Genomic DNA, 55,666 nt, shown 5'->3' with positions numbered 1-55,666 from the left:
TGTTCCGGCTGTGGTGGGCGCGATGTCATCAGCTTTTCGATCGCCGAGAGACCGCCCGACAGATCGGCGCGTTTTTCCGGCGCCATGGCGTTTGAAAGGGACGAGGGTGCTGTCGGCGACGTCGCGACGCCGGAGTTTTCCGCGCGTTCCAGCAGTTCGCTCATGCGGCCGTGCCGCGAGGTCAGCGCCGCCTGCTGTTGCAGAAGCTTTTCTACTTTCTTTTCAACGACCTGCTGATCCAGCAACTGCCTGGAGGTGACGCGGTCCACCTGGGCTCTCAGGGCTGCGATGCGGTCTTCGTAATCGTTCTGAATGCGGGTCTGGCGCGCCATTGTCGCGCCGATCAGGTCGTCCCGCAGGATAAGGTAGCCGGTGGCGCCGAGATAACCGAGCGAAAAAAGGCCGATCGTGCAGCCGGCAAGCGCTGCCATCCAGGGCCGGATGGTCATGTGCCGCACCTTGTCGCCGCGCGCGAGAATGAGCACGTGCGGCTCACGCTTTTTGCCAAATACCCGGTTTTCCGCCGTATCAGTCACAATCTCTCTCCGGACTGGCCGATTTCTTGAAGGAAATCATAATTCGTTAAGGTTAACGAAGTTTTGCCGGAGTGGAGTTTCGGCAGCGTCGGCTACTGGCTGACGGATGTGAGCGAGCGGTAAAAGGATGGCGTCAGGCCGGCCTCGGCGCGGGCAAGGTCATTGAAGGGTGGTTTCAAAGGGCCGCGGAAATTGGCGCGCACCAGTTGCCTGAAGGTTGCGGCCGGATCCTTCTTCTCACGGGCACAGAGGAACCGGAACCATTTTGCACCGATGGCGACGTGGCCCTTCTCGTCATTATAGATGACGTCCAGAACGGCGGCGCTTTCGAGATCGCCGGTTTCGCGCATCTTCGCCTGCAGGGAAGGGGTAACGTCCAGTCCGCGCGCTTCGAGGATGAGCGGCACGACGGCAAGCCGTGCGGTGAGATCGTTGCGGGTGGAATGCGCCGCCTGCCACAGCCCGTCATGGGCGGGCAGATCGCCATAGTCGGCACCGAGGCTTCTCAGCCTGTCGCGCACCAGCCGGAAATGTTTTGCCTCCTCGAAGGCGACCTGCATCCAGCCATCGAAAAAGGAGTGCGGCACCGGCTCGCTGGCATAACGGGCGACAATGTCGAGCGCGAGATCGACGGCGTTAAGTTCGATATGGGCAATGGCGTGCAGCAGCGCGATACGGCCCTTGACGCTGTGAAGCGAGCGGCGTTCCACTGCGGTCGGCGGAACGAGTTCCGGCTTTTCCGGCCTGCCCGGGCGCTCTGGCAGGGGCGGGTCCAGCGGAGAGCGCAGCGACAGGCGGCGCTCGAACCACCGTGTCGCCGTCTCCTGTGCGAGCGCGGTCTTCCTGTCGAGATCGGCGCTTGCGATAGCATCCGTCGCACCGCCGCGCAGTGACATGATTTTGAACGGGGGCATCACAACGGGTTGGTCCCTCAGAGTTTCTTCGCTGCGTCGAGAACGGCCTGGGCATGGCCGGCGACCTTCACCTTGTTCCAGATCTCCGCGATCTTGCCGTCCGGTCCAACGAGGAATGTGGTGCGTTCGACACCCATGTATTTTTTCCCATACATGCTTTTTTCCTTCCAGACGCCATAGGCTTCCAGAACCTTCCTCTCTTCGTCAGACGCGAGCATGACGGAAAGCGAATGTTTTGCCGCAAACTTGTCGTGGCTTTTGACGCTGTCGGGCGAGATGCCGATGACAACCGTGTTGGCCGCTTCGAATTCGCCGCCCAGCGCGCTGAAATCGATCGCTTCGGCGGTGCAGCCGGACGTGTCGTCCTTGGGGTAGAAATAAAGAACGACGGCCTTGCCTTGGAGTTTGGACAATGTCACCGTCCCTTCACCGTTGCGGGGCAAAGTGAAATCGGGAGCCGGGCCGCCAATCGTCAAGTCTGTCATAATCTACCTTTCTTTCGCCGGGATGTTGAGTGAAAGTTGCCACATTCGATATATAGCGAAACCGCGCGTCGTCCAGATCACGATTGGGATTTCAGATCGTTTCGACCTCAAATCTCAACCGTGATCCGGGTTAAGGAATTTGAGCGGGATTCCAGACGAGGACCGCTTACACTTTTCGCCATCCCGCTCCGGTGTTGCGGCGAAACAAGAGCTATTCAGGGGCAAATACGGGCGTATGGCTGAAGTCAGGGGTGAAAAGGTCAAGTTCGGCAGGCGCGATATCGTTGCGCTGCACGATCTGCCTTCGGCTCAGGCCGAGGATCCCATCATCGTGCATTGCCCGCCGCCGCGTTCCATGGCGCGTGCTTTCCTCAAGATTTTCGCGGCTCTTTTCGTGCTCGCCTTCCTCTCCATCGGCGGCATCATTCTTTCCGTCGAGACCGGTTCGATTGACAATGCGCTGTCCAGCCAGGCGCAGCAGGCGCTGGAACGGGCGCTCGGACCGCATTACAGCGCGCGAATCGGATCATCGGCGATCAGGTTCTCCACCGGACTGCGCCTTGCGCTGGTGGCGGAGGATGTGGATATCGTCGAGAAGGAATCCGGCCAGCATCTGAGCAGGGCGCGGGCGATCGGCATGGCGCTCGATCCCCTCGCGCTTCTGGCGGGTCGCGTGTCGGTGGAGAGCCTAGAAGCCGACGGGATGGAGCTGGATACGGCGCTTTTACCCAAGGGCAGCGGGTTCGATCTTGCCAGCGTCAAGCTCGACGCCGTGCCGCTGCAATTGCAGGAAGCCTTCGGGCAGCTCGACAAGCTGGCACAGGCTTTCCTGAGCAGCGGAACCGAGGAAATCGATATTTCCAGCGTTTCCGTTCATCTGCCGCCGGGCGAACTGGGCAAGCCGCGCACCATCGAGGTGCGGGAACTGTCGCTGACGCCAGACCAGCAGGGCGGCTATTCGCTTGACGGGGAAACGCTGTTCAACGGCGAAATCGCCAGCGTGTCACTCAAGACCTCAGGTGCGGGCGGCGTTATCGACGGTTTCCAGGCCCGTATCGATGGCTTCGACATTGGCCCGTTTCTGGAAAAATACGATCCGGACGGAAACCTCCATGAGGGGCTGAATGTCAAGACGGGCATCAACATCGTTGCCCGCCGGGCCAAGGAGGGGCAGGAGCCGCGTCTCGACATCTCGCTCGGCCTCGGTAACGGCACGCTTCGGATCGGCGGCGAGGCCCAACCCTTCACGGCCGGCACTGTGAACGCGCGCTACGATTTCGCAAAAAGCACGCTTGTCATCGACAACTCGCGGGTGGAACTCGGACGCACGATCATTCCGGTCGCCGGCGTAATCAGCGATACGGAGGAGGGTTTTGGTCTGTCCCTCCGCATCGACGATGCGGTTGCTTCGTCCGAAGCCTCGGGCGAGGCCCCGGTTCCTTTCAGCCTGAAGGCGGACGGTCACTTCACGGCTGCGACGAAGCAACTCGACGTTTCATCGCTTTATGTCACGAGCCCACTCGGAGACATGGCGGGATCGCTGAAAATGCGGTTCGGCGAAGGGTCGCCCGAAATCAGCTTCGGCGGACAGATACCGAAGATGGAGGCCACGGCGGTCAAGCAGCTCTGGCCTTTCTGGATGGCGCACAAGCCGCGCGACTGGGTGGTTTCCAATCTTTATGGCGGCACGGTCACCAATGGCTCCATCGCAATCTTCATCCCGCAGGGCCGGATGTGCGGTCCCGGTTGCCCGCTGGTGCTCGGCGAGAGCGAAATGCAGATTCGTTTCGACATTGACGATACGCGCCTCAACACCACCGGCGACATTCCGCCCCTGCGTGATGTCGATGCGCATTTCGATCTCGTAGGCGGCAAGATGGCCGTCGAAATCAAGCGGGCGACGTCCTATTTCCCGTCCAACCGTTCGCTGGCGCTTGAGAACAGCCGGTTCGTGATTTCCTCGGTTTATGACAAGCCTCTGCTTGGAAATCTCGAACTCAGCGTATCGGGCTCCGCAGACGCCGTAGCGGAGCTTGCGACACTGAAGCCGATCAACGCGCTCAAGGACACGCAGTTCAAGCCGGAGGATTTCGCCGGCGATGTGCAAGCCAATGCGAAACTGACCATCGGCCTGCTTTCCAGCCAGAACCCGCCTCCGCCGGTGTGGACGGCCGATCTCGATCTGAAAAACCTGTCGCTGACGAAACCCTTCGCCGGCCACAAGGTGACGGCGCTGGACGGCTTCATGACGTTGAACGACCGTCAGCTCCTGCTTCAGGGCAAAGGCCGCGTCGATGACGTGCCGATGGATATCGAGATGACGGAGCCCGTGCGCAAGAACAGCGGTGTGGCTCCCGCCCTGTCCCTGAAGGCCACATTGACCGAGACACAGGTTGCCAAACTCGCGCCGGAGCTGTCCTCGGTTCTCGGTGGCACAACCGTTTTGGAGATCGACGGTGCCGATCCCAAACGCCAGGACGTACGGCTCGATCTGACCAAGGCGTCGATCATTCTTCCGGGGCTTGGCTGGAGCAAGGGCATCGGCATTCCGGCAAAAGCCGCCTTTACCATGGAAGTGGCGGACGGTCGCACCGCAATCACGGATTTTTCCCTCGATGGTGATGGTTTCGGCGCCGCCGGCGACATTGCCTTCAACAAGAGCGGTCTGATCTCGGCCGATCTCAGCCGCGTGCAGCTTTCGCCCTCCGATAATTATGCCGTTTCGTTAGCTGCTTCGAAAAACGGCTATATTATCAATGCTTCCGGAAAATCCGCGGATCTAAGGCCTTTCCTGTCGAAGCTGCGCAGTCCCGCCGGCGGTGGCGATGGTACGTCTCGTTCGCAGCCATCTCTTTCCATCAAGGCGCAGTTTGACAAGGTCTACGGGTTCAACGATGAGATCCTTGCCAATGTCAATTCCGATGTCAGCGTGCGTGACGGCAAGGTGCGCTCGATCGATTTTCGCGGCGTGACCGGCAACGGACAGGCGGTGGTCGCGCAGACCACCAATCGCGGCGCGACTGGGACTGTGACATTGACCAGCAGCGATGCGGGTTCGCTCGCGCGGTTTGCCAATATCTACAGCCGCATTCGTGGCGGTCTTCTCAACCTAGCACTGACGACCGCCAATGGCAGCGACTGGAGCGGCTCGCTGGATCTGCGCAATTTCTCCGTGGTCAACGAGGCCAAGTTGCAGGACATCGTCGCAACGCCCACGGGCGAGGATGGCAGGAGCCTCAACAATGCGGTCCGCCGCAATATCGATGTCAGTTCGGAGAAATTCCAGCGGGGTTTTGCCCGCGTCGTTTATGTCAACGGTTCGATCGCGGTGGAAAACGGGGTTGTGCGCGGTGAACAGATCGGCGCAACGTTTCAGGGGCTGCTGAAGGATCAGAATGGCCGCATGGACATGACCGGCACCTTCATGCCCGCCTACGGGCTGAACCGGCTGTTCGGCGAGTTGCCCTTCATCGGCATCTTCCTCGGCAACGGCCGCGACCGCGGCCTGCTCGGCATTACCTTTAAGCTTTCCGGCCAGACGGACCAGCCGAAGCTGACGATCAACCCGCTGTCGCTGATTGCGCCCGGTGTTTTCAGGCAGATTTTCGAGTTCCAGTAAAAAGGGCCGCTTTCGCGGCCCTCAATGACAGGTTCGGTGTGGGCGTCAGGCCGGGCGAACCAGCACGTGCTTCTTCTTGCCTACCGACAGCTTGATGACGCCGTCACCGGTCACTTCGCCGGTGCCGATCATCTGGCGCTCGTCGGAAACGCCCTGATCATTGATCTTCACCGCACCGCCCTGAACATGGCGGCGGGCCTCGCCATTCGAACCGGCGAGACCTGCACGGACGATGAGCGAGAGGACGCCGACGCCAGCTTCAAGTTCGGAGGCCGGAACCTCGATGGAAGGCAGGTTTTCGGCCAGCGCGCCCTCTTCGAAGGTCTTGCGCGCCGTTTCCGCGGCTTCTTCAGCAGCGGCACGGCCGTGCAGGATCGCGGTTACCTCGGTCGCCAGGATTTTCTTGGCCTCGTTGATTTCCGATCCACCGAGCGTAGCCAGACGCGCGATCTCTTCAATCGGCAGGGTCGTGAAGAGCTTGGCGAAGCGAACGACGTCGGCATCTTCGGTGTTGCGCCAGTATTGCCAGAAATCATAGACCGGCAGCAGGTCCTTGTTCAGCCACACGGCGCCCGAGGCCGACTTGCCCATCTTCGCACCCGAGGAGGTGGTCAGAAGCGGCGAGGTCAGCGCGTAAAGCTGCGGTGTCCCCATGCGGTGACCGAGGTCGATGCCGTTGATGATGTTGCCCCACTGGTCAGAGCCGCCCATCTGCAGGCGGCAGCCCGTGCGCTGGTTCAGTTCCACGAAATCGTAGGCCTGCAGGATCATGTAGTTGAATTCGAGGAAGGACAGCGACTGCTCGCGGTCGAGGCGTGTCTTCACGCTGTCGAAGGACAGCATGCGGTTGACCGAGAAGTGGCGGCCGACGTCACGCAGGAATTCGAGATAGTTCAATCCGCGCAGCCAGTCGGCATTGTTGATCATCAGCGCCGGGTTGCCGGGACGGTCGTAATCGAGGTAGTTGGCGAAGACGTGCTTGAGCGAGGTGATGTTGTCCTCGATCATGTCGATCGTCATCAGCTTGCGGGCCTCTTCCTTGAAGGAGGGGTCGCCTACCATGCCGGTGCCGCCACCCATCAGCGAGATCGGCTGGTGGCCGGTCTGCTGCAGCCAGTGCAGCATCATGATCTGGGTGAGGTGGCCGACATGCAAACTCGAGGCCGTCGGGTCATAGCCGATATAGGCGGTCACGGTTTCCTTGGCGAACAATTCGTCGAGACCTGCCTCGTCGGAGATCTGGTGAATGAAGCCGCGCTCATCGAGCGTGCGGAGGAAATCGGACTTGAACCTGGACATAACCTTTTACTTTCTGGTTTGATCTTTACGGCCATCGAAAACCGGTGACCGTCGCGGCTTTATCATTGTTTTTTGAAATGTGCACCCGTTTCGGCCATGAATGTCGGGATTCAAGGTCAGCATGATTCGAGATTGCGGGAGAGCGGCAGGTGGGCGAGGTGAAAACGGCAATCGGACTGATGAGCGGCACGTCGATGGACGGCATCGATATCGCGCTTCTGCGTACCGATGGCGAGAGCGTGGTGCGGCATGGGCCAAGCGGCTATTTTCCCTATGATCCCGGCCTGCGGGCCATCTGGCAGAAGGCGCTGGTCACGGCCAAATCCATCCGTGAACGGCGCGAACGCCCCGGAGATCTTGATGAGGCAGAGCGCAAGCTGACGCTTGCCCATGCGGCGGCGGTGAAATCCTTTCTCCATCGTCACCGGCTTCTGCCCGGTGAAATCGATGTCATCGGTTTTCATGGCCAGACGGTGCTGCACCGGCCGGATGAGGCGCTGACGGTGCAGATCGGCGACGGACCTTTGCTGGCTGAAGAAACCGGTATCGACGTGGTCTACGATATGCGCGCCAATGACATGGTGCATGGCGGGCAGGGCGCGCCGCTCATTCCCGCCTACCACATGGCACTGTCTGCCAACCTACCTGATGGGTTTGAGACGCCTGCGGTCTTCGTCAATATCGGCGGTATCTCCAACCTCACCTTCATCGGTGAATCTGGCCAACTTGCCGCTTTCGATAGCGGCCCCGGCAATATGCTGATCGACCAGTGGATCGAGGCCCATACGGGCAAGGCCTTCGACAAAGGCGGCAGGACGGCGGCGGGCGGCAGCGTCGTCGCGTCGCTGGTGGCGCGCTATATGGAAAGCCCGTTCTTTTCCGGAAATATTCGCCGTTCGCTGGATCGCAGCGATTTTGCGCCCCCGGAAAAGGGTGAGGTCTCGCTGGCCGATGGTGCACGGACTTTGGCGCATCTAACGGGGGCCGCCATTCTGAAGTCGGCAAGCTATCTGCCGGAGGCGGCGAAGACCTATGTGGTCTGTGGTGGCGGGCGGCTCAATCCGGTGATCATGGCGGAGTTTGCAGACCTTGCCGCCAAGGTCGGTGCGCGGGTGATTGCGGCTGAAAAGGCGGGGTTCGATGGTGGGGCGATGGAGGCGGAGGCCTGGGCCTACCTGGCCGTGCGCTCGCTGAAGGGGCTGCCGCTGACCTATCCCGGTACGACGGGGGTGAAGGAGCCGGTGACGGGTGGGGTTTTGGTGCGATGCTGATGACGTTGGCGGGTGGGGCTTACCCCCCCCTCCGCCGTCTATAACGATATGACGCGTAATTAAACGCCCCAAATCACCGAATACGCTTGGCAGCCGGTTCCGGCACAAGCTCGCCGTTCAGGCGACGGTCGAGATAGTCCTCGCACTCGCCCATCAGCTCATCCACCTTGCCGTTGAAGAAGTGGTTGGCGCCGGGGACGGTGCGGTGGGTGATGAGGATGCCCTTCTGCGTCTTCAGCTTTTCGACCAGGCCGTTGACATCCTTTTCGGGCGCGACCTTGTCGGAATCGCCGTTGATGATGAGGCCAGAAGACGGGCAGGGCGCAAGGAAGGAGAAGTCGTAGGTGTTCGGCTGCGGGGCAATCGACATGAAACCTTCGATTTCCGGGCGGCGCATCAGAAGCTGCATGCCGATCCAGGCGCCGAAGGAGTAACCCGCCACCCAACAGCTCTTGGAATCCGGATGCAGGCTCTGCACCCAATCGAGCGCCGAGGCGGCATCGGAGAGCTCGCCCGCACCGTGATCGAACTCGCCCTGGCTGCGGCCAATCGAACGGAAGTTGAACCGGAGCGTCGTGAAACCGCGCTTCTGGAAAAGATAGAAGAGCTGATAAACGATCTGGTTGTTCATCGTGCCGCCGAACTGCGGGTGCGGATGAAGGATGATCGCGATCGGCGCGCTCTTTTCCTTGGAGGGTTGATAACGGCCTTCGAGGCGACCCGCAGGGCCGTTAAAGATGACTTCGGGCATTGGTACTCCGGTCGTGTTTTTTCATTCTCCAACCGCATTCTTCCGATGAGAAGACTTGACGAACTCTGTCATCTTTTCTAGAACGCAGTTTAGAATAATTCGAAACTTTGCGTGTGCTAAAGCACTCGGGTGGTGTCATAAGGCAAGCGCAACTGTAATTTCAAGAAAAATGCGTTTTCGCGCATTGAAGATTGGATGAAGCCTTTCGGCGATGACGGTTTTGACGCGCACATATATGGACTGGAACGCCACGGCGCCGCTTCTGCCGGCCGTGCGGGAGGTGCTTGTGTCTGCGCTTGATCTTGCCGGCAATCCGTCTTCCGTCCACCGGGAAGGGCGTGCCGCCCGCGCGGCCGTCGAGACGGCTCGCCGGGAGGTTGCGGTTCTTGGCGGCGCTGAGCCGGCGCATGTGACTTTCACCAGCGGTGCGACGGAAGCGGCCAATCTGGTGCTTGTGCCGGAATTCAGGATGGGACGCAGCCCGGTTCGGGTAAGCCGGCTCTATGTTTCCGCCATCGAGCATCCGGCATTCCGCGAAGGTGGCCGTTTCGAAAAGAGTGACGTAACGGAAGTTCCCGTTACGTCAGCGGGTGTCCTTGATCTTGCCGCTCTTGAAGCGTTGCTGTCTTCGCATGACAGGTCGTCCGGGCTGCCGCTGGTCGCTTGCATGCTGGTTAATAACGAGACCGGCATCCTTCAGCCTGTGGCGGAAGCGGCGCGGCTGGTTCATGCGGCGGGCGGTCTGATGGTTGTCGACGCTGTTCAGGCTGCCGGCCGCGTGCCGCTCGATATCAACGCGCTCGATGCGGATTTCCTTGTGATTTCGTCTCACAAGCTCGGTGGCCCGAAGGGTGCCGGCGCTCTTATCTCGCGCGGCGAGGTGATGATGCCGAAGCCGCTGATCCATGGTGGCGGCCAGGAAAAGGGCCATCGTTCGGGTACGGAAAATACCCTGTCGGTCATCGGTTTCGGTGCCGCTGCGGCTTTTGCCTCCCGGAATGTCGAGGTTGAGGCGGCGCGTCTTTCCGCGCTGCGGGCGCGGCTGGAAAACGGTATGCGCGTGAACGCGCCTGATGTGATCATCCACGGTGACGATGTCATGCGTGTCGCCAACACAACGTTTTTCACGCTTCCGGGCCTGAAGGCCGAGACCGGGCAGATCGCCTTCGATATAGAAGGTATCGCACTGTCGGCAGGGTCGGCCTGCTCATCGGGCAAGGTGGGCGAAAGCCATGTGCTGAGCGCGATGGGGCGCGATCCCAAGCTCGGCGCGCTCCGGATTTCGATTGGCCACGCGACTGACGAGGCGGACATTGAACGGACGCTCGCGGCGTTTGCGAAAATTGCCGGACGGCGCAAGCTTTCCGGTCAGGCCGCGTAAAATGCGGCAAAGAATTGCGGATTAGCAATTTTCCGCTTGCCGGGATGTGTGAAAAGCGCCATCCCGCACCTACATGGGTATAAGCTCTGCCCCGGCTGACGGCTCGGAGCGATTTGCCCGAAGATGAATAAGGCGGCTTTCCGCCTTGATACGTTGACAAGCCACCGGACCTTGGCTCCGGCGAGATTGGAGAACGACATGGCAGCGGTTCAGGAAACGATCGATCAGGTCCGCCAGATCGATGTGGACCAGTATAAATACGGCTTCGAAACCAATATCGAAGTCGACAAGGCCCCGAAGGGTCTTTCGGAAGAGGTGATCCGTTTCATCTCGGCCAAGAAGCAGGAGCCGGAATGGATGCTGGAATGGCGTCTTGAGGCTTACAAGCGCTGGCTGACGATGGAAGAGCCGACCTGGGCGCGCGTCAGCTACCCCAAGATCGACTTCAACGATCTCTATTATTATGCCGCGCCGAAAAGCACCCCCGGCCCGAAGTCGCTCGATGAAGTCGACCCGGAGCTGCTGAAGGTCTATGAAAAGCTCGGCATTCCGCTGAAAGAACAGGAAATCCTCGCCGGCGTCGAAAAGCGTCAGGTCGCTGTTGATGCCGTGTTCGACAGTGTTTCGGTCGTCACCACCTTCAAGGCGGAACTGGCTAAGGCCGGCGTGATCTTCATGTCGATCTCGGAAGCCGTGCGCGAGCATCCGGAGCTGGTGAAGAAATATCTCGGCTCGGTCGTTCCGACAACGGACAATTTTTATGCGACGCTGAACTCCGCCGTCTTTACTGACGGTTCCTTCGTGTTCGTGCCGAAGGGCGTTCGTTGCCCGATGGAGCTTTCCACCTATTTCCGCATCAACGAGAAGAACACCGGCCAGTTCGAGCGCACGCTGATCATCGCCGAAGAGGGTGCCTACGTCTCCTATCTGGAAGGCTGCACCGCTCCCCAGCGCGACGAGAACCAGCTTCACGCCGCCGTTGTTGAACTCGTGGCGCTCGATGATGCCGAAATCAAATATTCCACCGTCCAGAACTGGTATCCGGGCGACAAGGAAGGCAAGGGCGGCATCTACAACTTCGTGACCAAGCGCGGCGATTGCCGTGGCAACCGCTCGAAGATCTCGTGGACGCAGGTGGAGACCGGTTCGGCCATCACCTGGAAATACCCGTCCTGCATCCTGCGCGGCGATGACAGCCGTGGCGAGTTCTATTCGATCGCGGTCTCCAATGGTCACCAGCAGATCGACAGCGGCACCAAGATGATCCATCTCGGCAAGAACACGTCGAGCCGCATCATCGCCAAGGGCATCGCCGCCGGTTTCTCGGAAAACGTCTATCGCGGCCAGGTCTCGGCCCACCGCAAGGCGACCAACACACGTAACTTCACGCAGTGCGACTCGCTGCTGATCGGCGACAAGTGCGGCGCTCATACCGTGCCTTACATCGAGGCGAAGAACTCCTCCGCGCACTTCGAGCATGAGGCGACGACGTCGAAGATTTCCGAAGACCAGCTGTTCTATTGCCTGCAGCGCGGCATTCCCGAGGAAGCGGCGATCGCGCTGATCGTCAACGGCTTCGTGAAGGAAGTCATTCAGGAACTGCCGATGGAATTTGCCGTGGAAGCGCAGAAGCTGATCGGCATTTCGCTGGAAGGGTCTGTGGGATAAAGTTTTCCTCGTCATCCTCGGGCTTGACCCGAGGATCTACGGCCCTGGCCTGAGCAGAGACAACCCACTTCCTGGATCCTCGGGTCAAGCCCGAGGATGACGGATGAGAGATTTGAGACAAGCCCGGATGGGGCGCACGAGGCGGTCCTTGAAACCGCACCATGAACAGGAACAATACCATGCTTGAAATCATCGACCTGCACGCGAAGATCGCCGATACCGAAACCGAGATCATCAAGGGTCTCAACCTGAAGGTTGCCGCTGGTGAAGTTGCGGCCATCATGGGCCCGAACGGTTCCGGCAAGTCGACGCTGTCCTACATCCTGTCGGGCCGTGAGGACTATGAAGTCACCTCCGGTGACATTCTCTATAACGGCGAAAGCATTCTGGAACTGGACGCTGCCGAGCGTGCGGCCAAGGGCATTTTCCTTGCCTTCCAGTATCCGGTCGAAATTCCGGGCGTCGCTACCATGCAATTCCTGAAGGTTGCGATGAACGAGCAGCGCAAGGCGCGCGGCGAGTCCGAGCTGACGACGCCTGATTTCATCCGCCGCGTCAAGGAAGCGGCCGGCGATCTGAAGATCGACATGGAGATGCTGAAGCGTCCGCTCAACGTCGGGTTCTCCGGCGGTGAGAAGAAGCGTGCCGAAATCCTGCAGATGGCGCTTCTGGAGCCGAAGCTCTGCGTTCTCGACGAAACCGATAGCGGTCTCGACATCGACGCGCTGAAGATCGTGGCTGACGGCGTCAACGCGCTGAAGTCGCCGGATCGCGCCACCGTTGTCATCACCCACTATCAGCGCCTGCTCGACTACATCGTGCCTGACAGCGTTCACGTTCTCTACAAGGGCAAGATCATCCGCTCGGGTGACAAGGCTCTCGCGCTGGAACTGGAAAACAACGGTTACGCCGACATCATCGGTGAAGCGGCCTGATCGAAGGCCAGGAGGTGATGTCCATGAACATTCAAGCTACCAACCGGCTGACGCCAGCGGAAACCGCGCTGGTCGATGCCTACACCGCCAAGTTCAGCGAGCTGCCCGGCGACGGCGCCGTGGTTGCCGCGCGTGACGTGCTGTTCGACGATCTGAAGACCGGTGGTCTTCCGACACGCCGCATCGAGGCCTGGCACTATACCGATCTGAAGAGCCTGCTGCGCACGGTTCCGGAAGACCGGCCCGCGCCTGTCATCGAGAAGGCTGCGTCGATTATTGCCGGTTCGCCTGTGGCTTACATGCTGCATGGCACGGCCGATATCGGCAAGGTCGATGGTGTCAGCGTATCGCGCTTTGCCGACAGCCTGCTCGACGGCTCTGCCGCGGCTGGCCTTGCGGAAGCCAGCAAGGATGACACGATTGGCCGCATCAATGGCAGCTTTGTGCGTGACGGCCTCGTGGTCGAAATTCCCGCCGATGCTGAGCTCGACAAGCCGATCGAACTGCAGGCTATCCATGGCGCAGGCCAGGTTCACAGCCGCTTCCCGGTGCGCTTCGGCAAGGGTTCGAAAGCGACCGTCGTTGAACGTCACCTTTCGGTGACGCCCGATGCGGCGCTTGTCTCCTCGGTCAGCGATATCGTCGTTGAGGATGGTGCGGAAGCAACCTGGATCCTTCTGCAACAGCAGGGTGCAGCCGATATTCACCTTGGCCAGCTGCGCATCAAGCTTGGCGCGGAAGCCAAGTTGCGTCTCTTCCTGATCAATGCCGGCGGCAAGCTGGTGCGTCAGGAACTGCGCATCGATGTGGAAGGTGAGGGCACTGATCTCATCGTTCGCGGCGTCAACCTTCTGGGTGGCGAAACCCATACGGACGTGACGATGGTTCTTGGCCACAACGTGCCGAACACGACCTCGACGGAAGTTTTCCGCAACGTGGTGTTCGACCGTGCCAAGGGCATTTTCCAGGGCATGATCCGGGTCGCACCGGATGCCCAGAAGACCGACGCGAAGATGGCGTGCAATACGCTGCTGATGTCCGACGATGGCGAGTTCTCGGCAAAGCCGGAACTGGAAATCTTCGCCGATGACGTTCAGTGCGGCCATGGTGCGACGGTTGCTGATATCAGCGACAACCATCTCTATTATCTGATGGCGCGCGGCGTGCCGCGGGCGAAGGCACGGGCGATGCTCGTCAACGCCTTCGTTGCCGAGATCGTCGAGGAACTGGAAGAAGAAAATCTGGTAGAGGCGCTGGAGACGATCATTTCCGGCTGGCTGGAGCATCACGCTTAGCAACCTCTCCGTCGTCATCCTCGGGACAAGCCCGAGGGTGACGTGAAGCAGCGGTAACGGCTGCAAAACCCGGAGCTCTCCAGAAGAGCACCATGAAAGGGCCCGAGAAATGGACCAGACCGCAATGGCGGCCCCTTATGACATCGAAGCCGTGCGCCGGGATTTCCCGATCCTGTCGCGCGAGGTCTATGGCAAGCCGCTGGTCTATCTCGACAACGGCGCGTCTGCTCAAAAGCCGCAGGTGGTGATCGACGCCGTTTCGCATGCTTATGCAAATGAGTACGCAAACGTGCATCGCGGCCTGCATTTCCTCTCCAATGCCGCAACCGATGCCTATGAGGCGGCGCGCGAAAAAGTGCGCCGGTTCCTCAATGCCGGTTCGGTGGACGAGATCGTCTTCACCAAATCCTCCACCGAGGCGATCAATACGGTCGCTTACGGTTATGGCATGCCTAAGATCGGCGAGGGCGACGAGATCGTCATCTCGATCATGGAGCACCACTCCAATATCGTGCCATGGCATTTCATCCGCGAGCGGCAGGGCGCCAAGCTGGTCTGGGTGCCCGTCGATGATGACGGCGCGTTTCATATCGAGGCTTTCGAAAAGAGCCTGACCGAGCGCACCAAGCTCGTTGCCATCACCCATATGTCGAATGCGCTCGGCACCATCGTGCCGGTCAAGGAAATCTGCCGCATTGCGCATGAACGTGGCATTCCGGTGCTGATTGACGGTTCGCAGGGTGCGGTTCATATGCCTGTTGATGTGCGCGATATCGATTGCGACTGGTATGTGATGACGGGCCACAAGCTTTACGGCCCCTCGGGCATCGGCGTGCTCTATGGCAAGGCCGACCGGCTGCGCGAGATGCGGCCGTTCCAGGGCGGCGGCGAGATGATCCTCGACGTCTCCGAAGATAATGTCACCTATAACGAGCCGCCGCATCGTTTCGAAGCGGGTACGCCGCCCATCGTGCAGGCGATCGGCCTCGGTTATGCGCTCGATTACATGGACAATCTCGGCCGTGCCGCGATTGCTGCACATGAGGCCGATCTTGCCGCTTATGCCGCGGAGCGGCTGCGCGAGATCAATTCGCTTCGCATCATCGGCAACGCGCCTGAGAAGGGCGGCATTTTCTCCTTCGAGCTTGAGGGCATTCACGCCCACGACGTCTCGATGGTGATCGACCGGCGCGGCGTTGCCGTGCGGGCCGGCACCCATTGCGCCATGCCGCTCTTGAAACGCTTCGGCGTCACCTCCACATGCCGGGCATCGTTCGGCCTTTACAATACCCGCGCCGAAGTAGACTCTCTTGTCGAGGCGCTGGAATATGCGCGCAAATTTTTCGCCTGATATCGCAGCTTGAAATCAGGATTGAGGTTTAAGACCATGACTGCCGATGCCACTGCAAAGACCCAGGATGCGACCGAAGCTCAGGAAAAGGTATCCACCATTCCGCCGGATGAGCTTGCACGCCTCAGCGACGATGTGATCGCGGCGCTGAAGACCGTTTATGACCCTGAAATTCCGGCCGACATCTTCGAACTCGGGCTGGTCTACAAGATCGATATCGAAGATGACCGGATGGTCAAGATCGTCATGACGCTGACGGCCCCCGGTTGCCCCGTCGCTGGCGAAATGCCGGGCTGGGTGGAGAACGCCGTTGGCGCCGTCGAAGGTGTTTCCGGTGTCACCGTCGAAATGACGTTCGATCCGCCGTGGACGCCGGACCGCATGTCGGAAGAAGCGCAGGTTGCCGTCGGCTGGTACTGATTTGATTTTGACTGGTGTCATCCCTTGATGACATTGTCAGGCGCACTTAAATTGAATTCCATAAGCATCGAGCCTTGAACTCGATTGTCGAAGGAGAACGGGCCCATGGGCTTTGCAATCATGACCATGACCGGGGCTGCTGCCTCGCGCGTTAAAGCGATCGTCGAAAATTCCGGACCGGACGCCAAGGGCGTGCGCGTCGGCATCAAGAAGGGCGGCTGCGCGGGCATGGAATATACCATCGACCTCGTGACCGAGCCGGATGCGAAGGACGATCTGGTGGAATTCGAAGGCGCGAAAGTCTGGGTTCAGCCTTCCGCCGTGCTTTATCTGCTCGGTACGCAGATGGATTTCGAAGTGACCAAGATGCGCTCCGGTTTCACCTTCAACAATCCGAACCAGACCTCTGCCTGCGGCTGCGGTGAATCGGTTGAGCTAAAGCCGGCCGATTTGGCGGCGCTGGCGAAGCAGCGTGAGGCTGAAGCCAGCGTCTGATTTGCTGCGCTATCTCTGCGATGGATAGGTAGATATTCTTTTGCACCCAGCGCTCCGACAAACGCGACGTCATCCTCGGGCTTGACCCGAGGATCCATCCCCGTCAAATCGCTTGAGACGTTTGTAGATCCTCGGGTCAAGCCCGAGGATGACGGATGACAAGTTTCAGATTCTTATCGCAGGCTGCGTCTCATGCAAAATCAGCTTTCCAAGGATCATGGCTGCTGTTTGAAGGCTTCGATGAAATCGGCCAGCGGATGGATTGATGGCGTGGTCATCAATAGCGGTTCGAGAGCCGCGGCGACCTCCCGGCAATCTTCTGCAGAGAGTGGCCGGAGGCTTGACGTGATCCTGTTATAGTCAGGCGTCCCGCGCGATGCGAGCGAGCGATGGATCACAAACACTTCCGTCTGCCCGTCCTGTCGCTCCACAAATAGGGCCAGCGATCCGCCATCTGCAGCCGCAGCGCTATCGGATACGGATTTGAACATTGATTCTCACTCATGCCTCAGAGCTTCGATAGGGCTCAGGCTTGCTGCCCGTCGCGCCGGAAAATAGCCGAAAATCACCCCGATGGCCGCCGAAAAGGCGACGGCGAGGAAAATGATGGACGGGCTGGTGACGAAAGGCACGTTGAGGAAGCTGACGACGCCATAGGCGAGGCCAAGACCCGTCAGAATGCCGACGATGCCGCCGAATGCCGAGAGCATGACGGCTTCCACCAGAAACTGCGTCAGCACCTGTTTTTCCAGCGCGCCGATGGCAAGCCGAATGCCGATCTCACGCGTGCGTTCTGTTACCGAGACCAGCATGATGTTCATGATGCCGATGCCGCCCACGAGAAGGCTGACGGCGGCGACTGCGCCGAGAAGTCCGGTGAGAAGCGTCGTCGTGCCGGTCATGGCGGACGCGATCTGCGTCATGTCGTTGACGGTGAAATCATCCTCGCGGCCGATGTTGATGCGGCGGCGCTCGCGCAGCAGGTTTTGCAGGTCGCTCTGCACCTTGGCGGTGGAAACGCCATCCTGCGCCGAAACCATGATCGAGGAAATGGTGGTGGTGCCGCCAATGCGCCGCTGGTGGATTTTGAGCGGCATGATGATTGTGTCGTCCTGATCGTCGCCGAGGCCGGACTGGCCTTTGCGGGCGAGAACGCCGATGACGGGGCAGGAGATGTTGCTGACGCGGATCGTCTGTCCCACAGGGTTTTCCGCCCCGAAAAGTTCCTGTCGCACGGTTTCGCCGATGATGCAGCCGATCTGGCCGCCGCGATCTTCGGCGGGCTGGAAATCTCGACCAAGTGCGATGGTCCAGTCCTGCGCGATCAGATAGTCGTTCGTGGTGCCGATGACGCTCGTCTGGTGGTTCTTGCCGCCGAAAATGACGGTTGCGGCGGAACTGCGGTTCTGCGGTGCGACGGCGCGTATGCCCGATATCTGGTTGCGTATCGCCTCGACATCGCGGTCATCGAAGCGCTTGGCTTCGGTGCTGGCGCGGCCGGGGCCAAACTGGCCGGGGCGCACGAACAGCATGTTGGTGCCGAGCCGTGACAGTTCCGATTTTACCTGCTCGGTCGTACCGTTGCCGATGGTGACCATGGCAATGACGGCGGCCACACCAATGACGACGCCGAGCACCGTGAGAAAGGAGCGCAACAGGTTGCGGCTGATGGCGCGCAACGCAAGACGCGATGTTTCAAAGAACATCCAATGTCTCCTTATGATCCGCGGCGCTATCGGAGGCGAGGTGGCCGTCGACAAAACGCAGCAGGCGCCCGGCATAAGCGGCGATATCCTCCTCATGGGTTACCATGACGACGGTGATGCCCTTGTCGCGATTGAGCGAGGTTATCAGTTCCATGATCTCGACGCTCGTCTTCGTATCGAGATTGCCGGTCGGCTCGTCGGCCAGAAGCAGCGCGGGGCGGGTGACGATGGCGCGGGCAATGGCCACACGCTGCTGCTGGCCGCCGGAAAGCTCCTGCGTGGTGTGATCTTCGCGGCCTTTGAGGCCCACCTGCGCCAGCGCCTCCATGGCGCGCTCACGCCGTTCCGAGGCCTTCATGCCCCGATAGATCAGCGGCAGTTCGACATTTTCCACCGCAGAGGTGCGGGAGAGAAGGTTGAAGCCCTGAAACACGAAACCGAGCATGTGCCGGCGCAAGAGCGTCAGATGTTCGTTATCGAAGCCGCTGGTCGGCACGCCCTGGAAGAGATATTCGCCAGCCGATGGGACGTCCAGACAGCCGATGATGTTCATCGAGGTGGATTTGCCCGATCCCGACGGTCCCATGATGGCGACGAATTCCTTCTCGCGGATCGACAGGCTGACGCCGTCGAGCGCGCGGATCGTCGCTTCGCCGCGACCATATTGCTTCACGACATCACGGAACTCGATGAGCGGCGGCTGTTGCATGCGCTTGTCCTCCGTCAGCCGGCGTTACGGGCCGTTGCGTCGGTAATTACCTGGTCATCCGCTTTTAATTCGCCAGATTTCACCACGGTATGCTGGCCGTCGGTGGAGCCAGTTTCGATTGCGACGGAAACCGGATTGTTGTTGCGCAGCACCCAGACCGTCCTTTTACCCTGGGCGGCCTGGCCGGCATCGCGGTTTTGCGGGCGGCCCATGCGGGGCGGTCGGAACAGGCTCATCAACCCGCCCCCACGCGAAGCGGATTCGCGCGGCGGTGTATAACGAAGCGCGGAATTGGGTACCAGCAGGGCATCCTTGATCTCTTCAACGATGATATTGGCCGTTGCCGTCATGCCGGGGCGAAGCAGCAGTTCTGCATTGTCGACCGTCAATATGCCCTTGTAGGTCACCACGTTGGATACGGTTTCCGAGGCGAAGCGCACGGTCTCGATCTCGGCCGGGAAGCTGCGGTCGGGATAGGCATCGACGTTGAATGTGGCCTTCTGCCCGGTTTCCACCTTGCCGACATCGGCCTCATCCACCGAGACCTGCAGCTCCATGTGGCGCAGATCGCCGGCGATGGTGAAGAGAACAGGGGCATTGAGCGAGGAGGCGACCGTGGCGCCGGGATCGACGCTGCGGGTGAGGATAACGCCATCGATCGGCGAAACGATCTTGGCCTTGCCCAGATTGACCTCGGCGAGCCGCAGATCGGCTTCCGCCGAGAGCACGGTCGCCTCGTTGACCTCAAGCGTTGCGGCCGCTGCATCATGGGTGAACTGCGCGGCGTCCAGATCCTGCTGGCTGGAGACGCGGTTCTGCACCAGGGATCGCAGGCGCTCCATGGATGTCTTTGCCGAGCCAAGGTCGGCGCGGGCCTTCAGCACATTGGCCTTGGCGGAAGCGAGCTTGGCGCGGGCGCTCTGCACGTCGGCTTCCAGCTTGTTGGTATCCAGCTCCGCCAGAACGTCTCCGGCCTTGACCGGGGTGTTGTAGGTCACGTTGACCTTGCGTACCGTGCCGGACAGTTCGCTCGATATATCAACCTGATCCGTTGGCTGAACCGAGCCGGTGGAGGTGACGATAACCGAGAGATCGCCCTGACGCGCTGCTTCCGTGGTGTAGCTATAAGCCACACCGCCTGCGCGTGACTGGTAATAATAACCAAGACCGCCGCCAATCAGCATAATGGCTGCTGCCACATAGAGGAACCGACGCGACTTTTTCTTGCGGCCGTTTCTGGTCGTCCCCAAAATCTCGCGCAGATCGGGCTGGCTGTTTTTGGTATCGCTGCCACTGGTATTGGCGTCATTCATTCTCGTCACCCGCAAAGTTCAAAATACTACAGAGAGTTGCCGCCGCTCTCCGGTTTGTTCGTCCGTCCGTCGCCGTTATATTCCTCTGATTGTGGGAAGTGACATAGCTTGCCCCAAGGGTGAAGTGAAAACTTGGTAATATTTATGATAGTTCTGGTCTGCTAGAGATAGGTATTCGAAACGCCGATGCCACAGATGCGGCAGAGGTTTCAGCAGTGACATTCAGGACGATGATGAAATGAACGACAATGTGGTGAAGTTCCGCAAACCGGTGCCGCCGAAGAAGCCGCGCGAACCGCTCGGGCCAAAAGCGAAGAGGGCATTGACGATTGCGGCTGTCATATTGTTTTTCGCCGCCGCATGGGGCTATTTCACGCTGATGGGGCAGGGGTAGAGCAAAGTGCTGGCATAGGCGTTCTGCTTGGGAGCAGGATGGAAGTATGCAAATCGGCTAAAGCGGTGGGCCTCCGCCGCTCATTCCGATCACGGGGATTGGCCAAAGCGGTTGTCGGGCGACTACCGTGTCGCCCGACAAGTTGCCCTTAGCCGACTAGCCGCAAACGGGCATTTTCGAACGGATAACCTTCATCATCAATCGCGCGACGGGAAAGCTCCTGAAAGCCGAGTGATCTATAGAAGCCCATCGCCTGCACGTTTTCAGTATAGGCTTCAAGCGAAAGCTCGCCCTTCAAATTCAGCGCGTGCGAAACGAGTTTACGCCCGATACCGAGGCCTTGATGGCACGGGGAAACAAATAAGCCGCCGATGAAAGTGTCGAGCAGACTGATAAAGCCCGCAGCTTGGCCGTTTAATGTTGCGACCAACGTTTGGGCGCCAGGCAAATATTGCTCCTCAATAAGTGCCTTTTGCTCCATCAAACGACGCTCGCCGATAAACGGATGAGCAAGCAACGAGGCTTCGAGCCAGATGTTGGAGAGTTTTACTGTGTCCGAGGCCTCGAAAGGCCGGATGATAACGTCCTCGAATTTCATGAGAACTCCGCAGAAAAGATATGCAAAAAGGTCCGGCTACCGATGCTGGTGCCAGGTGAAGCCGCAAATTGCGGTCGAAATCACAAGCCTCTGCGCATAAATCTCCTCTGCTATTGGGCGTCTTTTAGGGGACAGCAAACAATTAATCAATGACCACAATTGGCGCTTCTGCGCGATTATGGCCGTCGGCCCTAAGCGGACGGCAAAATTACGCCGGCGCGCGATTTCCATTCCGAAGCAAGAACCGCGTAAATATACTCGTCTCCCCAGACGTCTCGGAAGCGGTCGTTCTGGATCAAATGCGCTTCTCGACGCAGTCCAAGGCGCTCAACAACGCCGACCGAACCCTTGTTCGCAGCGTCCAGCCGCGCGAAGATTCGATGAAATCCGATTGACGAGAAGCCTATGCTGACCATCGCGCCAACAGCCTCCGTTGCATACCCGTTCCCCGCGAATTCTGGATTGAAAATATATCCAACCTCTCCCTGCAGTGCATCAACACTTGCCAGCTTCAACAGGACTTCACCGACCAGTGCGTTGTCAGCCTTTCGCTCGACGGCCAGTCGATAGGTGTCGCCATCCTTCTCAAATGGTGCCGCCAAAATCGCAGAGAACTGCTCTCGCAAAGCATCTCCAGTTGGAGGTGCAGCGTAAAGATACCGATAAACCTCCTGCAGAGAATGGTAGGCTGAATAGCCGGGGAAATCGCCTCTTGTGAATTCGCGCAGGACAAGGCGGTCGGTCGAAAGCGGTGCACCTAATTTTTGAAGTTGCATCAAGTACCTGATTGATTTTTGCCCCTCCGGGAACTCCGGGGCGGCCTCGTTAAACTCGGCCTCTAGGTAGGTCGTCTTCCGTCGCTTACAATGGACCGACCCCGGCGCAATCCCGCCCGATCGATAACTTGCCGTGACGGCTGCAAAAGGCGTTTGCCAACGGCATCATATCCAATACCTATCAACACGGCCAAGGGAGTGGATCGCATGAAAGGCTTTCGCGACAGTGTGTTGTTTCCGATCACCCTCTTGATCGGCGGCGTTATCGCGTTTTTTCTCTTTCTTTACGTGACTGGCCACGATCCGGACGAGCGACCTCTGACTTTGGTGGAATGGGTTATCGGCGGCACGCTGATCGGACCGGGTTTCGGGTATCTCATGAAATGGAGAAGAGCGAAGGATCGCCGGAGCGCAAATACGGAATGAAACCGTGTTTGCGATCGAACCCAAACCAGTCATTTGTGGGGAATGCAAGAAAGCGGTGGCGACCCCTGCAGGACTCGAACCTGCGACCTACTGCTTAGAAGGCAGTTGCTCTATCCAGTTGAGCTAAGGGGCCGTCATGCCGGGCAATCGATGCTCCGGCAAAAACTTTGGTCGTCTTGTTTCAGTGCGTCCAGGGCTGGGTGCGGTTGAAACGGAAATTGTCGGTGTAGGAAACCACCTTGCGGGTCGCCTCTTTCGGCTGGATCACGCGATATTCGATGCCCTTGCGCTGGGCATAGGCTTCGGCCTGTTCCTGTGTCTCGAATGTCAGCTTGACCTGCTGCTTCATGTCGGAACTGGAGGTGTAGCCCATGATCGGATCGATCTTGCGCGGAACCTCGGCGTCGAATTCCAGAACCCAGACATTGGTCTTCGCCTTGCCGGATTGCATGGCGGTTTTTGCAGGGCGGTAAATCTTCGCAGACATGTCGAAACTGCTCCGGTTGGACAGCGGGGTGAAACCCCGGATTATTCATCACGTACCTGAATAGAATAACCAAATCGTGTCAGGAACGTAGAATTTGAAATGGACCGAGTTCAAGTGAGAGTCAAGACGATTATCCCCTTGCTGTCGGTTCATGCGCTGCCCGCTCGACCTTAGGTTTTGCTCAACTGTGTCGCGGCTGAACAAAGATGAATTTCCCTGTTGCGGACTGCGTATGAACCGTGTATTCCCCAGCCATCGCCTCGGCGGAGTGTAGCGCAGTCTGGTAGCGCATCTGGTTTGGGACCAGAGGGTCGGGAGTTCGAATCTCTCCACTCCGACCATTTTAAGGCAAAGCATCAGCTTTCCGGCGTAACCTCTTCCCATAAATTGTCATTATTCCGCTGGCGGGCCGGCCAAAGTGCTTTCCGCCGTACCGATTGTCATGACATTGCCGCGCCATGCCACTGCGCTGCCAATCCAGCTTCTCGTCCAGATGACGGGCATGATGATGTCCCGTGCGATCATGGCCGGCAGGGTATGGAGCGATATTGGCCACCCGTTGAGGGCGGTCAGGGCCAATTCGGGGCCGTATATGAGGACGAGGACGGCGAGGGCGGTCGCTAAGAGGTTCACGTCCATCATGGCCGCCGCGGTGAGTGCGAACAGAAGCGGGGGAAGTGCGCCCGTCAGGATTTCCGGCGCGAAATATTGCGGGAATGTCACGCGCCTTAGCCGCGCCCAGCGGGCCTGGCGTGACCAGATCTCGCCGGCGTGACGCTGGCCGAGCGGTTGCTCGAAAGGGGCGGAGACAAGATGCACCCTGCGGCCAGCGTTCCGCACCAGCTTCGTCGAGGCGGCGTCTTCGGCGATTTCGGCGGCGAGGGCGCGGATACCCCCATGGTCTTCGAGGAACGGTTTGTTCCACAACATGGATTTGCCCTGCGCGAAACCCATTCCGATGGCTTCTGCCGCATATTGCCAGCGGCCCTGCGCGCCGTTGAGGAAGGCGCATTCCACATGCGCCCAGAAACCCGTCGGCCGCGAGCCCAGCGGCGGGGAGCACACGAGGCCGCTGTCTTTCCGCCAGGCCGACATCATGCGCGTCACGTAGGATTTCGGCATCAATACGTTCGAATCGGCGAGGATGACCCATTCATGCCGGGCGGCCAGCCAGCCCTTGACGCAATTGTTCAGTTTTGGATTGGCACTGATCCGGTCGTCGCCGATGAGCAATTGCGCTGAAACGGAAGGAACGGCGCTCTGGGCTTTGCGTACTTGCGCAATGACGGGGTCGAATTCATCTGCAACGCAGAAAAGCAGTTCGTAATCCGGCCAATCGAGCTCGAAGGCGCGTGACAGCGTAAGAGGGGTGAAACTTTCCACACCGCGCAGTGGCACAACGATCGAGACAGGCGGTTTTTGCCGCGCAAGGGAATTTTCCGGGTCGCGCCGCTTTAGCCGCCACCCGGCAAGGCAGATACCGAGAAGGTTGAAAGCGACGAGCAGAATTGCGCAAAGGGCAAAGACGGTTTCCATGCTGGCCAGGTCCACTCCCGAGCTTCCGGCGGTTTGTCCGCCCGGTGATTCCACGGAATTTGTCTCTGCCGATTATAACGTTTGCGTGACAGTTACATGTCACCGGCGGCAGGCGGGAGTTTTCCACGCGCGACCTCGTGCCTGAAACAGTGAACGCCAAAAGAAAAGCCCTTCGCGGAGAAGGGCCAGTCATCAACGCGGATAATGAACGTCAGTGCATGTTGAGAATATGAGCGTGGCTGCTTGCGATGAGAAACGACTCCCGCGCTTTTTCGATGTCGCATCGTCCGGCGATGGCATCGAGGCAGTTTCTGCGTGCTTCTTCATATTCCGGGCCGTGTTCTTCCGGCCAGCGGTACATCAGCATGTCCAGCGCTACCAGCGGGCTGTAGATTTCCACTGCTGCGGACAAGGGCAGGTGGATCGCCACCGGCTTCATCCACGAGGCGTGGTGACACGGCTCCGTTCTGTTGATCAGCATGTCATTCTCCTCCTGTTTCACGCGCCTTCATGGCGGTTTTCACTCTCTTTTCACTCCCATGCGCGAAATGCCCGCCTCACGAAATGGTTCCCGATCACCTAAAATGTGATCGATTGGGGGGTTCCAATTTTTCAAGATGAATGGAAGATGAACAAATAGATGAACCGGAGATGAACAAAACCGCCACCAAAGGCGTTGTAATGTCCATAAGAAGGAGAACACATATGTTCAATCTGTCAGGTATTCAGGAAAGCTTCTTTGGTGACCGCATGGCAGGCGTATGCCAGGCCATTACTTCGGCACTCGCCTTCGAATCAGGTCTCGAAAAGTCGCGCATTTCCGCCACTGTCGAAAATGACGTGATCTATCTGGAAGGCACGGCTGATTCGGTCGAGGCGATCGACATCGCCATCAACCTTGCCGCTTCCATTTCCAACTGCAGGATTCTGAGTCATATAGAGCCGGTCTACTGAACATTGCGCCAGCCGGGCGAAACATCGTCCGGCTCATTCAGACGCAATAACGCGGCAAAGTCACTTCCGGTTGCCGATTTGCGCGCTGCGCACAATATCGCCAGGCTTGATGCCGTAACGTTTCGCAGCGCCGCCATTCAGTTCAAGCACGAATTTGACTGGCCCGCGGGAGCTGATGATGGCTTCCGAATGTGGAACCGCGTTTTCGTGAATGTGGGTGATGCGACCGTCACGGCCAATGAAAAGCATGTCGAGCGGAATAAGCGTGTTCCGCATCCACATGGCGACATCACGCGGTTCACCGAAATTGAACAACATGCCGTTTTCCGGTGGCATGCTCTTGCGGAACATCAGGCCCTGTTCGCGCTGGGCATTGTTCAGCGCCAGTTCCACAGTGAAATCGTGGCTTTTTCCCCCGGCGGTTTCAATCTGCAGAGGTTCGGAGGTGAATGTCTGCTGTTGCTGCGCCTGGGCGGCGCTGGCCAGTGTGAAAAAAAGAAGCGCCATAACGGCGCTCTTCACCATATCGGGCAGGGCGGACATCAATGCGACATCCCGATCGAAACCGGGTTGTCCGGGTGGATTTCCGCGGCCATCAGGCCTTTGTCGCCATCGCCATAACGCACCAGCACAACCTGCCCGGGGCGAAGTTCGGTCAGGCCGAAACGGCGCAGTGTCTCCATATGCACGAAAATGTCTTCCGTTCCTTCGCCACGCGTCAGGAAACCGAAACCCTTGGTGCGGTTGAACCACTTGACGATGGCGCGCTCCAGTCCGCTGGACGGCGTCACCTGCACATGGGTGCGCACCGGCGGCAGCTGCGAGGGGTGAACGGCGGTGGACTGATCCATGGAAAGAATGCGAAATGCCTGAAAGCCACGGTCGCGCCGCTGGATGAGGGCGACAATGCGCGTGCCTTCAAGGATCGTCTGGTAACCGTCGCGGCGCAGGCAGGATACATGCAGCAGCACATCCTGTGTGCCGTTGTCGGGCACGATGAAGCCGAAACCCTTGGCGACATCGAACCACTTCACGACGCCGGTGATCTCGGTCAGGTCCACGGCATCGCCCGAAAGGTCCTCGACATCGACTATCGTTTTCGATGACATCCTATCAGCCATATCCTGCCAACCCCTCGATTACGCGCCATACACCGGTCAACTGATTCCTGTGCGCCAGATTAACATCTTGGTAACGGTTTCACGCAAGCCCTAGTTTTTGATTTACGCAGCTGCTTTTATGTCGCCGTCCTTGTCCGGGGCTTGCGATCATGCGTTTAACGGCTTCGGACCCGTGTAATGGAGAGGAATAAAATGCGGTATCTGCACACGATGGTTCGCGTCAAAGACCTTGGCGAATCACTTAAATTCTATGTCGACCTGCTTGGCCTTGCCGAAATACGCCGAATCGAGAACGAAAAAGGCCGCTTCACTCTGGTGTTTCTTGCAGCTCGCGACGACGTTGCTGCGGCGAAGGAAAACAAGGCGCCGTGCCTCGAACTCACCTATAACTGGGATAGCGAAGATTATACCGGCGGCCGCAATTTCGGTCACCTCGCTTATGAGGTCGATAATATCTACGACTTCTGCGCGCATCTGCAGCAGAACGGCATCATCATCAACCGGCCACCGCGAGACGGGCATATGGCCTTCGTACGTTCACCGGATGGTATTTCTTTCGAAATTTTGCAGAAAGGCGAAAGCCTCGCACCAGCCGAACCGTGGATATCTATGCAGAATACCGGTTCCTGGTAGGGATTTTCCGGTGAGCAGCAGCGTTTTCGGGCGCTCTTGCCTTGTCCTGAGGGGATGAGGCATAGTCCGCGAATCGAAACGGCCAGTCCCGTTTTGGGGGAAGCACACGATTCCGTTCCCGTGCTGCTGTTGGAAATAAAAGATACGGAGGCCACCCATGAAAACTGTCGAGGGCGCAAAGGGACGCGTTTCTTGTCGGCGTCTCGTCATCGCGGTTTCGTTGCTGGGGCTTTCCGGATGCGTTTCGGCGGTGACTGACGAGGAGATGGCCGCCACTGCCAAAAAGCCGGAAGTTGCCGGACAGCAGAAGCAGCAGACGGCCGCAACTGCTGCACCGGCGGCCGGTGCGCAGCAGGGGCATTATGTGGATCCCGCCGTGGCGTCAGCGGCTGGCGCGACCACGGCTCCGGCGCAGCATCAGGCAGCGGGCGGTCCGGCACAGGGTTACGGCGCTGCCGCCGATATCGCCGGACTGACGACGCAGCCAACGGGAATTTCCGCTGGAACATCAAGCATCTATTCTACCGCATCCGCAGTGCCTTCCCCGGCCGCCACGGCGCCCGGCGCGGCCGCGGCGGGTGTGCCTTCCCAGAAAATCACACCTGCGCTCAGCAGCGTTTACTTCGCCCCTGTGCAGGCGGCGCAACCGCAGCCGGTATCCGCGCCTGTTGCTGTGCCGTCAGCCGCGCAGGTACCGGAGCAGCACAGCGAGAACCGCCAGCCCGCTGCCGTGCCGGTGCCACAAACCGCATCGGAACAGCTTGCTTCGGTGCAGCCCGCGACCAGTGCCGCCATGGGCGACGAGAAGCAGGAAGGCGAAGGCAAGGGCGTTACGCTTGCAGCATTTTTCGCCGGTGCAGCCAAGAAGCGCCTGCCGAAAATGATCGAAAGCGGTTCGGCAGGTGGCACGCAGGTGGCCGCACTTCCGGGAGCGGCGGACAAGACGATGGGCATTGCGCTCTCCGGTCGCTCGATGATGTCCGACGAATTCGACGACGCTCATCTCGATGAAGAGGACGATGAACCCACCGGGCTGATGAAGCTTGCCTCGCTCTCCGGCCTGACCCGCGTCGCGCCGAACGGGCTTTTCCTGCAGACAGATCGCGTTGAAGTCGGTTGTTTCAAGCCGGAGCTCATCAGCATGATCAAGGATGTGGAGCGACATTATAACAGCCCGGCCATTGTCACCTCCGGCTACCGTCCGCCAAAGGGAATAAGGCAGGGTTCAAAACATTATACCTGCGATGCGGCTGACATACAGATCAAGGGTGTCTCCAAGTGGGAACTCGCAACCTATCTGCGTTCCCTGCCGAACCGCGGGGGTGTCGGCACCTATTGCCATACCGAATCGGTCCATATGGACACCGGTGAACCGAGAGACTGGAACTGGCGCTGCCGCCGTACCGCCGCGCGGAAGTGATTGCGACCATTCCTTGCCGGCTTACGGCCACCGCACTCCTGACGATGGACAGTGGAGCGTGACCGTGGACGCAACGTTCCCATTGTTGTAGGACGCGGCGGTTCATTGTTTCCCGCTTATGGTGCCTTGCGAAATGCAGCCTGTGTCCAATTTGCCCGTCTACATCATTTCGATTGCCCGTGCGCGGGCGCGACTGGAAAAAATGCTCGAAGGGGCCGCGAGTCTTGATCTTGATTTGCGGCCGGTGGAGGGAATTGATGGAAAGACCGTCCTCCCTGAAAACTGGCGCGATTTCGACCGACGCCGCTTCGAACTGCGCAACGGGCGCCACGCGCTGCCGGGAGAATATGGCTGTTATGCCAGCCACATTAAAGCGCTTGAGATCTTTCTTTCAACCAATGCCCCTGTCGCGGTGATTGTTGAAGACGACGTGGCGTTCACGCCGGATTTTTCGGAGCGGGTGAGGGCAATGGTGGCGATCATGCCTGACGATGCAGTCGTGAAATTGACCAATCATCGCCGCAAGGGTTTCAAAGGCCGCAGAACGAGTGCATTTGGGGATACGTTTGGCCGCTGCATCTATGGGCCTCAAGGTTCATCTGCGTGCTACATCGTTTCGCGCAGCGCCGCTGAGCGTTTCCTGAAGACGGCGCGTGTGATGACGCTACCTTTCGACCGCGCCCTGGAGTGCGGTTGGGGATATGGCACCAACGTTTACGTCTCCGACAGGGACTTTCTGCCCTTTGGCGACCCGAATACGCTCGTCGGAACGCGCGAGGAATATAAAGGCAGCAAGTTCACCCGACTGAGGCGACTGCCCGCTTATCTTTCCAGCTTTTATGACAATATAGCACGTTACATCTACGCGTACCGCTAGGCGTCCGTGGTGGCGACGCTTTTGTTTCCTGTATTGATGTTGGAAACGCTTTGAACACCCGGCGGGATGATTGCCTGCCGGTTGGGTAAGTCCATGGAAATAAATACGAAAAATATTATGAGATGGTGAGAGCGCAGGGATTCGAACCCTGGACCTACTGATTAAAAGTCAGTTGCTCTACCGGCTGAGCTACGCTCTCCCGTGGCGGGCTTGGCTGCCCTTCGGAAGTGCGCGGAACATATGTAGAGCGATCCGTTCGGTCAACCCAAAAAAAGCGCTTTCGGCGATCAATCCGGTTTTTTTTGTCGCACCCCCGAAAAGGTGATTGGAGAGAGGGGGCGGCCGGGGATAAAACCGGCGTCAAGTGTGTCTGCCTGGCGGCTGAAATCGTTTTGCGGCAATGACATGCGTGAAAATGAAGCGTGAAGCGGTGGCGGCTCTCAAGAATCGCGGCGGCTTTGCGGGATGCGGAGTTTCTCTTGTCGATTGCCGATATTTCCCTGTTCAGCGCGCTTTTGGCTGGCGCTCTTTCGTTTCTGTCGCCCTGCGTTCTGCCGCTGGTGCCGCCTTATCTCTGTTATATGGCGGGTGTGTCGGTCGAGCAGTTCAGGACGGAAGACGCGGCACCACGGCCGGAGATTCGCAGGGCCGTTCTGTTTTCGGCCTTCTTTTTCACACTCGGTTTTGCCACCGTCTTTGTGGCGCTGGGCGCGGGCGCCTCGACGATAGGCACGCTTCTGCGCCAGAATCTCGACATTCTCGCCAAGATCGGCGGTTTCATCATCATCCTGATGGGCCTGAATTTCCTGGGCGTGTTCCGTATCGGCCTTTTTTTACGCGAGGCCCGATTTCAGGGCGCGGGCAAGCCGGCGACGCTGTCCGGAGCCTATATCATGGGACTCGCCTTCGCCTTTGGCTGGACGCCCTGCATCGGCCCGGTTCTTGGCGCGATTCTCGGCGTTGCTGCTTCACGCGACACGGTCGGCGACGGCGCAATGTTGCTTGCGGTTTATTCCCTTGGCCTTGCGGTACCGTTCTGGATCGCGGCGGCGTTTTCCGGCTCCTTCATGCGTTTCCTCGTCCGCTTCCGTCGCCATCTCGGCCTCGTGGAAAAGCTCCTCGGCGTGTTGCTGGTGCTGACCGGCCTCGCTTTCATATCCGGTTTTATCACCAATGTGGCGATCTGGTTCCAGGAGACCTTTCCGATCCTGATGCAAATCGGCTAAGCCTCCCGCTGGAGTTGCTTGCGGGGGAGACATAGTGACTGACATCGTGGGATTGCTGTTGCCGTTTTTCGGCCTCATCTTGATCGGCTACGGCGCTGCGCGCATCACGAAACAGCCGGTCGAGGCGATGGGCTGGCTGAACACCTTCATCATCTACGCGGCGCTGCCGGCGCTGTTTTTCAAGCTGGTGTCGAAAACGCCGGTGGAAGAACTGGCGCGGATGGATTTCGTTGCCGCCAGCCTCGTCTGTACCTATGGCATTTTCTTGGTTGTGTTCCTGATCGGTCGTTTTGTCCGGAAAAACAGCCTCGCTGAAACGACGATCCAAAGTTTCGCGGCAAGTTACGGCAATATCGGCTATATGGGCCCGGGCATTGCGCTTCTGGCGCTCGGCGAAAAGGCGGCGGTGCCTGTGGCGCTCATCGTCTGCCTCGAAAACGCCGCGCATTTCATTGTCGCGCCGGCGATGATGGCCGTTGCAGGCGGCGACAAGCGTTCCCCGGCGAAGCTTGCGCTGGATGTGGCTTGCAAGGTCATCACCCATCCCTTCATCGTATCCGTCATCGCCGGTTTCCTGGCCGCTTCGCTGTCATGGCAACCGCCGGAGGCGGTGCAGCGGCTGGTGGATTATCTGGCGCAATCAGCCGCACCCTGTGCGCTGTTTGCAATGGGCGTGACGCTGGCACTTCGGCCGATGAAGCGGGTGCCGGTGGAGATCAGCTACATCGTGCCGGCAAAACTCATCCTGCATCCGCTCGCCGTTTATCTCGTGCTGTCGTCGCTCGGGCGATTCGAGCCGGTGTGGATCTATTCCGCCGTGCTGCTGGCTGCTTTGCCGACCGCGACGAATGTCTTCGTCATCGGCCAGCAATATCATGTGTGGCAGGAGCGGGCGTCGGCGACGATCCTGATTTCGACGGTGCTGTCGGTTCTCACGCTGACGGGCGTGGTTTATTTCATCCAGCCTTTTTGAAGCTGCCGAACAGCAGTGAGGGCAGGGCCTTCAGGCCCCGGCCGGGTTCGATGCCTTCGCGCATGACAATGCTTCGGAGCGTGCCGATGCCGGAAAGCACGTGCAGGCCGGCTGCGCGCGCCATCTGGATGGGCAGGAAATCCGAAAGCAGCGAGCGGTTCAGGAGATCGACGCTCAGTGTGCGGCTATAGACATCCGCCCGCCGCCTGCGGTCGAAGCTGCTGCCGGCATCGGCCGCAATGGGGCGGTCGGAAACGGCGCTCAGCAATTCCGTCAGTGAGATGATGTCGCGCAGGCTGAGGTTCAGTCCCTGTGCGCCGATGGGCGGAAAACCATGTGCCGCCTCGCCGATCAGGGCGACGCGGCCCTTGCCGAAGCGATGGGCGGTCATGGAAGAGAGCGGCCATGCCTGGACGCTATCCTCGACGGTAACGGCGCCCAGCATGGACTGCATGCGTTCCTCGACCCGAAGGCTCAGCGCTTCCAGTGGCAGGGCAGTCAGTTCTTCCGCCTGTTGCGGGGTGACGACCCAGACGAGGCTGGAGCGGTTGCCCGGAAGGGGAACCTGCGTGAAAGGGCCGGTGGGCGTGTGGAATTCCGTCGAAACATTTCCATGCTGTCGGCTGTGGCCGAAGTTCAAAACGACGGCGGTCTGCGGATAGGACCAGGATTTCACGCCGATGCCGGCTGCATCCCGGACCATCGACTTCCTGCCATCTGCCCCGATGAGGAAATCGGCAGAGAGCGTTTCGCCGTCCGCAAGCGTCACCGTCACGCGGTCGTCGCCGATATCGATCGCCTCGGCGAAGGTGTCGAGGCGGATAATATTGTGTTCCTGCTCCACCGCTTCGCTGAGAACACCGAGCAAGGCCTCGTTGGGGATGTTCCAGCCAAATGCATCCAGGCCGATTTCGGAAGAACGGAACTGCACTGTCGGTGCTCGCAACAGACGGTCGGTTCCGTCTATGATCTGCATGGTGGAAAGGCGGGCGGCCGAAGGCGCGATGCGTGACCACAGGCCGAGACGGTCCAGGAAGCGGATAGACTGGTCCATCAGCGCCGTGGTGCGCCGGTCCTTCCTGTCGGTGGAAGGTGCTACGAGCGCCACGTGGCGACCCGCCCGTGCCAGTGCGATGGCCGCGATCTGACCCGCAAGTCCTGCACCTGTTATGGCGATATCGAAGTGTCTCATGGTCCTGATCCGTTGTTATTTCCAGAGCATCATAAAGGCTTTGCATCGGCAAATCCACTTCCGGCCGGGAACATCCGGTTGTGAAGATTCATTGGGTCTGCCGCCACATTAGTCTTAGGATAAGCGGACTGAGCCGGTTGCAAAGCGTGGTGAATGGCCGCATACCGGAATAAGCAGGGCGGATGAAAAGCGGGGCGCAGACGCTGACCATGAAAATTTTCAACTACAAGCGTGTTCCCTATGCGGAAATCCGCGCCTTTTCCGTTCATATTCTAACGGCGTCCGGTTCCTTTCTTGCCTTCCTTGGCGTCGTCGCTGCTTCCGAGCACCGTTTTGTCGATATGTTCTGGTGGCTTGGTCTTGCGCTGCTGGTGGATGGGATAGACGGCCCTATCGCCCGGAAGGTCCGGGTCAAGGAAGTGCTGCCAAACTGGTCGGGCGATACGCTCGACAACATCATCGATTACGTGACCTATGTTCTTCTGCCTGCCTTCGCGCTCTATCAGAGCGGCATGATTGGAGAGCCATGGTCCTTTGTGGCGGCGGGCATGATCGTGGTGTCCAGTGCTATCTACTATGCCGACATGGGGATGAAGACCGACGAATATTTCTTCTCGGGCTTCCCCGTGGTGTGGAACATGGTGATCTTCACGCTCTTCGTGATGGATGCCAGCGCCACCACCGCCATGACAGTCGTGACTGTTTCGGTGTTCCTGACATTTCTGCCGATCAATTTCCTGCATCCCGTGCGGGTGAAGCGGCTGCGGTCCCTTAATCTCCTTGTCGTGGCCATCTGGTGCGCCCTTGGTGGTTACGCGCTGCTGATGCATTTCCAGACGCCGACATGGGCGGTGGTGGGGTTCGTGGCGAGCGGCATCTACCTGTATTGCATCGGAGGAATTTTACAGTTTTTCCCAACGCTCGGCGCGAAATGATGAAGAGGTAAAGCCGTTTATTGCTTGTGCAAATTGCATTTAAGCAGCTTCTTTTTCAGTTGTGCGCAGCAGCAAAACCGTTATCAATAAGTTCTGATCACGTATCATTGCATACTTTTTGGTGCGGGATTGGGAACAATGACCGCGACCGTCTGAAACGCCTCGAAGAAGGCATGGACGGTTGGTGAGAGAGGGAACTCGTGACTGGAACTTTGGCGCCGGAGGCCGTGCCTCTCCTGTCCGTTCGCAAGCTGACCAAGCTGTTCGGCAATTTCGCCGCCTGCAACGGTATCGATCTCGATATTGCGCCGGGTGAAATCCATGCGCTCCTGGGTGAAAACGGCGCGGGTAAATCCACGCTCGTCAAGATGCTGTTCGGCGTTCTCGCACCGACCGAGGGCGAAATCATCTGGCAGGGTGAGCCGGTTTCGGTGGGTTCGCCAAGCGAAGCCCGCAGGCTCGGCATCGGCATGGTCTTCCAGCATTTTTCGCTGTTCGAGGCGCTGACGGTTGCCGAGAACATTGCCCTGTCGCTCGATCCGAAAATTTCATTGAAGGAAATCGCCAGGGAAGCGGAGACCCTGTCGCGCGCCTATGGCCTGCCGCTCGACCCCAATGCGCATGTGGCCGATCTTTCGGTCGGCGAGCGCCAGCGTATCGAAATTGTCCGCGCTCTGCTGCAGAACCCGCGGCTTATCATTCTTGACGAGCCGACGTCGGTTCTGACGCCGCAGGAGGCCGACAAGCTTTTCGAGACCCTGGAGAAGCTGAAGGCCGAAGGCCGTTCCGTGCTTTATATCAGCCATCGTCTCGAAGAGGTTCAACGCATCTGCGACCGCGCCACGGTTCTGCGCCATGGCAAGGTGACTGGTGCCTGCGATCCGCGCCGGGAGACACCGGCATCGCTGGCGCGCATGATGGTGGGCAGCGATGTCGCCAGTGTGTCGCGCGCGACGGGCGAAGCGCTGGGTGCGCCGCAGATCGAAGTCATGGGGCTTTCGGTCGCGCCGCGCACGCCGTTCGCCGTGGCATTGAAATCGATTTCGATGACCGTGCGCGCCGGGGAGGTGCTGGCGATCGCCGGGGTCGCGGGAAACGGGCAGGGTGAGCTGTTCGACGCGCTTTCGGGGGAATACCCGGTTTATAATAACGATGCGATCCATCTCCGCGGCAAGCCGGTCGGCCGGATCGGCATCAACGGTCGCCGGCTGATGGGGGCGGGTTTCGTACCGGAAGAGCGCCATGGCCACGCCGCCGTTCCCGGAATGAGCCTCTCCGACAATCTGTTGCTCGCGCGGGCCCGCTCCGATCGCAAGGCGTTCCTGACCGGCGGTTTCCTGCGTATTGTCAGGGGGTCGGCCATCAGGGCAGCGGCGCGGCGCATATCTGAAACCATGGATGTGCGCAAAAGCGGGGCCGATCCGCTGGCAGGCTCGCTCTCAGGCGGCAATCTGCAGAAATTCATCGTGGGACGCGAGCTCGACCGCCAGCCGGCCGTGCTTGTCGTCAACCAGCCGACGTGGGGCGTGGATGCGGGTGCTGCAAGCCGCATCCGTCAGGCACTTGTCGATCTTGCCAAGTCGGGCTCGGCGGTCATCGTCATCAGTCAGGATCTGGATGAAATCTTTGAAGTCGCCACCAATATCGCGGTCATCTCCGACGGCAAGCTTTCCGAGGCCCATCCGGTGGAGGAAATGACGCTCGAAAAGATCGGCCTGTTGATGGGCGGCATTCACACGACACATTCGGGAGCCGCCCAGCATGCGCATTGAGCTTGAAAAACGCGCAGGGGTTTCCCGGCTTTTTACATTTCTGTCCCCGCTTCTGGCGCTGGTGCTGACCCTGCTGGTCGGTGCTATCATGTTCGCCATGCTCGGGAAGAACCCGGCCCATGCGCTTTATGCCTTCTTCGTGGAACCATTGCTCGAAGTCTGGTCCCTGCACGAGCTGGCGATCAAGGCCGCGCCGCTGATCCTGATCGGTGTCGGCCTGTCGATCTGTTATCGCTCCAATAACTGGAACATCGGAGCGGAAGGGCAATTCACCATCGGTGCGATTACTGGCTCCATACTGCCGGTTCTTTATCCGGACTGGCATTCGCCGCTGCTTCTGCCGCTCATGCTGGTGATGGGAGCTCTCGGCGGGGCGCTTTATGCGGGTATTCCCGCTCTCCTGAAGACGAAGTTCAATACCAACGAAATCCTCGTCAGCCTGATGCTGGTCTACGTTGCACAGCTTTTCCTCGACTGGCTGACGCGCGGAATCTGGCGTGATCCGGGCGGTTATAATTTCCCGCAGACCAAGCCGTTCAACGATAGCGCCGTGTTGCCGGAAATGCTGGCATCGGGCCGGGCGCACTGGGGCTTCGTTTTCGCCATCGTCGCGGCGATCGCGCTGTGGTTCATGATGCGCTACATGCTGAAGGGCTTCGAAGTCACCGTGCTTGGCCAGTCGGCCCGGGCAGGGCGATTTGCCGGTTTCTCGTCGAGCCGCATGGTGTGGTTTTCGCTGCTGCTATCGGGCGCGCTGGCCGGTCTTGCGGGCATTTCGGAAGCCTCCGGCTCCATCGGCCACCTCCAGCCCAGCATTTCGCCGGGCTATGGTTTTACAGCCATCATCGTCGCGTTTCTCGGCCGTCTTAACCCGCTTGGCATTATCCTGTCAGGGCTGGTGCTGGCGCTGACCTATCTCGGCGGCGAGGCGGCGCAGCTTTCGATCGGTGTATCGGACAAGGTCACGCGCGTGTTCCAGGGGCTGATGCTGTTCTTCGTGCTCTCCTGCGATACGCTCATCTTCTATCGCATCAAGGTCGTTTTTGCCGGCAAGGCGCATCACAAGCAGGGAGCGGCATGATGGACATGCTTCAGGCCATTCTCCTCACCGTCATCACCGCCGCGACGCCGCTCGTCATAGCCGCCTCCGGTGAGCTGGTGGTGGAGCGATCCGGTGTGCTCAATCTCGGCGTCGAAGGCATGATGATCATGGGTGCGGTCTGCGCTTTCGCGACCGCCCATATGACGGGCTCGCCCTATCTCGGCATTCTGGCCGGCATTGCTTCGGGTGCGGTTTTTTCGCTGCTGTTCGGTTTTCTGACATTGACGCTGGTTACCAATCAGGTGGCGACGGGTCTTGCGCTCACCATTCTGGGCCTCGGCGTATCCGGTATGCTGGGCGAAAGCTTCGTTGGCCTGCCAGGCGTCAAGCTGCAGCCGATCGTCTTTCCCGTTCTGTCGGACATACCCTTCATTGGCCCGCTGCTCTTCCGGCAGGATCTGATCTTCTACCTTTCCATAGGGCTGGTGGCCGGCATAGGCTGGTTCCTGTTCAAAAGCCGGGCGGGCCTGAAGATACGCGCCATCGGCGATAGTCATGCCTCGGCCCATGCGCTCGGGATCAACGTCATCCGCACACGCTATCTGACTGTCATGTTCGGCGGTGCCTGTGCCGGTCTCGCTGGCGCGCAGCTTTCGCTGGTTTATACGCCGCAATGGGTGGAAAACATGTCGGCCGGGCGTGGCTGGATCGCGCTGGCACTTGTTGTCTTCGCGTCCTGGCGTCCATGGCGGGTGCTCGCCGGCGGTTATCTGTTCGGCGCCGTCACCATCGGGCAATTGCACGCGCAGGCCTTCGGCATCGGGGTGCCGTCGCAGCTTTTGTCGGCGCTACCTTACCTTGCAACTATTGTCGTGCTGGTCATCATCTCGCATAATCGCCGCACGACGTTGATCAATACACCGGCATCGCTGGGCAAGTCCTTCGTGCCGGACAGGTAAAGCATTCTCACGTCTCCAAACCAACAGGGGTAAAAATGAAAAAACTGGTCATCGCACTTGCCGCTTCCATCGCGGCGCTGGGAGGCGTTGTTTCCTCCGCTGAAGCCGCCGACGCCAAGAAGGTCTGCTTCATCTATGTCGGTAGCCGCACCGATGGCGGCTGGACGCAGGCGCATGATATCGGCCGCGAAGAGCTGCAGAAGCACTTCGGCGACAAGATCGAAACGCCGTTCCTCGAAAGCGTTCCGGAAGGCCCGGATGCTGAACGCGCCATCGAGCGCATGGCCCGCTCCGGCTGCGAACTGGTGTTCACCACCTCCTTCGGCTTCATGGATGCGACCGTGAAGGTTGCCCAGAAATTCCCTAAGGTGAAGTTCGAGCACGCAACCGGCTTCAAGACGGCTGAAAACGTCGCGACCTACAATTCGCGTTTCTATGAAGGCCGTTACATTCAGGGCCAGATCGCCGCGAAAATGTCGAAAAAGGGCGTTGCCGGTTACATCGCGTCCTTCCCGATCCCGGAAGTGGTGATGGGCATCGACGCCTTCGTTCTCGGCGCGCAGTCCGTCAATCCTGAGTTCAAGGTCAAGGTCGTCTGGGCCAACACCTGGTTCGACCCCGGCAAGGAAGCCGATGCCGCGAAGGCGCTGATCGACCAGGGCGTTGATATCCTGACGCAGCACACCGACACGACTGCACCGATGCAGGTTGCAGCCGAGCGCGGCATCAAGGCATTCGGCCAGGCCTCCGACATGATCAAGGCCGGTCCTGAGACGCAGCTGACCGCGATCAAGGATACCTGGGGCGCTTATTACATCAAGCGCACGCAGGCTCTTCTCGATGGCACCTGGAAATCCGAATCCGTCTGGGACGGCCTGAAGGACGGTATCCTGACCATGGCGCCCTATACCAACATGCCTGACGACGTGAAGAAGATGGCCGAGGACACCGAAGCCAAGATCAAGTCCGGCGAACTGCACCCCTTCACCGGCCCGGTGAAGAAGCAGGACGGCTCGGAATGGCTGAAGGCTGGTGAAAAGGCTGAGGACAAGGTCCTGCTCGGCCTCAACTTCTACGTTGCCGGCGTGGACGACAAGTTGCCGCAATAATCTGCGTTGTGGGACAGGGTGTCATCCTCGGCCTTGACCTGGATGACACTCCCCATATCTATGGATCCTCGCCTGAAGGGCGAGGATGACGTGGGAAATTGAGTTCGCAAAGATCGGGGCTGTACATCGACGCATGTGCAGCCTTGCTTATTTTCATGGGTTTTATTGCGTAGATGAAGTTTGCCTTTGCTTTTCCGGCAACTTGATGTCTTTCACTATATTCTGACTGAAGATACACGTCTGGCGCGATTTTTAAAATCGCCAACCGAACGGAAGGACATGGCACTTGCAGCGCGGAATGCTCGATGCGGCGATCGGTCTACGAAAGCTGCGGACAAATCATGCACAGGTCGTTCACAAGCTCGGTCTCGACATCGTGTCCGGCACCTTCAAGACCGGCGACATCCTGCCAGGCGATGCGGAGCTGATGGAGCGGCTTAAAGTTTCGCGCACCGTGCTGCGCGAAGCGATGAAGACGCTGACGGCCAAGGGCATGATTTCCCCCAAGGCGCGGATCGGCACGCGGGTGACGGAGCGCGAAAGCTGGAACATGTTCGACAGCGAAGTGCTGCTGTGGCACTTCGAGGCCGGCGTCAGCGATGAGTTCCTGCTGCACCTCTACGACATCCGCAAAGCCTTCGAACCCTATGGCGCCGGGCTTGCCGCCATCAGGGCAAAGGATGCGGATATCGCAAAGCTTGCCGCCTATGCCAATGAGATGGGCAATACTGTTTATTCGAAAGAAAAGCGCGCGCTCGCAGACATGAATTTCCATGTCCTCATCACCGAAATGTCGGGCAACCCGTTCATGCGCACCGTTGGTTCGCTGATAAAGGCGGCTCTGGCGGGCATTTTCCGGATGAGCAATCCGGACACCGATCCCAATGAAATTTCCGATGTTTCAGCCTCGCACCTGAAGCTCGTGGAAGCCTTTCGTCTGCATGACGAGGCCGCCGCGCGTCGCGAGATGGAAAGATTGATTGAGAACGGCCGCCAGCAGGTACTGGAATTCACTGCCCGCAACTCCCGGCGATAAATCAGACGGTGGGAGCAGGATGTGATCCCGCTCCATCACGTTTGATGAAAACCGGTGCGGAAATTTGGTGCAGATTTGCATGGTTTCTTAAGTGGGCCGCCGTTATAGCAATCCGGAATGAAATTACCGATGCGCCCGTCCGTTTTGCCGGACGGCGCAAAGTCAAACATGTGCCGCTGTATCGGCTGCCAGGCAGTCGCCGACGGGGTGTTGGAGGTCTTATGGAGCGCAGCTCTCTAGCCGTTATTCTCGCAGCGGGCGACAGCACGCGCATGAAGTCGTCGAAATCCAAGGTGCTGCATCCGGTCGCCGGCCGTCCGATGATTGCGCATGTGGTCGAGGCGGTGGCTGGATCGGGCGTGGGCACGGTGGCGCTCGTCGTCGGACGTGACGCCGACAATGTTGCCACGGCGGCGAGCCTGCCGGGACTTCAGGTTGAGACTTTTCTTCAGAAGGAACGCAAAGGCACCGGCCATGCCGTGCTTGCCGCACGTGCGGCAATCGAACGCGGCTTCGACGATCTCATCATCGCTTATGGCGACGTGCCGCTCATTACCTCCGCCACGCTCGACCGGGCCCGCGAGGCCATTGCTTCCGGCGCCGATGTCGCGGTGATCGGTTTTCATACCGACCGGCCTACGGGTTATGGCCGGCTGTTGGTCGAGAATGGCGAGCTGGTGGCGATCCGCGAGGAAAAGGATGCGACCGACGAAGAGCGCAGGGTGACCTGGTGCAATAGTGGACTGATGGCGATCAATGGCCGCAATGCCCTCGATCTGCTCGACAGGATCGGCAACGGCAATGTGAAGGGCGAATATTATCTGACGGATGTGGTCGAAATCGCCCGGTCGCTCGGCCGCCGCGCCGTTGCCATCGATGCACCGGAAACAGAACTGGTCGGCTGCAACAACCGCGCCGAACTGGCGTTCATCGAAAAGCTCTGGCAGGAGCGCCGCCGCCATGAATTGATGGTCGACGGCGTATCGATGATCGCGCCTGAAACTGTCTTCCTCTCCTTCGATACGATGATCGGTCAGGACGCGCTGATCGAGCCCAATGTCGTTTTTGGTCCCGGCGTGACGGTCGAACCGGGTGCCGTGATCCATGCCTTCTCGCACCTCGAAGGCGCGCATGTCGCGGAAGGTGCCACTGTTGGTCCCTATGCCCGGCTGCGACCGGGGGCCAACCTGCACGCCAACTCCAAGGTAGGTAATTTCTGCGAGGTCAAGAAGGCCGAGATCGGCGAGGGGGCCAAGGTCAATCATCTCACCTATATCGGCGACGCCTTCGTTGGCGCGGGCAGCAATATCGGTGCCGGCACCATCACCTGCAATTATGACGGTTACAACAAGGCTGAGACGCGGATCGGCGCGAACAGCTTCGTTGGTTCCAACTCATCGCTGGTTGCTCCCGTGACGATTGGCGAGGGGGCCTACATCGCCTCCGGCAGCGTCATCACCGATGACGTGCCCGATGATGCGCTGGCTTTTGGGCGTGCGCGCCAGGAGGTGAAGCCGGGCCGCGCAACCGTGGTGCGGGAGCGGGCGAAGGCGCTGAAGGAAGCGAAGAAAAAGTCGCCTTGAAGGACGTTACGAAGCGATACCGAAAGTGACCGGCGCCATAATTGCGGATTGCACGGGAAAGATTAGAAGTTTCGGCGAGAAGATCGCCGTCTGGAGATATATATGTGCGGAATTGTCGGAATTGTCGGAACTGAGCCCGTTGCTGAACGGCTTGTCGATGCGCTGAAGCGTCTCGAATATCGTGGCTACGATTCAGCCGGCGTTGCAACGATCGACAATGGCGCGATGGATCGCCGCCGTGCCGAGGGCAAGCTCTTCAATCTGGAAAAGCTGGTGTCCGAAAAGCCGCTGCCGGGCGTGGTCGGCATCGCGCATACACGCTGGGCGACTCACGGCGTGCCGAACGAAACCAACGCGCACCCGCACTTTGTCGATGGCGTGGCCGTCGTCCATAACGGCATCATCGAAAACTTCGCCGAACTGCGCGAAGAACTGACCGCCGATGGTGCCACCTTCACCACCCAGACCGACACGGAAGTGGTGGCGCAGCTTCTGGCGAAATATACCCGCGATGGCCTTGGCCATCGGGAGGCGATGCTGAAGATGTTGAACCGCGTGACCGGTGCTTATGCGCTGGTGGTGATGTTCAAGGACGATCCCGGCACGCTGCTTTCGGCGCGTTCCGGCCCGCCGCTTGCCGTCGGTTATGGCCGCGGAGAAATGTTCCTGGGTTCCGACGCCATTGCGCTGTCGCCCTTCACCAACGAGATCACCTATCTGGTGGATGGCGACTGCGCCATCGTGACCCGGCAGGGCGCCGAGATCATCGATTTCTCCGGCAAGCCGGTGAAGCGCGAGCGGCAGATATCGCAGGCGACGGCCTATGTCGTCGACAAGGGCAACCATCGCCACTTCATGGAAAAGGAAATCTACGAGCAGCCGGAAGTCATTTCCCATGCGCTCAGCCATTATGTGGATTTCGCCTCCAAGACCGTGAAAGAGGCCGATAAGGCCATCGATTTCGCCAAGCTTTCCGGACTTGCGATCTCCGCCTGCGGCACGGCTTATCTTTCCGGCCTGATCGGCAAATACTGGTTCGAGCGTTATGCGCGCCTGCCGGTGGAGATCGATGTGGCCTCCGAGTTCCGCTATCGCGAAATGCCACTTCAGCCAACGCAGGCGGCGCTCTTCATCTCGCAATCGGGTGAGACAGCCGATACGCTGGCATCGCTGCGCTATTGCAAGGAAAGCGATCTCAAGATCGGCGCCATCGTCAATGTGCGGGAATCGACCATTGCCCGGGAATCGGACGCCATCTTCCCGATCCTTGCCGGACCGGAAATCGGCGTCGCTTCCACCAAGGCCTTCACCTGCCAGCTTGCGGTGCTTGCTTCGCTCGCCATCGCCGCCGGCAAGGCGCGCGGCACTCTGAAGCCCGGTCAGGAAAAGGAACTTGTGCAACATCTGATCGAGATGCCGCGCATCATGAGCCAGGTGCTCAACATCATACAGCCCCAGATAGAGGGCCTGTCGCGCGATCTGTCGCGCTTCAAGGACGTGCTTTATCTCGGCCGGGGCACCAGCTTCCCGCTGGCGCTGGAAGGCGCGCTGAAGCTCAAGGAAATTTCCTATATTCACGCCGAAGGTTATGCTGCCGGCGAGCTGAAGCACGGCCCCATCGCGCTGATCGACGAGAACATGCCCGTCATCGTGATTGCACCGCATGATCGTTTCTTCGAAAAGACCGTCTCCAACATGCAGGAGGTTGCCGCCCGCGGCGGCCGTATCATCTTCATCACGGATGAGAAGGGAGCTGCCGCTTCCAAGCTCGACACCATGGCGACGATCACGCTGCCGACCGTCGACGAACTGATCGCACCGATAGTCTTCTCGCTGCCCATTCAGCTGCTGGCCTATCACACCGCCGTTTTCATGGGTACGGATGTTGACCAGCCGCGCAACCTTGCAAAATCGGTCACGGTGGAATGATCATCCGGCCGGAGCGCCAGGGTGACGAAGAGGCGATTGCCCGCGTTACGGAAGAAGCCTTTCGTAACGTCGAGCATAGCGACAAGACCGAACATCTGATCGTGGCGCGGCTGCGGGAGGCCGGTGCGCTCACGGTTTCGCTCGTGGCCGAAGACAGCGAAGGGATCGTCGGCCATATCGGCTTTTCGCCCGTGACACTTTCAAGCGGCGACAGCGGCTGGTTTTGCCTTGCGCCTCTTTCGGTGACGCGGGAACGGCAGGGCGAGGGTATCGGCTCCCGGCTGGTGCGTGAAGGGCTTGCTGCGCTTGATCGGCTGAGCGCATCGGGATGTGTCGTTGCCGGCGATCCCGATTATTATGGACGCTTCGGTTTTCAAGCCGTCGAGGGCCTAAGCGCTATGGGGATTCCTGACGAATATTTCACAGTTCTTCGCTTGCATGGGGGAACGCCATCCGGCATTGTCAGTTTTCATCCGGGTTTCGATAGCGACAGCGCTTAACGCGAACGGTAAATGACCGACATTCCTCCCAAAATTTCCTTTGCGACACGGTTGCGCAACAGCTTCCTTACGGGCGTTCTGATCCTCGCACCCGTCACCATTACCATGTGGCTTGTGTGGAGCTTCCTGCAATGGGCGGATAGCTGGGTGAAGCCCTATATTCCCGCCCGTTACGATCCCGAGCAATATTTCGATGTGGCCATTCCCGGCTTCGGCCTGCTGATCGCTGTCATCGGCATCACCCTCATCGGCTTTCTCGGCAATAACCTGATCGGGAAATGGATTGTCGGCGTCGGTGAATCCATCCTCAACCGCATGCCGTTGGTGCGGCCGATCTATAAAAGCATCAAACAGCTTTTCGAATCCGTCCTGAAGGAGCACTCGAACTCCTTCAAGAAGGTTGGCCTGATCGAGTTCCCGTCGTCAGGCACATGGGCGATGGTGTTTGTGGCTTCCGAGGCAAAGGGCGAACTCGCCCATCGCTTCAACGAGATGGGCCAGCAGATGGTCGCCGTCTTCCTGCCGCCCACACCGGTGCCGACGGCGGGCTTCCTGCTGTTCGTGCCCAAGGACAAGATCGTGATGCTGGACATGACCCCGGAGGATGCGGCGAAGCTGCTGATCTCGGGTGGTCTTGTGGCGCCGGATTTCAAGCCGCCGAAGATGATCGCGCCGGTCTAATCTAGAGAACGCCCGGGATGTCCGTCTGCGAAAAGTCGTTACCGACATAAAGCAAACGGCAACCCTCTGTTTTCGCCAGCTCGTAGGCAAAGCAGTCGCCGAAATTTAGTCCGGCAGGATGAACGCCCTTGCCCCAAATGCGATAAGCTTCCGAAACGCCATGCGCCGATTTGGGGGTGACGGGTTTGATTTCGGCGCCCAGACCTTCGATCAGCATCTCTAGTTCTCGGCTACGGTCGCGCCGCTGCGCCACGATCATGGCCTCCGCAAGCGTCCCCGCTGAAATGAGCAGAGGTTCATCAGTTTCGAGCGCTGAGGCGCAGGCATCCGCTTTGGGTTCATCGAGCAGGATCGTCATCAGAGCCGACGTATCGATAACGATCATTTCGGAAGGCCGTGCTCGTCATAGAGAAAATCCTGACTATGCGCGGCATCCGGGCCATTATCGCCTTTGTTGGCGACAGTCGCGCGCACTTTTGCGAGCGCGGCGCTACGGGATGTTTTATCCGCCACGACGGTGACCGGAACCAGCCGCACGGCTGCGTGGCCATGACGGGTGAGAATGACCTCATCACCGGCTTCGGCGCGGCGCACCAGTTCGGTAAGCTGACTTTTTGCATCAGTCACGGATATCTGCACGGCTAACCTCGGGCGTTAAAGTTAGCGTTATATTAGTCCATTCAATGGACCATATCAATCCTCGTCGTCCAGATCATCCACGTCTGTTCCTGTGGTCGTGGCGTGGAACACCGGCACGAAGAGCCGCATATAGACCAGCCTCACGCTCCAGCCTTCTTCCAGCGCCCGGCTCCATGCCTTTTTGCGGCCGGGCTTCTTGAACGCCTTGCCAATCGCCTTCTTCTCGCTCTTCGCAAATGTCTCGGGCTGGAGGATATTCTGCGGCGAGCAGAGCGCGTAGCCCTTGCGGAAGGCGGGTGGCGGGCGGCGCGGGTCGATCATGTTCATGGGTGTTCTCTTTCAGCCGGCGTGCAGGAAACGAATCGCTTCGTCGCGGCGGTGCAGGTAGAGGAGGGTGCGTAGCGCATCGCCGCGTGGACCTATCAGTTCCGGGTCGCGCTCGATGACGTAGGCTGCGTCCTTGCGGGCAATTTCGAGAAGATCGGCGTGGGCCTCAAGGCTGGCGATGCGGAAGCCAGGCGTGCCTGATTGACGCGTGCCGAGCAATTCACCTTCGCCGCGCAGCTTCAAATCTTCCTCGGCGATCAGGAAGCCGTCCTCGCTGTCGCGCAGGATGGAGAGCCGTGCGCGGCCGTTTTCGCTGAGCGGGCCCTTGTAGAGCAGGATACAAGTGGAGGCCTCGTCGCCGCGTCCGACGCGGCCTCGCAGCTGGTGCAGCTGGGCGAGGCCGAAACGTTCGGCGTGTTCGATGACCATGATGGTGGCATCTGGCACATCGACGCCGACCTCGACCACCGTAGTTGCCACCAGCAGGCGGGTTTCGCCGTTCTTGAAGGCGAGCATGGCGGCGTCCTTCTCCGGGCCGCTCATACGCCCGTGAATGAGGCCGATGTTGGCGCCGAGCATCTGCGAGAGAACCGCGTGGCGCTCTTCTGCCGACATGAGGTCGGACTCCTCCGTCTCCTCCACCAGCGGGCAAATCCAGTAGGCTTTTTTGCCGTCCTTCAGCGCTGCGCGCAGCCGCTCAACAATATCGCCGATGCGTTCGGTGGGGATCGTGACGGTCTGGATGGGTTTGCGGCCCGCCGGTTTTTCGGTGAGCTTGGAGACATCCATGTCCCCGAAGGCGGCCAGTACCAGCGTGCGTGGAATGGGCGTTGCGGTCATGACCAGCATATGTGGCGTGATGCCCTTGGCGGTGAGGCGCAGGCGCTGGTGCACGCCGAAACGATGCTGTTCGTCCACCACGGCGAGCACAAGGTTCTTATAGGTGACGCTGTCCTGGAACAGCGCATGGGTGCCGATGACGATCTGCGCTTCGCCCGAGGCGACGCGATCCTCTATCTCGCGGCGTTCCTTGCCCTTGGTACGTCCGGTCAGCACTTCCACCGTGAGGCCCACGGCCTGCGCGAGTTTGGAAATGGTGGCGTAATGCTGACGGGCAAGGATTTCGGTGGGCGCCATCAGCACCGCCTGTCCGCCGGCTTCCACCGCCGTCGCCATGGCCATCAGCGCCACCAGCGTCTTGCCCGCACCGACATCGCCCTGCAGCAGCCGCAACATGCGGTCTTCGCCAGCCATGTCGGTCAGGATATCCTTGACGGCGGCGCTCTGGGTTGCCGTCAGCGAGAAGGGCAGTTGCGACAGGATCTTTGCGGCGATATCGCCTTTGGCGCGGATTGGCTGGCCCGCCACCTTGCGCAGCCGCTGGCGCACCAGCGCCAGTGAGAGCTGCCCGGCGAGGAATTCGTCATAGGCAAGCCGTCTGCGCGCCGGCGCCTGAGGATCGATATCGGCGCTGTCGCGCGGATCGTGCAATTCGCGGAAGCTTGATGCCACGTCACCGAAGCCCTGCCGGGTCTTGAGCGTCTCATCGATCCATTCCGGGAAAACCGGCAGCTTCGAGAGCCCGCCTTCGATCGCCTTGCGCAACACCTTGGCGGAAAGGCCGGCGGTCATGGGATAAACCGCTTCCACAAGGGGCAGATTTTCCGCCTCGGAAAGCTTCACCATGAAATCCGGATGCACCATGGAGGCGCGGCCGTTGAACCAGTCCACCTTGCCGCTGACGAGAACCTCTTCATCGACGGGCAGGGCCTTTGACAGCCAGTCGCCCTTGGCGCGAAAGAAGGTCAGCGCCAGTTCGCCGGTTTCATCGTGCAGGAAGACGCGATAGGGCGCGTTGCGGTTACCCGGCGGTGGCGGCTGATGGCGGTCGACACGTCCCTGAATGGTGACAATGGCGCCGGGTGCTGCAAGCGCGATGCCGGGACGGTTGCGGCGGTCGATGACGTTGGAGGGCGCATGGAACAATAGGTCGATAACGCGCGTATCGTCCGCATTCTCCCGTCCCAGAAGTTTTGCCAGGAGATCGGCAAGCTTCGGCCCCACGCCGGCAAGCGTGGAGACGGAGGCAAACAGCGGATCGAGAATGGCCGGGCGCATGGGCAGCAAAATCGGGGAAGGGGACGGCTTATGCAAGACTTCGCAGGTCACAAAGCCGGGTTATCACCGGCAGATTTTCGTGGCCGTGGTATTATTTCGATAAAAACCGGTTCCCAAGCGTTCGCCTCCTGTTCTATAGGAGGTCGCGATCAACGTGCTGTTGAATGGTCAACCGAAAGGTGAATGCGATGACTGGACTGGTGCGCACGAGTGCCGACCTCGATCCGAGACGCCGGCGGATACTTTACCGCTGCTGGCACCGCGGCATTCGCGAGATGGACCTCGTTCTCGGGCAATTCGCGGAAGACAATATCGCGCTGCTTTCCGATGACCAGCTCGATGAGCTTGAAGTCATCATGGCGGAAGAGGATAACGACCTCGTCAAGATGGTGACGGGGGCGCTTGCCATTCCTGAAAAGTTCCAGACCCCCCTGTTCATGAAGATCGCATCCTATCGTCCCGATTTCGATCTCGTCACCGCAGACAATGTGAAAGCCTGAAACCATGATAGCCGGATTCGATGCAAAGCTGGTGTCGTCGGCCGATACGCCGCTGAGCATCGGAAACGTGCCCGCAGGCATGGAGGCGCTGCTGCTTGCCGAGATGGCGCGCGCAGGCACCTCGGTTGCCTATGTGATGTCGGATGGCCAGCGCATCGCCGATCTCGAACAAATTCTCGGCTTTGTTGCGCCCGATATTCCGGTCATGACGCTGCCGGCCTGGGACTGCCTTCCCTATGACCGCGTGTCACCAAGCGCCGACACGTCGGCGCGTCGCCTGGCGGCGCTTGCCGGTCTCATCAGCCACGCGAAGAAACCGCATCCGGCCATCGTGCTGGTCACCGTCAACGCCATGCTGCAGAAGATGGCCCCGCGCGACATCATCGAAAGCCTTGGTTTCTCTGCCAGACCCGGCAACCAGATCCGCATGGAGGATATTGCCGCGCGGCTGGAGCGCAACGGTTTCGACCGGGTTGCGACGGTGCGTGAGGTGGGCGAGTTCGCCGTGCGCGGCGGTATTCTCGATGTTTTCGTGCCGGGCACCGAGGAGCCTGTGCGGCTCGATTTCTTCGGCGATACGCTGGAGAGCATCCGTACCTTCGATCCGGCCAGCCAGCGGACCATCGGCCAGGCGCGCTCGCTCGATCTGAACCCCATGAGCGAAGTGACGCTGACGCCCGATACGATCAGCCGGTTTCGTAAGAATTACCTCTCGCTGTTCGGTGCGGCGACGCGTGACGATGCGCTTTATCAGGCCGTTTCCGAGGGCCGCCGTTATGCCGGCATGGAGCACTGGCTGCCGCTGTTTTACGAGAAGCTGGAGACCGCCTTCGATTATCTGAAGGGGTTCCGCATCGTCACCGATCACACGGCACGCGAGGCGGCCAAGGAGCGCTCCAAGCTGGTGCTCGATTATTACGAGGCGCGGCGCGCTTCCGGTGAGACGAAGGGATCGACGCAGGGTGCGCCCTACAAACCCGTGTCTCCCGGCCAGCTTTATCTCAACGGCAAGGATTTCGACACGGCCCTGTTTGCCGTCAATGCGGTGCGTCTGACGCCCTTCAATGAGCAGGATAGCGAGGGAAGACCCGTCGCCACGCTGGACGCGCATGTCGGCCCGCGCTGGGCGCGGCAGCCAACCGAAGGCGAAAGCGAAGAGCGGGTCAATGTCTTTGCCCTGGCTGTGAAACACATAGCCGAGCGCCGCGCCAGGGGCTGGAAGGTGCTGATAACAGGCTGGTCGGAAGGCTCGCTCGACCGGTTGCTGCAGGTGCTGAACGAACACGGGCTTGAGAAGATCAAGCCGGTTACCTCGCTAAAAGAGGTGGAGAAGCTTGGCAAAGGCGAGGCCGCCTCCGCGGTGCTGAGCCTTGAAGCCGGTTTCGAAACCGGGAATCTTGCCGTTATCGGCGAGCAGGACATTCTCGGCGACCGCATGGTGCGGCGCTCCAAGCGCCGCAAGCGCGGTGCGGATTTCATTTCGGAAGTGGCCGGGCTGGACGAGGGCTCGCTCGTCGTTCATGCCGAACACGGCATTGGTCGTTTCGTCGGATTGCAGACCATCGAGGCGGCGGGCGCACCACGCGCCTGTCTCGAGTTGCACTATGCCGATGACGCCAAGCTGTTTCTGCCGGTTGAAAACATCGATCTCCTCTCGCGTTACGGCTCGGACGCGGCGGAGGCAACGCTCGACAAGCTCGGCGGCGGCGCGTGGCAGATGCGCAAGGCCAAGCTCAAGAAGCGCCTGCTCGACATGGCCGATGAGCTTATCCGCATCGCAGCGGCGCGTCTCGTGCGCCATGCGCCGGAGCTTGTCGCGCCCGATGGGCTCTATGATGAGTTTGCTGCCCGTTTCCCCTATGATGAAACTGAGGACCAGCTGAACGCCATCGAGGCGGTGCGGGAGGATCTCGCGGCCGGCCGGCCAATGGACCGTCTCATCTGCGGTGACGTCGGTTTCGGCAAGACCGAAGTGGCGCTGCGCGCCGCCTTCCTTGCCGCCATGAATGGCGTGCAGGTGGCTGTCGTGGTGCCGACCACGCTGCTCGCCCGCCAGCATTTCCGGACTTTCTCGGAGCGTTTCCGCGGGTTGCCCATCCGCGTGCAGCAGGCTTCCCGTCTCGTCGGCTCCAAGGAACTGGCGCTGACCAAGAAGGAAGTTGCTGACGGAAAGACCGATATCGTGGTCGGCACGCATGCGCTGCTCGGTGCGGGCATCAGCTTTGCCAATCTCGGCCTGCTCATCATCGACGAAGAGCAGCATTTCGGCGTCAAGCACAAGGAGCGGCTGAAGGAGCTGAAAAGCGATGTGCATGTGCTGACGCTATCGGCGACGCCCATTCCGCGCACCTTGCAGCTCGCCATGACCGGGGTTCGCGAACTGTCGCTCATCACCACCCCGCCTGTCGACCGCATGGCGGTGCGCACTTTCATCTCGCCGTTTGACCCGCTCGTCATTCGCGAGACGCTGATGCGTGAGCATTATCGTGGCGGCCAGAGTTTCTACGTTTGTCCGCGGCTTGCCGATCTCGCCGATATCCATGCCTTCCTGCAATCGGATGTGCCGGAACTGAAGGTGGCGGTGGCGCATGGGCAGATGGCGGCGGGCGAGCTGGAAGACATCATGAACGCCTTCTACGACGGCAAATATGATGTTCTGCTGTCGACCACCATCGTCGAATCCGGCCTTGACGTTCCAACCGCCAATACGCTGATCGTGCATCGCGCCGATATGTTCGGTCTTGCCCAGCTGTACCAGCTGCGCGGCCGCGTTGGCCGCTCCAAGGTTCGCGCCTTCGCGCTCTTCACCCTGCCGGTCAACAAGGTACTGACCACGACTGCTGAGCGCCGGCTGAAGGTGCTGCAATCGCTCGATACGCTCGGCGCCGGTTTCCAGCTGGCGAGCCACGATCTTGATATTCGTGGTGCGGGCAATCTGCTCGGGGAAGAACAGTCCGGCCATATCAAGGAAGTCGGTTTCGAGCTTTATCAGCAGATGCTGGAAGAGGCTGTCGCCGAAGTGAAGGGTGACGAGCAGGTGCAGGATAGCGGCTGGTCGCCGCAAATCTCGGTCGGCACATCCGTCATGATCCCGGAAGATTACGTTCCCGATCTGCATCTTCGCATGGGCCTTTACCGCCGGCTTGGCGAGCTTGCCGATATCAGCGAGATCGACGGTTTCGGCGCTGAAATGATCGACCGTTTCGGCCCGCTGCCGAAAGAAGTGCAGCATCTTCTCAAGATCGTCTACATCAAGTCGCTCTGCCGCATTGCCAACGTCGAGAAGCTGGATGCCGGGCCGAAGGGCGTTGTCGTTCAGTTCCGCAACAGGGAATTCCCGAACCCGGCGGCGCTTGTCGGTTACATTGGCAAGCAGGGATCGATGGCGAAGATCCGTCCCGATCACAGCCTGTTCCTCAACCGTGATCTGCCGACGCCGGAAAAGCGGCTGACGGGTGCGGCGATGATCATGACGCAGCTGGCGGAGCTGGCTCGGTCGTAGATTTGAGTTTCAGAGGGTGGGCTATTTGGTACCGCAGGTGGGTGGGGTTTACCCCCCTCTGCCCTGCCGGGCATCTCCCCCTCAAGGGGGGAGATCGGCAAGATGCACTGTCACCACTCCATCCTCTAACGTCGAGATAATGCGAGACATCGCCGCAGATCGATCTCCCCCCTTGAGGGGGAGATGCCCGGCAGGGCAGAGGGGGGTAAAGCCACACCCACCTTTGGCCACTCACGAATGCCCCCACGCGGCTCAGCCAAAATTACCGCAATGTAACGAAACGGACATCTACCGGTAGTCTTCGCAGGCGTAATCTCCTCCTCATACCCGGTGCGGCGGATGAGTGGATGCCGCCGGGTGATGAAGGAGCAGGACGATGTGGACCAATATCAACAGGTTTGCCACCGCTGGTCTGGTTGCCTTGACAATTGCGGGCACCACAATTGCCACCACCAGTCAGGCGGAAGCGCGCAATAATTTCGGCCGCGGCCTTGCCGCCGGTATTGCCGGCACGATCATTGGCGGAGCGCTGATTGCGGGTGCAAGACACCCGGGCTATGCCTACGGCCCCGCCTATTACGCGCCTGCTTATGGTCCACCCGTCTACGCTGCGCCCGCTTATGGCCCGCCGGTCGTTTATGAACCCGCCTATCCCCGCTGCCATGTGGCCTGGAGGCAGAACGCCTGGGGCGACATGTATCGGGTCAGGGTTTGCGATTGATTGAACGCCGGACCGGCGGTGCCTGAAGCGCCGCCGGTTTTTTCGCTCTCTGTGGCTAGTGACTGTCTTCCGGCGTAATACCGACAGCCACGTTCTGGTCTGTCGCGGCGATGGAGGCGGGCAATGGCACCTTTCTCTGTTTCTCGCGGAGCAGTGTCAGCAGGCCGGATCCGACGATGAGGGCAATGCCGATCAACATCCAGCCGTCGATACGATCGCCAAAAATCAGATAACCGAACAGGATGGCCCAGAGCATCTGGCTATATTGCGTCGGGCCGATCATGGCGGCGGGCGCATATTGGGCGGCGTACATGACCAGAATGTTGCCAAGCGCGCCGAGCAGGCCGTATCCTGCCAGCAGCAGCCATTGTTCGCCACCCGGCATGACGAAGCTCGGCACCATGGCAACGCCGCTGATGACGAGACAGCCCAGCACGCCCGCACCGTAAAGCGAAACATTCTTTTCCGATGGGCCCATGGCGCGGAAGATCACGATGCTGAGCGCGCCGCTGAAGCCGGCGATGATGGCGCCCAGATGGCCTATGCCCAGTTCACGGAATCCGGGCCGCAGGATGATGAGCACACCCAGAAAACCGATGATGACGGCCGACCAGCGGCGAATGCCCACCTGTTCCTTGAGAAACATCACCGACATGATGGTGACGAAGGACGGAAGCAGGAAGATCAGCGCGAAAGCTTCCGCCATGGAAAGATAGGTAAAGGCAGTCACGCTGCCGACAGCGCCGGTGCCGGCCGAAAAAAAGCGGATGATCCAGAGCGGCCGGTTGGTTGTTTTCACCACATCCAGCCAGCTGTCGTTGCGTTTGCGGATGAAGGGCAGGGCGACGAGGCCGAACAGGGCCCCGAAGAAGGCCGATTCTATGGGAGAAATCTGACCTTCAATGAGTTTAACGCTGGCATCGCTCCAGGCATAGGCAGCGAAGGCTGCAAAGGCGAGCAGAATGCCTTTCAGGGTCTGGTCGGACACGGAAACACCGGCAAAAATCGAGTTGTTGAAAACCGCCGGCGGTTTGACCGTCAGTTCATCGATCTATGCTCGTCCGCCTTGATTTTTGCAATATCCCGCAATGCAGCAATCAGGACATCGGGTGTTTGTGCACCGCTTATGGCGTATTTCTGGTCGATGATGAAAAAGGGCACGCCGGCGACACCCATCTGCTGGGCGGCATCGATTTCAGCGACGACCGTATCCTTGTCCGCGTCCGAAGCCAGCAGCCGCTCGACGACTTTCGCATCCATGCCGGCCTTTGCGGCAACGTCGACCAGCACGGCATGATCGCCGATATTGCGGCCTTCCTCGAAATTGGCCTTGAACAGGCCGGTCACGACGCGTTCCTGGACGTCGCGGCCTTCGGAATGGGCCCAGAGCGACAGGCGATGGGCATCGAGCGTGTTCGGCCCGATCTTGATCGCGTCGAAATCGTAGGTAATGCCGACTTCCCTGCCGAGCTGAACCAACGTGGCATGGGCCTGTTCCAGACGCTCCTTGCCGAGCTTTTCCTCGAGAGCGGCTTTCTGGTCGACTCCTTCCGGCGGATAGTCCGGGTTGAGGCGGTAGGGACGCCAGTTCACGTCGACGCTGATTTCATCCTGCACCTCGGCAATGGCGAGATCGAGCCGGGCCTTGCCGAGATAACACCACGGGCAGACCATGTCCGATACGACGTCAACAACGATGCGTTCCATGGCTGATGTTCCTTATATGATCGACCTGACGGTGGCAGGTTATTGCGCCCGCGCGTCCCACCAGGTCTGTTTCTGATTGCCCTGTATCGGTGTCATATCCGGGCGGTCGATATATTTCCAGCGGGCGACCCATTGGGCGCCGATATAATAGAGCGGAATGATATAATGTCCGGCCACAAGCAGGCGGTCATAAGCGCGCACGGCCGCCTGGAAATCTTCCGTCGAGCGGGCCTGCAACAGCGCCTCTATCATCCGGTCTATATCGGGATTGGCAACACCTGCATAGTTGAAGCTGCCCTGCGCATCACGCGAGAGTGAGTTCCAGCGGTTCAGCTGCTCCATGCCGGGCGAAAGCGACGAGGGCAGGGAGCGGATGATCATGTCGTAATCGAAGCTGTTCGAGCGCGACTGGTATTGCCCGTCATCAACCGAGCGAATGCCCATGGCGACGCCGATCAGGTTCAGCGAACGCTGATAGGCGAGCGCGATACGCTCCTGCGCCGGGTTCTGCGTCATGATCTCGAAGGCGAGCTGGCGGCCATTGGCATCGGACATCCTGCCGTTCTTGATGCTGTAGCCAGCCTCTTTCAGCTTGTCGACGGCCATTTTCAGAACCTTGCGGTCGGCGCCCGTGCCGTCCGTGGTCGGCAGCGCATAGGTGCCGGCCAGAAGCTCCGGCGGCATGGACTTTGCCGCGTCACCGAGCAGCGCCAGCTCGCGCGCGTCGGCGGCGTTGCCATAGGCGCCGAGCGGCGAGTTCTGCCAGTAGCTCTGCGTCCGCTTGAAGGAGCCGCCGAGGATGTTTTTGTTCATCCACTCGAAATCGAAGGCATAGGTAAGGCCTTCGCGTACCTTTTCGTCAGCGAAGACGGCACGGCGGGTGTTGAAGACGAGACCGAACATGCCGGTCGGCAGGCGCGGCTGGAATACGTCCTTGACGATATCGCCGCGATGCACGGCGGGGAAATTATAGGCCTGCCCCCAGTGAGAGGTATCGGAGGTGCCATTGATGGCATCGCCTTCCGGGTAGATGTCGATATCGCCCTTCTTGAAGGCCTCGAACATGGTCGTGACCTGGAGGAAATAGGTGATGCTGATCTCGTCGTAATTATCGAAACCGACTTTGCCGGGAATGTCCTTGCCCCAGTAGTCGGGGTTTCTCTCCCAGATGATTCGTTCACCCGGGCGCAGCGTCTTGATTCGGTAAGGGCCGGAGCCGACAACCGCACCGAGGCCCGCCTGCTCGAATTTTTCCGGATCGGTCGCGTGTTTCGGCAGGATCGGCGTTGAAGAGGCGAGGATGAGAGGCGTTTCGCGATTCGCCTTTTCGTTGAAGGTGAAGCGCACGCTGCGTTCGCCGGTCTTCTCCATCTTGGCTACGCCGTCGAGACGGCTGTTGAATGGCGGGCGGCCCTTTTCCTTCAGGAGATTGAAGGTGAAGATCACGTCATCAGGCGTTATCGGCTCGCCATCCGACCATTTCGCCTTGGGGTTGATGTTGAACTGAACGAAGCTGCGCTCGTCGTCCCACTCCACGGTTTCGGCGAGCAGCCCGTAGAGGCTGAAGGGCTCGTCGCTGGAGCGAGACATCAGCGGCTCGTAAAGAAGATTGCCGAATTCCGGATCCCAAACACCACGGGCGGTGGTGCGCATTCCCTTAAGAACGAAGGGGTTCAGGCTGTCGAAGGTGCCGACCACGCCATAAGAAATGCGGCCGCCTTTCTTCACGTCAGGATTGACATAAGGAAGGTGTGAAAAATCTGCGGGAAGCGCTGGCGTGCCATGCATCGAGATGGCGTGCAGCGGTTGCGCTACCGCACTCCCGCCGGGAAGCAGGGATGATCC

At 59.6% G+C, this 55,666-nt stretch carries 54 protein-coding genes and 3 tRNA genes (2 of these 57 cut by a window edge); 31 read left to right on the top strand and 26 right to left on the bottom strand.

What is annotated here, in order from left to right:
- The 3 genes from BTN45_RS07880 to bcp form a co-directional block, all read right to left on the bottom strand.
- Positions 1-536, bottom strand: partial view of a M23 family metallopeptidase gene (locus BTN45_RS07880; RefSeq protein WP_113381331.1) — the 5' end (the start) only. Its footprint begins 763 nt before the window's first position; only the first 536 of its 1,299 coding nucleotides appear in the window; the start codon lies at positions 534-536; the stop codon falls past the left edge of the window.
- A gap of 92 nt (positions 537-628) precedes the next feature.
- A complete protein-coding gene (locus BTN45_RS07875) occupies positions 629-1,450 on the bottom strand; it encodes a ferritin-like domain-containing protein (RefSeq protein WP_022556474.1) in 822 nt (273 codons plus the stop codon).
- A gap of 17 nt (positions 1,451-1,467) precedes the next feature.
- Positions 1,468-1,935, bottom strand: coding sequence for a thioredoxin-dependent thiol peroxidase (gene bcp / locus BTN45_RS07870; protein ID WP_004442409.1), 468 nt, complete (start codon positions 1,933-1,935; stop codon positions 1,468-1,470).
- Positions 1,936-2,170: 235 nt separating this feature from the next.
- On the opposite strand from bcp, the gene BTN45_RS07865 reads away from it, so the two are divergent.
- Positions 2,171-5,554, top strand: a complete 3,384-nt coding sequence (locus tag BTN45_RS07865) for a DUF3971 domain-containing protein (RefSeq protein ID WP_207587124.1) — start codon at positions 2,171-2,173, stop codon at positions 5,552-5,554.
- A 45-nt stretch (positions 5,555-5,599) separates the two neighbouring features.
- On the opposite strand, the gene tyrS is transcribed toward BTN45_RS07865, so the two are convergent.
- A complete protein-coding gene (gene tyrS / locus BTN45_RS07860; protein ID WP_112766779.1) occupies positions 5,600-6,853 on the bottom strand; it encodes a tyrosine--tRNA ligase in 1,254 nt (417 codons plus the stop codon).
- A 149-nt stretch (positions 6,854-7,002) separates the two neighbouring features.
- Here tyrS and BTN45_RS07855 point away from each other — a divergent pair, with 149 nt between their 5' ends.
- Positions 7,003-8,124 (top strand): anhydro-N-acetylmuramic acid kinase, encoded by a 1,122-nt coding sequence (locus BTN45_RS07855; protein WP_112766778.1) that lies wholly within the window; start codon positions 7,003-7,005, stop codon positions 8,122-8,124.
- 73 nt (positions 8,125-8,197) lie between these two features.
- On the opposite strand, the gene BTN45_RS07850 is transcribed toward BTN45_RS07855, so the two are convergent.
- The gene (locus BTN45_RS07850; RefSeq protein WP_003522662.1) at positions 8,198-8,875 is read right to left on the bottom strand and encodes an alpha/beta hydrolase; all 678 of its coding nucleotides are present in this window, start codon (positions 8,873-8,875) and stop codon (positions 8,198-8,200) included.
- A gap of 211 nt (positions 8,876-9,086) precedes the next feature.
- On the opposite strand from BTN45_RS07850, the gene BTN45_RS07845 reads away from it, so the two are divergent.
- The 7 genes from BTN45_RS07845 to sufA all read left to right on the top strand — a co-directional run bounded on the left by BTN45_RS07845 (position 9,087) and on the right by sufA (position 16,420).
- Positions 9,087-10,256, top strand: a complete 1,170-nt coding sequence (locus tag BTN45_RS07845; protein WP_207587122.1) for a cysteine desulfurase family protein — start codon at positions 9,087-9,089, stop codon at positions 10,254-10,256.
- Positions 10,257-10,454: 198 nt separating this feature from the next.
- On the top strand, positions 10,455-11,924 hold the full coding sequence (sufB, locus tag BTN45_RS07840) for a Fe-S cluster assembly protein SufB (RefSeq protein ID WP_006698793.1): 1,470 nt from the start codon (positions 10,455-10,457) through the stop codon (positions 11,922-11,924).
- 179 nt (positions 11,925-12,103) lie between these two features.
- Positions 12,104-12,859 carry a Fe-S cluster assembly ATPase SufC gene (gene sufC, locus BTN45_RS07835; RefSeq protein WP_003522658.1) on the top strand — a complete coding sequence of 252 codons (756 nt, stop codon included), beginning with the start codon at positions 12,104-12,106 and terminating at the stop codon, positions 12,857-12,859.
- A gap of 23 nt (positions 12,860-12,882) precedes the next feature.
- A complete protein-coding gene (gene sufD / locus BTN45_RS07830; protein ID WP_207587119.1) occupies positions 12,883-14,154 on the top strand; it encodes a Fe-S cluster assembly protein SufD in 1,272 nt (423 codons plus the stop codon).
- A 109-nt stretch (positions 14,155-14,263) separates the two neighbouring features.
- Positions 14,264-15,505 carry a cysteine desulfurase gene (locus BTN45_RS07825; protein WP_072494569.1) on the top strand — a complete coding sequence of 414 codons (1,242 nt, stop codon included), beginning with the start codon at positions 14,264-14,266 and terminating at the stop codon, positions 15,503-15,505.
- Positions 15,506-15,541: 36 nt separating this feature from the next.
- Positions 15,542-15,925, top strand: coding sequence for an SUF system Fe-S cluster assembly protein (locus tag BTN45_RS07820; RefSeq protein WP_004442386.1), 384 nt, complete (start codon positions 15,542-15,544; stop codon positions 15,923-15,925).
- A gap of 105 nt (positions 15,926-16,030) precedes the next feature.
- A complete protein-coding gene (gene sufA / locus BTN45_RS07815; protein WP_004442383.1) occupies positions 16,031-16,420 on the top strand; it encodes a Fe-S cluster assembly scaffold SufA in 390 nt (129 codons plus the stop codon).
- A 215-nt stretch (positions 16,421-16,635) separates the two neighbouring features.
- On the opposite strand, the gene BTN45_RS07810 is transcribed toward sufA, so the two are convergent.
- Genes BTN45_RS07810 through BTN45_RS07795 form a run of 4 tightly spaced genes read right to left on the bottom strand, consistent with a single transcriptional unit; the run spans position 16,636 to position 20,148 of the window.
- Positions 16,636-16,911, bottom strand: a complete 276-nt coding sequence (locus BTN45_RS07810) for a hypothetical protein (RefSeq protein WP_207587117.1) — start codon at positions 16,909-16,911, stop codon at positions 16,636-16,638.
- Positions 16,912-16,917: 6 nt separating this feature from the next.
- Positions 16,918-18,126 (bottom strand): ABC transporter permease, encoded by a 1,209-nt coding sequence (locus tag BTN45_RS07805; protein ID WP_207587107.1) that lies wholly within the window; start codon positions 18,124-18,126, stop codon positions 16,918-16,920.
- Positions 18,116-18,835, bottom strand: a complete 720-nt coding sequence (locus tag BTN45_RS07800) for an ABC transporter ATP-binding protein (protein WP_004442374.1) — start codon at positions 18,833-18,835, stop codon at positions 18,116-18,118. The genes BTN45_RS07805 and BTN45_RS07800 overlap by 11 nt, the downstream gene beginning before the upstream one ends.
- Before the next feature lie 14 nt (positions 18,836-18,849).
- Positions 18,850-20,148 (bottom strand): efflux RND transporter periplasmic adaptor subunit, encoded by a 1,299-nt coding sequence (locus tag BTN45_RS07795; protein ID WP_207587105.1) that lies wholly within the window; start codon positions 20,146-20,148, stop codon positions 18,850-18,852.
- Positions 20,149-20,386: 238 nt separating this feature from the next.
- Between BTN45_RS07795 and BTN45_RS07790 the strand changes: the two genes are divergently transcribed.
- Positions 20,387-20,542, top strand: coding sequence for a hypothetical protein (locus tag BTN45_RS07790; RefSeq protein ID WP_006698800.1), 156 nt, complete (start codon positions 20,387-20,389; stop codon positions 20,540-20,542).
- A gap of 148 nt (positions 20,543-20,690) precedes the next feature.
- Here the strand turns inward: BTN45_RS07790 and BTN45_RS07785 are convergent, their stop codons facing one another.
- Both BTN45_RS07785 and BTN45_RS07780 read right to left on the bottom strand, forming a co-directional pair.
- Positions 20,691-21,140 (bottom strand): GNAT family N-acetyltransferase, encoded by a 450-nt coding sequence (locus BTN45_RS07785; RefSeq protein WP_207587096.1) that lies wholly within the window; start codon positions 21,138-21,140, stop codon positions 20,691-20,693.
- Positions 21,141-21,331: 191 nt separating this feature from the next.
- Positions 21,332-21,916 (bottom strand): GNAT family N-acetyltransferase, encoded by a 585-nt coding sequence (locus tag BTN45_RS07780; protein ID WP_107339305.1) that lies wholly within the window; start codon positions 21,914-21,916, stop codon positions 21,332-21,334.
- 207 nt (positions 21,917-22,123) lie between these two features.
- Here BTN45_RS07780 and BTN45_RS07775 point away from each other — a divergent pair, with 207 nt between their 5' ends.
- Positions 22,124-22,342 (top strand): hypothetical protein, encoded by a 219-nt coding sequence (locus BTN45_RS07775; RefSeq protein WP_077986204.1) that lies wholly within the window; start codon positions 22,124-22,126, stop codon positions 22,340-22,342.
- Positions 22,343-22,398: 56 nt separating this feature from the next.
- Here BTN45_RS07775 and BTN45_RS07770 read toward each other — a convergent pair.
- Both BTN45_RS07770 and BTN45_RS07765 read right to left on the bottom strand, forming a co-directional pair.
- Positions 22,399-22,475: transfer RNA gene (locus tag BTN45_RS07770), tRNA-Arg, on the bottom strand.
- A gap of 48 nt (positions 22,476-22,523) precedes the next feature.
- A complete protein-coding gene (locus BTN45_RS07765) occupies positions 22,524-22,829 on the bottom strand; it encodes an ETC complex I subunit (RefSeq protein WP_004442361.1) in 306 nt (101 codons plus the stop codon).
- Positions 22,830-23,093: 264 nt separating this feature from the next.
- Here BTN45_RS07765 and BTN45_RS07760 point away from each other — a divergent pair.
- Positions 23,094-23,170: transfer RNA gene (locus tag BTN45_RS07760), tRNA-Pro, on the top strand.
- 52 nt (positions 23,171-23,222) lie between these two features.
- On the opposite strand, the gene BTN45_RS07755 is transcribed toward BTN45_RS07760, so the two are convergent.
- Together BTN45_RS07755 and BTN45_RS07750 are read right to left on the bottom strand one after the other, a co-directional pair.
- Complete coding sequence (locus BTN45_RS07755; RefSeq protein WP_045533862.1) at positions 23,223-24,365, bottom strand: ceramide glucosyltransferase; 1,143 nt, start codon at positions 24,363-24,365, stop codon at positions 23,223-23,225.
- Between the two features lie 211 nt (positions 24,366-24,576).
- Entirely contained in the window at positions 24,577-24,846 is a 270-nt protein-coding gene (locus BTN45_RS07750) for a DUF982 domain-containing protein (RefSeq protein WP_004442357.1), read from the bottom strand.
- A 224-nt stretch (positions 24,847-25,070) separates the two neighbouring features.
- On the opposite strand from BTN45_RS07750, the gene BTN45_RS07745 reads away from it, so the two are divergent.
- A complete protein-coding gene (locus tag BTN45_RS07745) occupies positions 25,071-25,319 on the top strand; it encodes a BON domain-containing protein (RefSeq protein ID WP_003522642.1) in 249 nt (82 codons plus the stop codon).
- Between the two features lie 60 nt (positions 25,320-25,379).
- Here the strand turns inward: BTN45_RS07745 and BTN45_RS07740 are convergent, their stop codons facing one another.
- Both BTN45_RS07740 and BTN45_RS07735 read right to left on the bottom strand, forming a co-directional pair.
- Positions 25,380-25,862, bottom strand: coding sequence for a DUF192 domain-containing protein (locus BTN45_RS07740; RefSeq protein ID WP_004442355.1), 483 nt, complete (start codon positions 25,860-25,862; stop codon positions 25,380-25,382).
- Positions 25,862-26,440: a cold-shock protein gene (locus tag BTN45_RS07735; RefSeq protein WP_004442353.1), complete on the bottom strand. Its 579-nt coding sequence runs from the start codon at positions 26,438-26,440 to the stop codon at positions 25,862-25,864. The genes BTN45_RS07740 and BTN45_RS07735 overlap by 1 nt, the downstream gene beginning before the upstream one ends.
- 192 nt (positions 26,441-26,632) lie before the next feature.
- Here BTN45_RS07735 and BTN45_RS07730 point away from each other — a divergent pair, with 192 nt between their 5' ends.
- From BTN45_RS07730 to BTN45_RS07720, 3 genes are all read left to right on the top strand, one after another.
- Positions 26,633-27,073 carry a VOC family protein gene (locus BTN45_RS07730; RefSeq protein WP_045533768.1) on the top strand — a complete coding sequence of 147 codons (441 nt, stop codon included), beginning with the start codon at positions 26,633-26,635 and terminating at the stop codon, positions 27,071-27,073.
- A 157-nt stretch (positions 27,074-27,230) separates the two neighbouring features.
- Complete coding sequence (locus BTN45_RS07725; protein ID WP_207587093.1) at positions 27,231-28,493, top strand: D-Ala-D-Ala carboxypeptidase family metallohydrolase; 1,263 nt, start codon at positions 27,231-27,233, stop codon at positions 28,491-28,493.
- Positions 28,494-28,626: 133 nt separating this feature from the next.
- Complete coding sequence (locus tag BTN45_RS07720) at positions 28,627-29,370, top strand: glycosyltransferase family 25 protein (protein WP_207587091.1); 744 nt, start codon at positions 28,627-28,629, stop codon at positions 29,368-29,370.
- A 123-nt stretch (positions 29,371-29,493) separates the two neighbouring features.
- Here BTN45_RS07720 and BTN45_RS07715 read toward each other — a convergent pair.
- Positions 29,494-29,569, bottom strand: a tRNA-Lys gene (locus tag BTN45_RS07715).
- A 280-nt stretch (positions 29,570-29,849) separates the two neighbouring features.
- On the opposite strand from BTN45_RS07715, the gene BTN45_RS07710 reads away from it, so the two are divergent.
- Together BTN45_RS07710 and BTN45_RS07705 are read left to right on the top strand one after the other, a co-directional pair.
- Positions 29,850-30,596, top strand: a complete 747-nt coding sequence (locus BTN45_RS07710; protein WP_207587089.1) for a cytochrome c biogenesis CcdA family protein — start codon at positions 29,850-29,852, stop codon at positions 30,594-30,596.
- A 34-nt stretch (positions 30,597-30,630) separates the two neighbouring features.
- Positions 30,631-31,569 carry an AEC family transporter gene (locus BTN45_RS07705; RefSeq protein ID WP_022556322.1) on the top strand — a complete coding sequence of 313 codons (939 nt, stop codon included), beginning with the start codon at positions 30,631-30,633 and terminating at the stop codon, positions 31,567-31,569.
- Here the strand turns inward: BTN45_RS07705 and BTN45_RS07700 are convergent.
- The gene (locus tag BTN45_RS07700) at positions 31,553-32,761 is read right to left on the bottom strand and encodes a UbiH/UbiF family hydroxylase (RefSeq protein WP_207587086.1); all 1,209 of its coding nucleotides are present in this window, start codon (positions 32,759-32,761) and stop codon (positions 31,553-31,555) included. The two genes, BTN45_RS07705 and BTN45_RS07700, sit on opposite strands and share 17 nt — an antisense overlap.
- A 209-nt stretch (positions 32,762-32,970) precedes the next feature.
- Between BTN45_RS07700 and pcsA the strand changes: the two genes are divergently transcribed.
- The 10 genes from pcsA (at position 32,971) to BTN45_RS07650 (ending at position 44,307) form a co-directional block, all read left to right on the top strand.
- Positions 32,971-33,696: a phosphatidylcholine synthase gene (gene pcsA / locus BTN45_RS07695; protein WP_006698811.1), complete on the top strand. Its 726-nt coding sequence runs from the start codon at positions 32,971-32,973 to the stop codon at positions 33,694-33,696.
- Positions 33,697-33,908: 212 nt separating this feature from the next.
- A complete protein-coding gene (locus BTN45_RS07690; RefSeq protein ID WP_045533764.1) occupies positions 33,909-35,468 on the top strand; it encodes an ABC transporter ATP-binding protein in 1,560 nt (519 codons plus the stop codon).
- The gene (locus tag BTN45_RS07685) at positions 35,458-36,549 is read left to right on the top strand and encodes an ABC transporter permease (RefSeq protein ID WP_184285593.1); all 1,092 of its coding nucleotides are present in this window, start codon (positions 35,458-35,460) and stop codon (positions 36,547-36,549) included. The genes BTN45_RS07690 and BTN45_RS07685 overlap by 11 nt, the downstream gene beginning before the upstream one ends.
- A complete protein-coding gene (locus tag BTN45_RS07680) occupies positions 36,549-37,469 on the top strand; it encodes an ABC transporter permease (protein WP_004442337.1) in 921 nt (306 codons plus the stop codon). The genes BTN45_RS07685 and BTN45_RS07680 overlap by 1 nt, the downstream gene beginning before the upstream one ends.
- Positions 37,470-37,504: 35 nt before the next feature.
- Positions 37,505-38,578: a BMP family ABC transporter substrate-binding protein gene (locus BTN45_RS07675; RefSeq protein ID WP_004442334.1), complete on the top strand. Its 1,074-nt coding sequence runs from the start codon at positions 37,505-37,507 to the stop codon at positions 38,576-38,578.
- A 298-nt stretch (positions 38,579-38,876) separates the two neighbouring features.
- Complete coding sequence (locus BTN45_RS07670; RefSeq protein ID WP_207589679.1) at positions 38,877-39,614, top strand: FadR/GntR family transcriptional regulator; 738 nt, start codon at positions 38,877-38,879, stop codon at positions 39,612-39,614.
- 221 nt (positions 39,615-39,835) lie between these two features.
- Positions 39,836-41,197, top strand: a complete 1,362-nt coding sequence (glmU, locus tag BTN45_RS07665) for a bifunctional UDP-N-acetylglucosamine diphosphorylase/glucosamine-1-phosphate N-acetyltransferase GlmU (protein WP_207587083.1) — start codon at positions 39,836-39,838, stop codon at positions 41,195-41,197.
- A gap of 102 nt (positions 41,198-41,299) precedes the next feature.
- Positions 41,300-43,126 (top strand): glutamine--fructose-6-phosphate transaminase (isomerizing), encoded by a 1,827-nt coding sequence (gene glmS / locus BTN45_RS07660; protein ID WP_207587081.1) that lies wholly within the window; start codon positions 41,300-41,302, stop codon positions 43,124-43,126.
- On the top strand, positions 43,123-43,626 hold the full coding sequence (locus BTN45_RS07655; RefSeq protein WP_112766368.1) for an N-acetyltransferase: 504 nt from the start codon (positions 43,123-43,125) through the stop codon (positions 43,624-43,626). The genes glmS and BTN45_RS07655 overlap by 4 nt, the downstream gene beginning before the upstream one ends.
- Positions 43,627-43,638: 12 nt before the next feature.
- Positions 43,639-44,307 (top strand): DUF502 domain-containing protein, encoded by a 669-nt coding sequence (locus BTN45_RS07650; protein WP_004442327.1) that lies wholly within the window; start codon positions 43,639-43,641, stop codon positions 44,305-44,307.
- Between the two features lies 1 nt (position 44,308).
- Here BTN45_RS07650 and BTN45_RS07645 read toward each other — a convergent pair whose 3' ends face one another.
- Genes BTN45_RS07645 through recG form a run of 4 tightly spaced genes read right to left on the bottom strand, consistent with a single transcriptional unit; the run spans position 44,309 to position 47,391 of the window.
- Entirely contained in the window at positions 44,309-44,692 is a 384-nt protein-coding gene (locus BTN45_RS07645; RefSeq protein ID WP_035210753.1) for a type II toxin-antitoxin system VapC family toxin, read from the bottom strand.
- Positions 44,689-44,946: a type II toxin-antitoxin system prevent-host-death family antitoxin gene (locus BTN45_RS07640; RefSeq protein WP_004442323.1), complete on the bottom strand. Its 258-nt coding sequence runs from the start codon at positions 44,944-44,946 to the stop codon at positions 44,689-44,691. Before BTN45_RS07640 ends, BTN45_RS07645 begins: the two co-directional genes overlap by 4 nt.
- Before the next feature lie 54 nt (positions 44,947-45,000).
- Positions 45,001-45,273 carry a hypothetical protein gene (locus tag BTN45_RS07635; RefSeq protein ID WP_004442322.1) on the bottom strand — a complete coding sequence of 91 codons (273 nt, stop codon included), beginning with the start codon at positions 45,271-45,273 and terminating at the stop codon, positions 45,001-45,003.
- Between the two features lie 12 nt (positions 45,274-45,285).
- Complete coding sequence (gene recG, locus BTN45_RS07630; RefSeq protein WP_173614693.1) at positions 45,286-47,391, bottom strand: ATP-dependent DNA helicase RecG; 2,106 nt, start codon at positions 47,389-47,391, stop codon at positions 45,286-45,288.
- A 188-nt stretch (positions 47,392-47,579) separates the two neighbouring features.
- Here recG and BTN45_RS07625 point away from each other — a divergent pair, with 188 nt between their 5' ends.
- From BTN45_RS07625 to BTN45_RS07615, 3 genes are all read left to right on the top strand, one after another.
- Positions 47,580-47,891 carry a succinate dehydrogenase assembly factor 2 gene (locus tag BTN45_RS07625; RefSeq protein WP_037092537.1) on the top strand — a complete coding sequence of 104 codons (312 nt, stop codon included), beginning with the start codon at positions 47,580-47,582 and terminating at the stop codon, positions 47,889-47,891.
- 4 nt (positions 47,892-47,895) lie between these two features.
- Entirely contained in the window at positions 47,896-51,393 is a 3,498-nt protein-coding gene (mfd, locus tag BTN45_RS07620; protein ID WP_207587079.1) for a transcription-repair coupling factor, read from the top strand.
- A 376-nt stretch (positions 51,394-51,769) separates the two neighbouring features.
- Complete coding sequence (locus tag BTN45_RS07615; protein ID WP_112554528.1) at positions 51,770-52,114, top strand: hypothetical protein; 345 nt, start codon at positions 51,770-51,772, stop codon at positions 52,112-52,114.
- A gap of 55 nt (positions 52,115-52,169) precedes the next feature.
- Here BTN45_RS07615 and BTN45_RS07610 read toward each other — a convergent pair whose 3' ends face one another.
- The 3 genes in view from BTN45_RS07610 to BTN45_RS07600 are tightly spaced (at most 50 nt apart) and all read right to left on the bottom strand, a layout consistent with a single transcriptional unit that may run on beyond the window.
- On the bottom strand, positions 52,170-53,102 hold the full coding sequence (locus BTN45_RS07610) for a DMT family transporter (protein WP_207587071.1): 933 nt from the start codon (positions 53,100-53,102) through the stop codon (positions 52,170-52,172).
- 50 nt (positions 53,103-53,152) lie between these two features.
- Positions 53,153-53,821 carry a DsbA family protein gene (locus tag BTN45_RS07605; protein WP_113380544.1) on the bottom strand — a complete coding sequence of 223 codons (669 nt, stop codon included), beginning with the start codon at positions 53,819-53,821 and terminating at the stop codon, positions 53,153-53,155.
- 39 nt (positions 53,822-53,860) lie between these two features.
- Positions 53,861-55,666: the 3' portion of an extracellular solute-binding protein gene (locus BTN45_RS07600; protein ID WP_207587069.1), read on the bottom strand. The gene runs 42 nt beyond the window's last position; 1,806 of the gene's 1,848 nt are visible here — the last part of the coding sequence; its start codon lies off the right edge, out of view — the gene reads right to left on this strand; its stop codon occupies positions 53,861-53,863.

The organism is Rhizobium sp. ZX09 (genome assembly GCF_017357485.1).
In the GTDB taxonomy this organism is placed as follows: domain Bacteria; phylum Pseudomonadota; class Alphaproteobacteria; order Rhizobiales; family Rhizobiaceae; genus Agrobacterium; species Agrobacterium pusense.
Note: the sequence above shows the minus strand (reverse complement) of the source record. Positions and strands in the feature narration are given on the sequence as shown.

Coding starts and splice junctions, on each gene's coding strand:
- BTN45_RS07875 (WP_022556474.1), bottom strand. CDS start 1,450: ATGCCCCCGTTCAAAATCATGTCACTGCGCGGCGGTGCGACGGATGCT.
- bcp (WP_004442409.1), bottom strand. CDS start 1,935: ATGACAGACTTGACGATTGGCGGCCCGGCTCCCGATTTCACTTTGCCC.
- BTN45_RS07865 (WP_207587124.1), top strand. CDS start 2,171: ATGGCTGAAGTCAGGGGTGAAAAGGTCAAGTTCGGCAGGCGCGATATC.
- tyrS (WP_112766779.1), bottom strand. CDS start 6,853: ATGTCCAGGTTCAAGTCCGATTTCCTCCGCACGCTCGATGAGCGCGGC.
- BTN45_RS07850 (WP_003522662.1), bottom strand. CDS start 8,875: ATGCCCGAAGTCATCTTTAACGGCCCTGCGGGTCGCCTCGAAGGCCGT.
- BTN45_RS07845 (WP_207587122.1), top strand. CDS start 9,087: ATGACGGTTTTGACGCGCACATATATGGACTGGAACGCCACGGCGCCG.
- sufB (WP_006698793.1), top strand. CDS start 10,455: ATGGCAGCGGTTCAGGAAACGATCGATCAGGTCCGCCAGATCGATGTG.
- sufC (WP_003522658.1), top strand. CDS start 12,104: ATGCTTGAAATCATCGACCTGCACGCGAAGATCGCCGATACCGAAACC.
- sufD (WP_207587119.1), top strand. CDS start 12,883: ATGAACATTCAAGCTACCAACCGGCTGACGCCAGCGGAAACCGCGCTG.
- BTN45_RS07825 (WP_072494569.1), top strand. CDS start 14,264: ATGGACCAGACCGCAATGGCGGCCCCTTATGACATCGAAGCCGTGCGC.
- BTN45_RS07820 (WP_004442386.1), top strand. CDS start 15,542: ATGACTGCCGATGCCACTGCAAAGACCCAGGATGCGACCGAAGCTCAG.
- sufA (WP_004442383.1), top strand. CDS start 16,031: ATGGGCTTTGCAATCATGACCATGACCGGGGCTGCTGCCTCGCGCGTT.
- BTN45_RS07810 (WP_207587117.1), bottom strand. CDS start 16,911: ATGTTCAAATCCGTATCCGATAGCGCTGCGGCTGCAGATGGCGGATCG.
- BTN45_RS07805 (WP_207587107.1), bottom strand. CDS start 18,126: ATGTTCTTTGAAACATCGCGTCTTGCGTTGCGCGCCATCAGCCGCAAC.
- BTN45_RS07800 (WP_004442374.1), bottom strand. CDS start 18,835: ATGCAACAGCCGCCGCTCATCGAGTTCCGTGATGTCGTGAAGCAATAT.
- BTN45_RS07795 (WP_207587105.1), bottom strand. CDS start 20,148: ATGAATGACGCCAATACCAGTGGCAGCGATACCAAAAACAGCCAGCCC.
- BTN45_RS07790 (WP_006698800.1), top strand. CDS start 20,387: ATGAACGACAATGTGGTGAAGTTCCGCAAACCGGTGCCGCCGAAGAAG.
- BTN45_RS07785 (WP_207587096.1), bottom strand. CDS start 21,140: ATGAAATTCGAGGACGTTATCATCCGGCCTTTCGAGGCCTCGGACACA.
- BTN45_RS07780 (WP_107339305.1), bottom strand. CDS start 21,916: ATGCAACTTCAAAAATTAGGTGCACCGCTTTCGACCGACCGCCTTGTC.
- BTN45_RS07775 (WP_077986204.1), top strand. CDS start 22,124: ATGAAAGGCTTTCGCGACAGTGTGTTGTTTCCGATCACCCTCTTGATC.
- BTN45_RS07765 (WP_004442361.1), bottom strand. CDS start 22,829: ATGTCTGCGAAGATTTACCGCCCTGCAAAAACCGCCATGCAATCCGGC.
- BTN45_RS07755 (WP_045533862.1), bottom strand. CDS start 24,365: ATGGAAACCGTCTTTGCCCTTTGCGCAATTCTGCTCGTCGCTTTCAAC.
- BTN45_RS07750 (WP_004442357.1), bottom strand. CDS start 24,846: ATGCTGATCAACAGAACGGAGCCGTGTCACCACGCCTCGTGGATGAAG.
- BTN45_RS07745 (WP_003522642.1), top strand. CDS start 25,071: ATGTTCAATCTGTCAGGTATTCAGGAAAGCTTCTTTGGTGACCGCATG.
- BTN45_RS07740 (WP_004442355.1), bottom strand. CDS start 25,862: ATGTCCGCCCTGCCCGATATGGTGAAGAGCGCCGTTATGGCGCTTCTT.
- BTN45_RS07735 (WP_004442353.1), bottom strand. CDS start 26,440: ATGGCTGATAGGATGTCATCGAAAACGATAGTCGATGTCGAGGACCTT.
- BTN45_RS07730 (WP_045533768.1), top strand. CDS start 26,633: ATGCGGTATCTGCACACGATGGTTCGCGTCAAAGACCTTGGCGAATCA.
- BTN45_RS07725 (WP_207587093.1), top strand. CDS start 27,231: ATGAAAACTGTCGAGGGCGCAAAGGGACGCGTTTCTTGTCGGCGTCTC.
- BTN45_RS07720 (WP_207587091.1), top strand. CDS start 28,627: ATGCAGCCTGTGTCCAATTTGCCCGTCTACATCATTTCGATTGCCCGT.
- BTN45_RS07700 (WP_207587086.1), bottom strand. CDS start 32,761: ATGAGACACTTCGATATCGCCATAACAGGTGCAGGACTTGCGGGTCAG.
- pcsA (WP_006698811.1), top strand. CDS start 32,971: ATGAAAATTTTCAACTACAAGCGTGTTCCCTATGCGGAAATCCGCGCC.
- BTN45_RS07685 (WP_184285593.1), top strand. CDS start 35,458: ATGCGCATTGAGCTTGAAAAACGCGCAGGGGTTTCCCGGCTTTTTACA.
- BTN45_RS07680 (WP_004442337.1), top strand. CDS start 36,549: ATGGACATGCTTCAGGCCATTCTCCTCACCGTCATCACCGCCGCGACG.
- BTN45_RS07675 (WP_004442334.1), top strand. CDS start 37,505: ATGAAAAAACTGGTCATCGCACTTGCCGCTTCCATCGCGGCGCTGGGA.
- BTN45_RS07670 (WP_207589679.1), top strand. CDS start 38,877: ATGCTCGATGCGGCGATCGGTCTACGAAAGCTGCGGACAAATCATGCA.
- glmU (WP_207587083.1), top strand. CDS start 39,836: ATGGAGCGCAGCTCTCTAGCCGTTATTCTCGCAGCGGGCGACAGCACG.
- glmS (WP_207587081.1), top strand. CDS start 41,300: ATGTGCGGAATTGTCGGAATTGTCGGAACTGAGCCCGTTGCTGAACGG.
- BTN45_RS07655 (WP_112766368.1), top strand. CDS start 43,123: ATGATCATCCGGCCGGAGCGCCAGGGTGACGAAGAGGCGATTGCCCGC.
- BTN45_RS07650 (WP_004442327.1), top strand. CDS start 43,639: ATGACCGACATTCCTCCCAAAATTTCCTTTGCGACACGGTTGCGCAAC.
- BTN45_RS07645 (WP_035210753.1), bottom strand. CDS start 44,692: ATGATCGTTATCGATACGTCGGCTCTGATGACGATCCTGCTCGATGAA.
- BTN45_RS07635 (WP_004442322.1), bottom strand. CDS start 45,273: ATGAACATGATCGACCCGCGCCGCCCGCCACCCGCCTTCCGCAAGGGC.
- recG (WP_173614693.1), bottom strand. CDS start 47,391: ATGCGCCCGGCCATTCTCGATCCGCTGTTTGCCTCCGTCTCCACGCTT.
- BTN45_RS07625 (WP_037092537.1), top strand. CDS start 47,580: ATGACTGGACTGGTGCGCACGAGTGCCGACCTCGATCCGAGACGCCGG.
- mfd (WP_207587079.1), top strand. CDS start 47,896: ATGATAGCCGGATTCGATGCAAAGCTGGTGTCGTCGGCCGATACGCCG.
- BTN45_RS07615 (WP_112554528.1), top strand. CDS start 51,770: ATGTGGACCAATATCAACAGGTTTGCCACCGCTGGTCTGGTTGCCTTG.
- BTN45_RS07605 (WP_113380544.1), bottom strand. CDS start 53,821: ATGGAACGCATCGTTGTTGACGTCGTATCGGACATGGTCTGCCCGTGG.